General features: G+C 53.2%; 52 protein-coding genes and 2 pseudogenes (1 of these 54 running past the window's edge). 23 read left to right on the top strand and 31 right to left on the bottom strand.

What is annotated here, in order from left to right:
- The 4 genes from clpX to bolA form a co-directional block, all read right to left on the bottom strand.
- Positions 1-228 carry the beginning of an ATP-dependent protease ATP-binding subunit ClpX gene (clpX, locus tag OGV65_RS17555; protein WP_003831013.1) on the bottom strand. Its footprint begins 1047 nt before the window's first position, so 228 of the gene's 1275 nt are visible here — the first part of the coding sequence; the start codon lies at positions 226-228; its stop codon lies beyond the left edge, outside the window.
- Between the two features lie 126 nt (positions 229-354).
- Positions 355-978 (bottom strand): ATP-dependent Clp endopeptidase proteolytic subunit ClpP, encoded by a 624-nt coding sequence (gene clpP, locus OGV65_RS17550; RefSeq protein WP_003021624.1) that lies wholly within the window; start codon positions 976-978, stop codon positions 355-357.
- 247 nt (positions 979-1225) lie between these two features.
- Positions 1226-2524, bottom strand: coding sequence for a trigger factor (gene tig / locus OGV65_RS17545; protein ID WP_003021622.1), 1299 nt, complete (start codon positions 2522-2524; stop codon positions 1226-1228).
- Between the two features lie 344 nt (positions 2525-2868).
- Positions 2869-3186, bottom strand: a complete 318-nt coding sequence (bolA, locus tag OGV65_RS17540; protein WP_016152051.1) for a transcriptional regulator BolA — start codon at positions 3184-3186, stop codon at positions 2869-2871.
- Positions 3187-3492: 306 nt separating this feature from the next.
- Here bolA and OGV65_RS17535 point away from each other — a divergent pair, with 306 nt between their 5' ends.
- The 7 genes from OGV65_RS17535 to cyoE all read left to right on the top strand — a co-directional run bounded on the left by OGV65_RS17535 (position 3493) and on the right by cyoE (position 10844).
- Entirely contained in the window at positions 3493-4071 is a 579-nt protein-coding gene (locus OGV65_RS17535; protein WP_016152050.1) for a lipoprotein, read from the top strand.
- A gap of 44 nt (positions 4072-4115) precedes the next feature.
- A complete protein-coding gene (gene ampG / locus OGV65_RS17530) occupies positions 4116-5591 on the top strand; it encodes a muropeptide MFS transporter AmpG (protein WP_103283542.1) in 1476 nt (491 codons plus the stop codon).
- Positions 5592-6050: 459 nt separating this feature from the next.
- Positions 6051-6998, top strand: a complete 948-nt coding sequence (cyoA, locus tag OGV65_RS17525; protein ID WP_003847580.1) for a cytochrome o ubiquinol oxidase subunit II — start codon at positions 6051-6053, stop codon at positions 6996-6998.
- A gap of 19 nt (positions 6999-7017) precedes the next feature.
- Positions 7018-9009, top strand: a complete 1992-nt coding sequence (cyoB, locus tag OGV65_RS17520; protein WP_003831008.1) for a cytochrome o ubiquinol oxidase subunit I — start codon at positions 7018-7020, stop codon at positions 9007-9009.
- On the top strand, positions 8999-9613 hold the full coding sequence (locus OGV65_RS17515) for a cytochrome o ubiquinol oxidase subunit III (protein ID WP_003831007.1): 615 nt from the start codon (positions 8999-9001) through the stop codon (positions 9611-9613). The genes cyoB and OGV65_RS17515 overlap by 11 nt, the downstream gene beginning before the upstream one ends.
- Positions 9613-9942, top strand: coding sequence for a cytochrome o ubiquinol oxidase subunit IV (locus OGV65_RS17510; protein ID WP_003831006.1), 330 nt, complete (start codon positions 9613-9615; stop codon positions 9940-9942). The genes OGV65_RS17515 and OGV65_RS17510 overlap by 1 nt, the downstream gene beginning before the upstream one ends.
- A gap of 11 nt (positions 9943-9953) precedes the next feature.
- Positions 9954-10844, top strand: a complete 891-nt coding sequence (gene cyoE, locus OGV65_RS17505; RefSeq protein ID WP_003831005.1) for a heme o synthase — start codon at positions 9954-9956, stop codon at positions 10842-10844.
- Positions 10845-10903: 59 nt separating this feature from the next.
- Here the strand turns inward: cyoE and OGV65_RS17500 are convergent, their stop codons facing one another.
- The 3 genes from OGV65_RS17500 to OGV65_RS17490 are packed head-to-tail and all read right to left on the bottom strand — an operon-like array spanning position 10904 to position 12188.
- Positions 10904-11227 carry a DUF1493 family protein gene (locus OGV65_RS17500; RefSeq protein WP_016152048.1) on the bottom strand — a complete coding sequence of 108 codons (324 nt, stop codon included), beginning with the start codon at positions 11225-11227 and terminating at the stop codon, positions 10904-10906.
- Entirely contained in the window at positions 11227-11694 is a 468-nt protein-coding gene (locus OGV65_RS17495; RefSeq protein ID WP_016152047.1) for an STM2901 family protein, read from the bottom strand. The genes OGV65_RS17500 and OGV65_RS17495 overlap by 1 nt, the downstream gene beginning before the upstream one ends.
- 11 nt (positions 11695-11705) lie before the next feature.
- Positions 11706-12188, bottom strand: a complete 483-nt coding sequence (locus tag OGV65_RS17490; RefSeq protein ID WP_016155861.1) for an Hcp family type VI secretion system effector — start codon at positions 12186-12188, stop codon at positions 11706-11708.
- A 182-nt stretch (positions 12189-12370) separates the two neighbouring features.
- Between OGV65_RS17490 and OGV65_RS17485 the strand changes: the two genes are divergently transcribed.
- Entirely contained in the window at positions 12371-13735 is a 1365-nt protein-coding gene (locus OGV65_RS17485; RefSeq protein WP_016152045.1) for an MFS transporter, read from the top strand.
- Positions 13736-13829: 94 nt separating this feature from the next.
- On the opposite strand, the gene OGV65_RS17480 is transcribed toward OGV65_RS17485, so the two are convergent.
- On the bottom strand, positions 13830-14321 hold the full coding sequence (locus OGV65_RS17480; RefSeq protein ID WP_003831002.1) for a YajQ family cyclic di-GMP-binding protein: 492 nt from the start codon (positions 14319-14321) through the stop codon (positions 13830-13832).
- 174 nt (positions 14322-14495) lie between these two features.
- Between OGV65_RS17480 and panE the strand changes: the two genes are divergently transcribed.
- The 3 genes from panE to OGV65_RS17465 are packed head-to-tail and all read left to right on the top strand — an operon-like array spanning position 14496 to position 17071.
- Complete coding sequence (gene panE / locus OGV65_RS17475) at positions 14496-15407, top strand: 2-dehydropantoate 2-reductase (RefSeq protein WP_016155860.1); 912 nt, start codon at positions 14496-14498, stop codon at positions 15405-15407.
- Positions 15370-15960 carry a protein deglycase YajL gene (gene yajL / locus OGV65_RS17470; RefSeq protein ID WP_016152043.1) on the top strand — a complete coding sequence of 197 codons (591 nt, stop codon included), beginning with the start codon at positions 15370-15372 and terminating at the stop codon, positions 15958-15960. The genes panE and yajL overlap by 38 nt, the downstream gene beginning before the upstream one ends.
- 31 nt (positions 15961-15991) lie before the next feature.
- Positions 15992-17071, top strand: a complete 1080-nt coding sequence (locus OGV65_RS17465) for a hypothetical protein (RefSeq protein WP_353655142.1) — start codon at positions 15992-15994, stop codon at positions 17069-17071.
- A gap of 99 nt (positions 17072-17170) precedes the next feature.
- Here the strand turns inward: OGV65_RS17465 and thiI are convergent, their stop codons facing one another.
- Entirely contained in the window at positions 17171-18619 is a 1449-nt protein-coding gene (gene thiI, locus OGV65_RS17460; protein ID WP_005125147.1) for a tRNA uracil 4-sulfurtransferase ThiI, read from the bottom strand.
- A gap of 208 nt (positions 18620-18827) precedes the next feature.
- On the opposite strand from thiI, the gene xseB reads away from it, so the two are divergent.
- The 4 genes from xseB to yajO are packed head-to-tail and all read left to right on the top strand — an operon-like array spanning position 18828 to position 22888.
- Complete coding sequence (gene xseB, locus OGV65_RS17455) at positions 18828-19070, top strand: exodeoxyribonuclease VII small subunit (protein ID WP_016152040.1); 243 nt, start codon at positions 18828-18830, stop codon at positions 19068-19070.
- The gene (ispA, locus tag OGV65_RS17450) at positions 19071-19970 is read left to right on the top strand and encodes a (2E,6E)-farnesyl diphosphate synthase (protein ID WP_016152039.1); all 900 of its coding nucleotides are present in this window, start codon (positions 19071-19073) and stop codon (positions 19968-19970) included.
- Positions 19971-19994: 24 nt separating this feature from the next.
- Positions 19995-21857: a 1-deoxy-D-xylulose-5-phosphate synthase gene (gene dxs / locus OGV65_RS17445; RefSeq protein ID WP_153690671.1), complete on the top strand. Its 1863-nt coding sequence runs from the start codon at positions 19995-19997 to the stop codon at positions 21855-21857.
- A gap of 56 nt (positions 21858-21913) precedes the next feature.
- Entirely contained in the window at positions 21914-22888 is a 975-nt protein-coding gene (gene yajO, locus OGV65_RS17440) for a 1-deoxyxylulose-5-phosphate synthase YajO (protein ID WP_286455280.1), read from the top strand.
- Between the two features lie 100 nt (positions 22889-22988).
- On the opposite strand, the gene pgpA is transcribed toward yajO, so the two are convergent.
- The 6 genes from pgpA to nrdR all read right to left on the bottom strand — a co-directional run bounded on the left by pgpA (position 22989) and on the right by nrdR (position 27092).
- Entirely contained in the window at positions 22989-23507 is a 519-nt protein-coding gene (gene pgpA / locus OGV65_RS17435) for a phosphatidylglycerophosphatase A (RefSeq protein ID WP_016152036.1), read from the bottom strand.
- Positions 23485-24462: a thiamine-phosphate kinase gene (gene thiL / locus OGV65_RS17430; RefSeq protein WP_200079431.1), complete on the bottom strand. Its 978-nt coding sequence runs from the start codon at positions 24460-24462 to the stop codon at positions 23485-23487. The genes pgpA and thiL overlap by 23 nt, the downstream gene beginning before the upstream one ends.
- 77 nt (positions 24463-24539) lie before the next feature.
- A complete protein-coding gene (gene nusB / locus OGV65_RS17425) occupies positions 24540-24959 on the bottom strand; it encodes a transcription antitermination factor NusB (RefSeq protein WP_000801129.1) in 420 nt (139 codons plus the stop codon).
- Between the two features lie 19 nt (positions 24960-24978).
- Positions 24979-25449 (bottom strand): 6,7-dimethyl-8-ribityllumazine synthase, encoded by a 471-nt coding sequence (gene ribH, locus OGV65_RS17420; RefSeq protein ID WP_016152034.1) that lies wholly within the window; start codon positions 25447-25449, stop codon positions 24979-24981.
- 86 nt (positions 25450-25535) lie between these two features.
- A complete protein-coding gene (gene ribD / locus OGV65_RS17415; RefSeq protein WP_047501929.1) occupies positions 25536-26639 on the bottom strand; it encodes a bifunctional diaminohydroxyphosphoribosylaminopyrimidine deaminase/5-amino-6-(5-phosphoribosylamino)uracil reductase RibD in 1104 nt (367 codons plus the stop codon).
- Positions 26640-26642: 3 nt separating this feature from the next.
- Positions 26643-27092: a transcriptional regulator NrdR gene (gene nrdR, locus OGV65_RS17410; RefSeq protein WP_016152032.1), complete on the bottom strand. Its 450-nt coding sequence runs from the start codon at positions 27090-27092 to the stop codon at positions 26643-26645.
- A gap of 153 nt (positions 27093-27245) precedes the next feature.
- Between nrdR and OGV65_RS17405 the strand changes: the two genes are divergently transcribed.
- Both OGV65_RS17405 and OGV65_RS17400 read left to right on the top strand, forming a co-directional pair.
- Positions 27246-27785, top strand: a complete 540-nt coding sequence (locus tag OGV65_RS17405) for a SadB/YajI family lipoprotein (protein WP_286455279.1) — start codon at positions 27246-27248, stop codon at positions 27783-27785.
- A 298-nt stretch (positions 27786-28083) separates the two neighbouring features.
- Positions 28084-28947: a nucleoside-specific channel-forming protein Tsx gene (locus tag OGV65_RS17400; protein WP_003021561.1), complete on the top strand. Its 864-nt coding sequence runs from the start codon at positions 28084-28086 to the stop codon at positions 28945-28947.
- 45 nt (positions 28948-28992) lie between these two features.
- Here OGV65_RS17400 and OGV65_RS17395 read toward each other — a convergent pair whose 3' ends face one another.
- From OGV65_RS17395 to queA, 7 genes are all read right to left on the bottom strand, one after another.
- Positions 28993-29685 carry a helix-turn-helix transcriptional regulator gene (locus tag OGV65_RS17395; protein WP_200079430.1) on the bottom strand — a complete coding sequence of 231 codons (693 nt, stop codon included), beginning with the start codon at positions 29683-29685 and terminating at the stop codon, positions 28993-28995.
- A gap of 23 nt (positions 29686-29708) precedes the next feature.
- A complete protein-coding gene (locus OGV65_RS17390) occupies positions 29709-30074 on the bottom strand; it encodes a VOC family protein (RefSeq protein WP_016152028.1) in 366 nt (121 codons plus the stop codon).
- 169 nt (positions 30075-30243) lie between these two features.
- Positions 30244-31215 carry a protein translocase subunit SecF gene (secF, locus tag OGV65_RS17385; protein WP_003021550.1) on the bottom strand — a complete coding sequence of 324 codons (972 nt, stop codon included), beginning with the start codon at positions 31213-31215 and terminating at the stop codon, positions 30244-30246.
- A 10-nt stretch (positions 31216-31225) separates the two neighbouring features.
- Entirely contained in the window at positions 31226-33073 is a 1848-nt protein-coding gene (gene secD / locus OGV65_RS17380; protein ID WP_003021547.1) for a protein translocase subunit SecD, read from the bottom strand.
- 27 nt (positions 33074-33100) lie between these two features.
- Positions 33101-33433: a preprotein translocase subunit YajC gene (yajC, locus tag OGV65_RS17375; RefSeq protein ID WP_003021544.1), complete on the bottom strand. Its 333-nt coding sequence runs from the start codon at positions 33431-33433 to the stop codon at positions 33101-33103.
- A gap of 22 nt (positions 33434-33455) precedes the next feature.
- On the bottom strand, positions 33456-34583 hold the full coding sequence (gene tgt, locus OGV65_RS17370) for a tRNA guanosine(34) transglycosylase Tgt (RefSeq protein ID WP_003021535.1): 1128 nt from the start codon (positions 34581-34583) through the stop codon (positions 33456-33458).
- A 55-nt stretch (positions 34584-34638) separates the two neighbouring features.
- A complete protein-coding gene (gene queA, locus OGV65_RS17365) occupies positions 34639-35709 on the bottom strand; it encodes a tRNA preQ1(34) S-adenosylmethionine ribosyltransferase-isomerase QueA (RefSeq protein ID WP_003021529.1) in 1071 nt (356 codons plus the stop codon).
- Positions 35710-35926: 217 nt separating this feature from the next.
- On the opposite strand from queA, the gene acpH reads away from it, so the two are divergent.
- Together acpH and OGV65_RS17355 are read left to right on the top strand one after the other, a co-directional pair.
- Positions 35927-36508 (top strand): ACP phosphodiesterase, encoded by a 582-nt coding sequence (gene acpH, locus OGV65_RS17360; protein ID WP_016152027.1) that lies wholly within the window; start codon positions 35927-35929, stop codon positions 36506-36508.
- A gap of 168 nt (positions 36509-36676) precedes the next feature.
- Positions 36677-37279 carry a peroxiredoxin gene (locus OGV65_RS17355; RefSeq protein WP_003021524.1) on the top strand — a complete coding sequence of 201 codons (603 nt, stop codon included), beginning with the start codon at positions 36677-36679 and terminating at the stop codon, positions 37277-37279.
- A gap of 48 nt (positions 37280-37327) precedes the next feature.
- Here OGV65_RS17355 and OGV65_RS17350 read toward each other — a convergent pair whose 3' ends face one another.
- The 3 genes and pseudogenes from OGV65_RS17350 to OGV65_RS17340 all read right to left on the bottom strand — a co-directional run.
- On the bottom strand, positions 37328-38722 hold the full coding sequence (locus tag OGV65_RS17350) for a DUF3999 domain-containing protein (RefSeq protein WP_279265202.1): 1395 nt from the start codon (positions 38720-38722) through the stop codon (positions 37328-37330).
- Positions 38719-41361: a DUF2339 domain-containing protein gene (locus tag OGV65_RS17345; protein WP_286455278.1), complete on the bottom strand. Its 2643-nt coding sequence runs from the start codon at positions 41359-41361 to the stop codon at positions 38719-38721. Before OGV65_RS17345 ends, OGV65_RS17350 begins: the two co-directional genes overlap by 4 nt.
- Positions 41362-41497: 136 nt before the next feature.
- Positions 41498-43240 (bottom strand): annotated as a pseudogene (locus OGV65_RS17340) (amidohydrolase); the annotation flags it as partial.
- Between OGV65_RS17340 and OGV65_RS17335 the strand changes: the two are divergent.
- Entirely contained in the window at positions 43190-44098 is a 909-nt protein-coding gene (locus OGV65_RS17335) for a LysR family transcriptional regulator (protein ID WP_286455277.1), read from the top strand. The pseudogene OGV65_RS17340 and the gene OGV65_RS17335 sit on opposite strands and share 51 nt — an antisense overlap.
- On the opposite strand, the gene malZ is transcribed toward OGV65_RS17335, so the two are convergent.
- The 5 genes from malZ to phoB form a co-directional block, all read right to left on the bottom strand.
- Positions 44092-45909, bottom strand: coding sequence for a maltodextrin glucosidase (gene malZ / locus OGV65_RS17330; protein WP_286455275.1), 1818 nt, complete (start codon positions 45907-45909; stop codon positions 44092-44094). The genes OGV65_RS17335 and malZ overlap by 7 nt on opposite strands.
- Positions 45910-46047: 138 nt before the next feature.
- Positions 46048-47421, bottom strand: coding sequence for a proline-specific permease ProY (gene proY, locus OGV65_RS17325; protein WP_016152018.1), 1374 nt, complete (start codon positions 47419-47421; stop codon positions 46048-46050).
- Between the two features lie 80 nt (positions 47422-47501).
- Positions 47502-48821, bottom strand: coding sequence for a branched-chain amino acid transporter carrier protein BrnQ (gene brnQ, locus OGV65_RS17320; RefSeq protein ID WP_016152017.1), 1320 nt, complete (start codon positions 48819-48821; stop codon positions 47502-47504).
- Positions 48822-49226: 405 nt separating this feature from the next.
- Entirely contained in the window at positions 49227-50522 is a 1296-nt protein-coding gene (phoR, locus tag OGV65_RS17315; protein WP_029139432.1) for a phosphate regulon sensor histidine kinase PhoR, read from the bottom strand.
- A 50-nt stretch (positions 50523-50572) separates the two neighbouring features.
- Positions 50573-51262, bottom strand: coding sequence for a phosphate response regulator transcription factor PhoB (gene phoB / locus OGV65_RS17310; protein WP_003021496.1), 690 nt, complete (start codon positions 51260-51262; stop codon positions 50573-50575).
- A gap of 190 nt (positions 51263-51452) precedes the next feature.
- Here phoB and sbcD point away from each other — a divergent pair, with 190 nt between their 5' ends.
- From sbcD to OGV65_RS17295, 3 genes and pseudogenes are all read left to right on the top strand, one after another.
- Positions 51453-52655, top strand: a complete 1203-nt coding sequence (sbcD, locus tag OGV65_RS17305) for an exonuclease subunit SbcD (protein WP_286455274.1) — start codon at positions 51453-51455, stop codon at positions 52653-52655.
- Entirely contained in the window at positions 52652-55798 is a 3147-nt protein-coding gene (sbcC, locus tag OGV65_RS17300) for an exonuclease subunit SbcC (protein WP_286455273.1), read from the top strand. The genes sbcD and sbcC overlap by 4 nt, the downstream gene beginning before the upstream one ends.
- Positions 55799-55985: 187 nt before the next feature.
- Positions 55986-56183: pseudogene (locus OGV65_RS17295) on the top strand (MFS transporter AraJ); the annotation flags it as partial.
- A 24-nt stretch (positions 56184-56207) separates the two neighbouring features.
- Here OGV65_RS17295 and OGV65_RS17290 read toward each other — a convergent pair.
- Positions 56208-57446, bottom strand: coding sequence for an IS110 family RNA-guided transposase (locus OGV65_RS17290; protein WP_012291449.1), 1239 nt, complete (start codon positions 57444-57446; stop codon positions 56208-56210).
- Between the last annotated feature and the right edge of the window lie 225 nt (positions 57447-57671).

Raw genomic sequence — 57671 nt, 5'->3', positions numbered from 1 at the left:
ATCGTCCAGGTGGTTGCGAATTTCATGCGGCGTCGGCAGCGCACTGCGTTCACGGTGCGGTGCTACTTCCTTAATCTCTTCGCGAATGATGTCGTTACATAAATCAACACATTCGTCGCAGATATACACGGATGGTCCGGCAATCAGCTTACGCACTTCATGCTGGCTTTTGCCGCAAAAAGAGCAGTACAACAATTTGCCCGAGCCATCTTTGCGTTTATCTGTCATGGGTCAAAACCTCTTCTTTGTTCTTTGTGCCGCACACGACGACGCAAATGCCATTCTCAGGCGCAAGACGCTAGTCAGCGTTGTGCCGCTCCAGGTAATTATAGCGGTACACCTGCGCGCTGGGCATTAATTACGATGGGTCAAAATCGAGTCGACCAGACCGTACTCTACCGCTTCAGAAGCGGAGAGGAAGCGATCGCGCTCGGTATCACGTTCAATCTGCTCAAGAGATTGACCCGTATGATGCGCCATAAGTTCGTTCATGCGCCCTTTTACCTTCAGGATTTCACGGGCATGAATTTCAATATCCGTTGCCTGGCCCTGGTAACCGCCCAGAGGCTGGTGGATCATGACGCGAGAGTTAGGCAGGCAAAAACGTTTACCTTTCGCCCCGGCAGTCAGCAGGAACGCGCCCATTGAGGCCGCCTGGCCCATACAAATGGTGCTGACGTCCGGCTTAATAAACTGCATGGTGTCATAGATAGACATCCCGGCAGTGATCACTCCACCAGGGGAGTTGATGTACAGGTAGATATCTTTTTCTGGGTTTTCTGCTTCCAGGAACAGCATCTGCGCCACGATCAGGTTAGCCATATGGTCTTCGACCTGGCCGGTCAGAAAAATGACGCGTTCCTTAAGTAGACGAGAATAGATATCAAAAGAGCGCTCACCACGTGAGGTCTGTTCAATGACCATCGGCACCAGCGCCATATGGGGTGCAAAGTTATCTCGTTCGCCGCTGTATGACATTTCCGTCTCCTGGATAAAATTTGAAAAAACCTGCTGTGCTGATTGTAACCTTATGGACGGATTATCAGCTAGTCCCTCTGTAATGGGTACGACATCGCCATAATTCAAGCATAACAATCTTTTGTTGTAACGCTAACACTGAAACGCTGTTTTCGCACTCTTCCCATGCAAAATCCGTGACAAAAAAAAACCCGCCACCAAAAGGTGACGGGCTTGCGTACGAAATTCGTGCTAAATAAGAGACGAATTACGCCTGCTGGTTCATCAGCTCGTTGAAGGAAGTGGCTTTTTCAGTCACTTTCGCTTTCGCCAGAACGGCTTCAACAGCCTGCTCTTCCAGAGCGACGTTACGCATGTTGTCCATCAGCTCTTTATTTTTGCTGTAGAACTCAACAACTTCTTTCGGATCTTCGTAAGCAGAAGCCATCTCTTCGATCAGGCCTTTAACGCGATCTTCGTCAGCTTTCAGCTCGTTGGTACGAATCACTTCGCCCAGCAGCAGACCTACAACTACGCGACGCTTAGCCTGTTCTTCGAACAGTTCACGCGGCAGTTCCAGAGCTTGTTTTTCGTTGCCGCCAAAACGCTGTGCAGCCTGACGACGCAGAACGTCGATTTCGCTGTCGATCAGAGCAGCCGGAACGTCGATGTCGTTAGCTTTTACCAGACCTTCGATCGCCTGAGATTTAACGCGGTTACGCACAGCGCCTTTCAGCTCGCGTTCCATGTTTTTACGTACTTCAGCGCGCAGACCCGCTACGGAACCATCTTCAACGCCGAAACGTTTGATGAATTCTTCAGTCAGTTCCGGCAGTTCGCGCTCTTCAACTTTCTTCAGGTTGATAACGAACTTAGCGGCTTTACCTTTCAGGTTTTCAGCGTGGTACTCTTCCGGGAAGGTCACATCGATAGTGAACTCTTCGCCAGCTTTGTGGCCTTTAACACCTTCTTCAAAGCCTGGGATCATACGACCCTGGCCCATCGCCAGTACGAAGTCAGACGCTTTGCCGCCTTCGAACTCTTCGCCGTCTACAGAGCCGGTGAAGTCGATGGTTACACGGTCTTCTGCATCAGCAGCGCCGTCTTTGTCTTTCCAGGTAGCCTGCTGCTTACGCAGGGTGTCCAGCATCACGTCAACGTCAGCGTCGGTGACTTCAACAACCGGTTTTTCAACTTCGATTGCTTCCAGGCCAGTCAGCTCAACTTCCGGGTAAACTTCGAACTCTACCGCGTAAGTAAAATCTTCACCCAGTTTGTATTCGCCCGGAACGTAGTTCGGTGCGCCAGCCGGATTGATTTTTTCTTTGATGATCGCGTCAACGAAGTTGCGGCTCATCAGGTCGCCCAGAACGTCCTGGCGAACAGACGCACCATAACGCTGAGCAACAACATTCATCGGTACTTTTCCTTTGCGGAAACCGTCAATACGCACTTTCTTCGCTACGTTGACCAGCTCGCTTTTCACAGCGGTCTCGATGCTGTCAGCAGCGATAGTAATCGTTACACGGCGGCCAAGGCCTTGAGTGGTTTCAACTGAAACTTGCATCTTGTTACCTCAAAAAATCACAGTGCTCGGTCAACTCTTCTCCGCAAGCACAGGTTGTTGGCTTCGCGGAACTGGGATGTTCTCATAAGCAATCACATTCCCTGTCGTCAGAATCATCCCGAAGACATTCCGAAAAATAAGACGCGCATTATAGCGGCATCACTTTTATGAGTCGAGAACGGTTATCGCGCGTTGCTGCGGCTTTTTTCACAATTCCCGGCTAATTTTTGTCTGAATACTGTACGACTGCCCCAGAATTCAGACAAAACAAAACGGCCCGCAGGCCGTTTTCACATAATCTGTAGCAACATACTGGAAAAGCGTCGGTTGTTGCAAATCCGTTTTTACGCGATGCTTCCCGCCCCACGACACGGAGGCGATGCAAAAATCGTATCCTGCAACGCTTCCCACTCCTTAATGGTGTAGGTATGCAGGGCAAGTGCATGAACGGTTGTGGAAAGCTCCACCGTTAAGGTGCTGTAAATCATCCGATGACGATTCAGAAAACGCTCACCTGTAAAGCGATCGCTAACCAGCACAACCTTAAAGTGGCTTTCAGAACCTGCCGGGACATTGTGACGATAGCTTTCATCCACAACTTCGAGGAACACGGGTTGGAACGCTGCCCTTAATTTTTCTTCTATTTGCTCACGAATCATCATGAAGTTTTTCCTCCGACAACGCTGAGATGTCACCCATCCCTTTAAATACTAGCCGCTTTTACCGCTTTCATTACACCTTAGCAACAAAAAATTAGCGTTTGTCTGATTTTCTCAGCCAAATGGATGAAGTTCACTAAATCCTCACTTCGATTTATTGCAAAAAGTCCGTTTATGGTCTCCACAAAGACATAAAACTGACAACACAATGAATTTACATGCGTTACCCACTTCCCCTCATCGTTGGCGATGTTATGATGGCGGGAATTTTCTCCAACCATACAATTTAGATTCGCTGAGAGCCCTGGCATGTTTAAAAAAATCCTCGTCCCGTTTGTCGCGCTGTTTATGTTAGCTGGATGCGCAACGCCGCCGACCACTATTGAAGTTTCCCCGAAAATTACCCTGCCACAGCAGGACCCGAGCCTGATGGGTGTGACCGTTAGCATCAATGGTGCCGACCAGCGTCAGGATCAGGCGCTGGCAAAAGTTACCCGTGACAACCAGCTTGTTACCCTGACCGCGTCCCGCGATCTGCGCTTCCTGCTGCAAGAAGTACTGGAAAAACAGATGACCGCACGCGGTTATATGATTGGGCCAAACGGTGCTGTTAACCTGCAAATCATTGTTAGCCAGCTGTATGCAGACGTGTCCCAGGGTAGCGTGCGCTATAACATCGCCACCAAGGCAGACATCGCCATCATTGCGACTGCTGCTAACGGCAACAAGATGACCAAAAACTACCGCGCAAGCTATTCTGTTGAAGGCGCACTGCAGGCCTCTAACAAAAATATCGCTGACGCCGTTAACAGCGTGCTGACCGATACCATCGCTGATATGTCTCAGGACACCAGCGTTCACGATTTCATCAAGCAGAACGCTCGTTAATTTCTGCCCATATGGCCCGGCGTTCGTCGGGCCTATAGAAGCCCATGTCCAGTCATTACTTACGTATTTTTCAGCAACCACGTTCAGCTATCCTGCTCATACTGGGATTCGCCTCCGGTTTACCGCTCGCACTGACCTCGGGTACGCTTCAGGCATGGATGACAGTCGAGAATATCGATCTTAAAACCATCGGTTTCTTTTCTCTGGTCGGCCAGGCCTACGTGTTTAAGTTCCTCTGGTCTCCGCTAATGGACCGCTACACGCCGCCGTTTTTAGGTCGACGCCGTGGTTGGTTGCTGGCAACTCAGGTGCTGTTACTGATTTCTATCGCCGCGATGGGCTTTCTGGAGCCTGGCACGCAGCTACGCTGGATGGCCGCGCTTGCGGTGGTGATCGCGTTTTGCTCGGCATCGCAGGATATCGTCTTTGACGCATGGAAAACCGACGTGCTACCCGCCGAAGAACGCGGCACTGGCGCGGCTATCAGCGTGCTGGGCTATCGTTTAGGGATGCTGGTTTCCGGTGGGCTGGCTCTGTGGATGGCCGACCGCTGGCTGGGCTGGCAAGGAATGTACTGGCTGATGGCGGCGCTGCTGATACCTTGCATCATCGCTACCCTGCTAGCGCCCGAACCGACTGATGCCATTCCGGTGCCCAAAACGCTGGAGCAAGCGGTTGTGGCCCCGCTGCGCGACTTCTTTGGTCGTAACAACGCCTGGCTAATTCTGCTGCTTATCGTTCTGTATAAGCTCGGGGATGCCTTTGCCATGAGCCTGACTACAACCTTTTTAATCCGTGGTGTCGGATTTGATGCGGGTGAAGTTGGCGTGGTAAATAAAACGCTCGGACTGCTGGCAACCATCGTTGGCGCGCTGTACGGCGGGATCTTGATGCAACGCCTTTCGCTGTTTCGCGCATTGCTGATTTTCGGCATCCTGCAGGGGGCGTCGAATGCGGGCTACTGGTTATTGTCCATCACTGACAAACACATGTTCAGTATGGCCGCCGCCGTCTTCTTTGAAAACCTGTGTGGTGGTATGGGTACGGCAGCGTTTGTCGCCTTATTAATGACGCTGTGCAATAAGTCCTTTTCAGCGACCCAGTTCGCTCTGCTCTCCGCGCTTTCAGCCGTTGGTCGCGTTTACGTTGGCCCGGTAGCAGGTTGGTTTGTTGAAGCGCACGGGTGGCCAACGTTTTATTTGTTCTCTGTGTTTGCCGCTATCCCCGGCCTCATACTGCTGCTGGTTTGTCGCCAGACTCTGGAACATAGCTGGCAAAATGAGAGCTTCATTCCGCGCACGGAATTTCGTAGCGCGTACAGCCTGGCATTAATGACGTTGGTTGCGGGCTGCTGTCTGCTGGTGGTTTGGCTGCTGCTGTTAACCATGAACGCGCTGGATTACACCAACTTCTCCTTCCTGCCGGAACTGCTGGAAATCTCGGTGGTGGTCGCGGTCTGCGGGGTCGTTTTTGGTGGATTGCTGGATTATCTGGCACTGCGCAAAACCCGCCTGGTGTAAAAATCCACATTAATATCGCCGTTGTAATCACCCTGCGTAATTATAACGGCTAAATAAACAACAATTACTAAAAATATTATTTGTTATTTTGTGCGCCAAAGAATTTGGAAATTATTGACACCTTTTATATATACTATTTCCCTTACTCGATTCAGCCACTACAGATTTATTTTTTGTTCTTCAATTGTCTTTTTATTGATAATCAATTGTTAAACAATTGTTTTATTTTCGTATTGGTTATACCAATTGCCCTCAGCACGTCTCCCGCTTGCCCGCTTTCGTTATAACGTGATGTTGCAACAGGTTCTTAAAGTCAAAACGACATATATTGCAACATATGTGACATGCCCGGCAGAACCCAGTAACACAGATCCAAGGATGTTTACAGTAATGTAACCTTCCCGTAAAATGGCCTCACACTTTAAACGCCACCCGGTCCCGTGGAATTGAGGTCGTTAAATGAGACTCAGGAAATACAATAAAAGTTTGGGATGGTTGTCATTAATTGCAGGCACTGCATTACTCAGTGGCTGTAATTCTGCGCTGCTTGACCCTAAAGGACAGATTGGACTGGAACAACGTTCTCTGATACTGACGGCATTTGGCCTGATGTTGATTGTCGTTATTCCTGCCATCTTGATGGCTGTTGGTTTCGCCTGGAAGTATCGTGCAAGCAATAAAGATGCGAAGTACAGCCCGAACTGGTCACACTCCAATAAAGTGGAAGCTGTGGTCTGGACGGTGCCGATCTTAATCATCATTTTCCTTGCCGTACTGACCTGGAAAACCACTCACGCTCTTGAGCCAAGCAAACCGCTGGCGCATGACGAGAAGCCCATTACCATTGAAGTGGTTTCCATGGACTGGAAATGGTTCTTCATCTATCCGGAACAAGGTATCGCTACCGTGAATGAAATCGCCTTCCCGGCGAATACTCCGGTTGAGTTCAAAGTGACGTCCAACTCCGTGATGAACTCCTTCTTTATCCCGCGTCTGGGTAGCCAGATTTATGCCATGGCCGGTATGCAGACTCGACTGCATCTGATCGCCAACGAAGTCGGTACTTATGATGGTATCTCCGCAAGCTATAGCGGACCAGGCTTCTCCGGTATGAAGTTCAAGGCTATCGCAACAAAGGACCGCGCCGAATTCGACCAATGGGTTGCTAAAGCTAAACAGTCCACGAACACCATGAGCGACATGGCTGCGTTCGAAAAAGTGGCTGTGCCAAGCGAATACAACCAGGTGGAATACTTCTCCAACGTGAAACCAGATTTGTTTAAAGACGTTATTAACAAATTTATGGCTCACGGTAAGAGCATGGACATGACCCAACCCGAAGGTGAGCACAGCGCACACGAAGGAATGGAAGGCATGGACATGAGCCACGCGGAATCCGCTCACTAAGGGGCCGAGGAAGAATACGATGTTCGGAAAATTGACGCTGGATGCAGTGCCGTTCCATGAACCAATTGTCATGGTTACGATCGCTGCCATTATCATCGGTGGTGCGGCCTTACTGGGCCTAATCACTTACTTCGGTAAGTGGACCTACCTGTGGAAAGAGTGGCTAACTTCGGTTGACCACAAACGCCTTGGCATCATGTATGTCATTGTCGCAATCGTCATGTTGATTCGTGGCTTTGCCGACGCCATCATGATGCGTAGTCAGCAAGCGCTGGCTTCTGCAGGTGAAGCGGGCTTCCTGCCACCTCACCACTACGACCAGATCTTCACGGCTCACGGCGTGATTATGATCTTCTTCGTGGCAATGCCATTTGTTATCGGTCTGATGAACCTGGTGGTTCCGCTGCAGATCGGCGCACGTGACGTTGCATTCCCGTTCCTGAACAACCTGAGCTTCTGGTTCACCGTTGTCGGCGTAATCCTGGTTAACCTGTCTCTGGGCGTGGGTGAATTCGCACAGACCGGTTGGCTGGCGTACCCGCCACTCTCGGGAATAGAGTACAGTCCAAGCGTCGGGGTCGATTATTGGATATGGGCAGTCCAGTTGTCCGGTATTGGTACAACCCTAACCGGGATCAACTTCTTTGTGACCATCATTAAGATGCGTGCGCCAGGAATGACCATGTTCAAGATGCCGGTATTTAGCTGGGCATCGCTGTGTGCGAACATCCTGATTATCGCGTCTTTCCCAATCCTGACGGTTACCGTCGCGTTGCTGACCCTGGATCGCTATCTGGGCACCCATTTCTTTACCAACGATATGGGCGGCAACATGATGATGTACATCAACCTGATTTGGGCCTGGGGCCATCCGGAAGTGTACATTCTGGTTCTGCCGGTCTTCGGTGTGTTCTCCGAAATCGCTGCAACCTTCTCACGTAAACGTCTGTTTGGTTACACCTCACTGGTGTGGGCAACCGTGTGTATCACCGTTCTGTCGTTCGTTGTTTGGCTGCACCACTTCTTCACCATGGGTGCAGGCGCTAACGTAAACGCCTTCTTCGGTATTACCACCATGATTATCGCCATCCCGACCGGGGTGAAGATCTTCAACTGGCTGTTCACCATGTACCAGGGTCGTATCGTATTCCACTCAGCGATGCTGTGGACGATTGGCTTTATCGTAACCTTCTCAGTCGGCGGCATGACCGGCGTACTGCTGGCGGTTCCGGGTGCGGACTTCGTGCTGCACAACAGTCTGTTCCTGATTGCGCACTTCCATAACGTTATCATCGGCGGCGTAGTATTTGGATGCTTCGCAGGTATGACCTACTGGTGGCCAAAAGCGTTTGGCTTCACGCTGAACGAAACCTGGGGTAAACGCGCATTCTGGTTCTGGATCATCGGCTTCTTCGTGGCGTTTATGCCGCTGTATGTGCTGGGCTTTATGGGGATGACCCGTCGCCTCAGCCAGCAGATTGACCCGCAGTTCCATCCGATGCTGGTCGTTGCCGCCTGCGGTGCCGCGCTGATTGCATTGGGTATCCTGTGCCAGCTGATTCAGATCTTCGTTTCTATTCGCGACCGCGAGCAGAACCGCGACCTGACCGGTGACCCATGGGGTGGTCGTACGCTGGAGTGGGCAACCTCTTCCCCGCCTCCGTTCTACAACTTTGCCGTTGTGCCGCACGTTCACGAGCGTGATGCCTTCTGGGAAATGAAAGAAAAAGGTGAAGCGTACAAGCAGCCTGCGCACTATGAAGAAATTCATATGCCGAAAAACAGCGGTGCCGGTATCGTCATTACCGCCTTCGCAACACTGTTTGGTTTCGCCATGATCTGGCATATCTGGTGGCTGGCGATTGCAAGCTTCGCAGGCATGATCATCAGCTGGATTGTGAAAAGCTTTGATGAAGACGTGGATTACTACGTGCCGGTCCCGGAAGTCGAAAAACTGGAAAACCAGCATTTCGATGAGATTACTAAGGCAGGGCTGAAAAATGGCAACTGATACTTTAACGCACGCGACTGCCCACGCGCACGAACACGGGCACCACGATGCAGGCCAGACCAAGATCTTCGGATTCTGGGTCTACCTGATGAGCGACTGCATTCTGTTCTCTATTTTGTTTGCAACCTATGCCGTTCTGGTGAACGGCACCGCAGGTGGCCCAACAGGTAAGGACATTTTTGAACTGCCGTTCGTTCTGGTTGAAACATTCCTGCTGTTATTCAGCTCTATTACTTACGGCATGGCGGCGATCGCCATGTACAAGAACAACAAGAGCCAGGTTATCTCCTGGCTGGCGTTGACCTTCTTGTTCGGTGCCGGATTCATCGGGATGGAACTCTATGAATTCCATCACCTGATTGTTAACGGTATGGGGCCGGATCGCAGCGGCTTCCTGTCTGCGTTCTTCGCGCTGGTCGGCACGCACGGTCTGCACGTCACCTCCGGTCTTATCTGGATGGCGGTGCTGATGGTGCAAGTTGCTCGTCGCGGCCTGACCAGTACTAACCGTACCCGCATCATGTGCCTGAGCCTGTTCTGGCACTTCCTGGATGTGGTGTGGATCTGTGTGTTCACTGTTGTTTATCTGATGGGGGCGATGTAATGAGTCATTCTAACGAGAGCGGCGGCGCATCCCATGGCAGCGTAAAAACCTACATGACAGGTTTTATCCTGTCGATAATCCTGACGGTTATTCCGTTCTGGATGGTCATGACAGGTTCTGCCTCTCCTGCCGTCATTCTGGGAACTATTCTGGCAATGGCAGTGGTACAGATTCTGGTGCACCTGGTGTGCTTCCTGCACATGAATAGCAAATCTGATGAAGGTTGGAACATGACAGCCTTTGTCTTTACTGTGCTAATCATCGCCATCCTGGTTGTGGGCTCCATCTGGATTATGTGGAACCTTAACTACAACATGATGATGCACTAAGAGCGGCGATTATGATGTTTAAGCAATACCTGCAAGTAACAAAACCAGGCATCATCTTTGGCAACCTGATCTCGGTGATTGGGGGATTCCTGCTGGCCTCGAAAGGCAGCATTGATTATCCCCTGTTTATCTACACGTTGGTTGGGGTGTCACTGGTTGTGGCGTCGGGTTGTGTATTTAACAACTACATCGACAGGGATATCGACAGGAAGATGGAGAGGACCAAAAACCGCGTGCTGGTTAAAGGTCTGATTTCCCCTGCGGTCTCGCTGGTATACGCCACCCTGCTGGGTATTGCTGGCTTTATGCTGCTGTGGTTTGGCGCGAACCCTCTGGCCTGCTGGTTGGGGGTAATGGGCTTCGTGGTCTATGTGGGCGTCTATAGCCTGTACATGAAGCGCCATTCCGTTTATGGCACGCTGATTGGCTCACTCTCCGGCGCTGCGCCGCCGGTGATTGGCTACTGCGCCGTAACCGGTGAGTTCGATAGCGGCGCGCTGATTCTGCTGGCTATTTTCAGCCTGTGGCAGATGCCGCACTCTTACGCGATTGCGATTTTCCGCTTTAAGGATTATCAGGCAGCCAACATCCCGGTACTGCCGGTGGTGAAAGGTATTTCGGTCGCGAAGAACCATATCACGCTGTACATCGTGGCGTTTGCTATCGCCACGCTGATGCTCACCCTGGGCGGCTATGCTGGTTATAAATACCTGATTGTTGCTGCGGCGGTGAGCGTCTGGTGGTTGGGCATGGCGCTGCGCGGTTATAAAGTGGAAGATGACAGGGTCTGGGCGCGCAAGCTGTTCGGTTTCTCCATCATCGCCATTACCGCGCTTTCCGTGATGATGTCCGTTGACTTTATGGTGCCAAACTCGCAGAACCTGCTGACTTACGTCTGGTAACGATCTGCTGATACGAAAAGGGTGCCTCCGGCACCCTTTTTTATTGGCAGGGATGTTATTCAGTCATAAAGCCATTTCCCCGCCTTTGCTGACTCTATAATCATCTCTACTGTCAAAGGCTTTAATTCAATTTCAGGAGGATCTTTTTTCCAGAAAGGGTATTCTTGTTCAATATAATTCCTTCCATCAAAGTTCGAATATTCAATATCAAAATGCTCAAATAAATCAGCTAAAAAATCATATGCATCTTCCGGAATAAACTGAAAATCATCCTCCAGGGTCCATTCTTTCGTGACCTGCTTAAGACCAGGCCTAAACCAACGTTCCCTGATTGGGTAATTCTTCATGATGTACTCAATAACTTCAGCTTCATAATTTCTCATCAGAAAGATGTCCACTGTATGCGATCTTTGGGTCGTGCGATGAGGTTGTATTTATCGCGGGTATGTTTTGTCACCGCGAACAAAAGCACGATTAACTGAGCATGCCCGACAAAAGGAACCCAACGGCCTATGTAAGTTGCTATTTGATTTGTTGGAACCATCTTCAATTTGGAAAACTTCCCCATAGGAGCGTGTAGTCTTAAACCAAACGGGAACCGAGCCCCTTTCAGAAGTTTTCTACATAGAATTGATGCAATACTAGTGCCTGGAGTGTTCGTGGCTGCTGATAGTTTTCCTTTGACAGGAATAAATGGTTGACCGATCAAAACCAGCATAACAGCTTCCGTGGTGATACCTAATGAATCTGCCAACTGCTCAATGAATATCAAATCAAACAGTTCACCCGACGTTACGTTAGCGTGACCATGATACCAATAGGTTCCATTCGCCTCTTCAGTTGTGTCCATTCAATCCCCCATTATGCCGTCTGCCGGTCATTCCATGCGTCGGTATAGATAATGTTCCCGTCGCAATGCTTCCAGGTGATTTTTTCGTAGCGTAATTCTATGGTTTCAAGATGGTTATTATTCATGTCCTCTGGACCAGCCATCGAGGGAGAAACGGAGACAATCCGCACCCCTTCCAGAAACATATTGAAGTATTCAACTTCCTGACCGGCATCATTGATTTTGTACCAACGAATCTCTGCAGACTTAAGATTCTGACCAGAAGCGACAGCTTTGTATAAATACGGGCTGGAGTAGTCAAACTCTTTGACGATCATCATCGGTGAATGTTGGCGTGTGCCTGTTGGCTTGCCTGTACCGTTATCAGTGGGAATAGACAAATTGTGATGAAAGCCTTTAAATTCAATACTGTATTCTCTTCCTTTTACATCACACCCGCCCTTAATCAGCGCACCACCATCGTCATAAATCCACATATTGCCCGGAATCGCCATTTTCCTTTTCCCTCTTTCCATTAGAAATAACCACAAAAAGACTACACCTGTAATTATCGCAAGTAAATTAGTTGCAGTTGTAATTATTTCAATTTTCCCACTACACAATTCCACATATCGTAGAGGTTTACCGCACTCCTTCCCCGCTTTACACTAGGCGCGAAATTAATACAGAGGTGGGAATGAACGATTACAAAATGACGCCCGGTGAGTTGCGCGCCACCTGGGGTTTAGGGACCGTATTCTCGTTGCGCATGCTTGGCATGTTTATGGTTCTGCCGGTTCTGACCACGTACGGTATGGCGCTACAGGGTGCCAGTGAAGCGCTGATTGGCCTTGCCATTGGCATTTATGGTCTGGCGCAAGCCGTTTTCCAGATCCCCTTTGGTCTGCTTTCTGACCGCATCGGTCGTAAGCCGCTTATCGTCGGCGGGCTGGCGGTGTTCGTTCTCGGCAGCGTGATTGCCGCCCTCTCCGATTCAATCTGGGGCATTATTCTCGGTCGCGCTTTGCAAGGCTCTGGCGCGATTGCCGCCGCCGTGATGGCGCTGCTTTCCGACTTAACCCGTGAGCAAAACCGTACCAAAGCGATGGCGTTTATCGGCGTCAGCTTTGGTATCACCTTCGCCATTGCGATGGTGCTAGGACCGATCGTTACCCATGCGCTGGGACTACACGCGCTGTTCTGGATGATTGCAGCTCTTGCAACCACCGGCATCGTGCTAACCATTTGGGTCGTTCCCAATAGCACCAGCCACGTGCTGAACCGCGAATCTGGCATGGTAAAAGGCAGCTTCAGCAAAGTGCTGGCGGAGCCCAAACTGCTCAAGCTCAACTTTGGCATCATGTGTCTGCACATTTTGTTGATGTCCACTTTCGTCGCCTTACCGGGCCAACTGGCGAAAGCCGGTTTCCCCGCCGCAGAGCACTGGAAAATTTATCTGGTGACGATGCTGCTGTCCTTTGTTTCCGTGGTGCCGTTCATCATTTACGCAGAAGTGAAGCGGCGGATGAAGCGCGTATTCCTCGCCTGCGTGTTACTGATCCTTATCGCAGAGATTGTATTGTGGAGCGCTAACGTGCGTTTTTGGGGGCTGATTGCAGGCGTTCAGATATTCTTCCTCGCCTTCAACCTGATGGAGGCCCTCCTCCCCTCGCTTATCAGCAAAGAGTCTCCGGCTGGCTATAAAGGCACGGCGATGGGCGTTTACTCCACCAGCCAGTTTCTTGGCGTGGCGATTGGCGGTTCGCTCGGCGGTTGGGTGGTCGAAATGTTTGATGGTCAGGCGGTATTCCTGGCCGGCGCGCTTCTGGCGGCAGTTTGGTTGTTGGTGGCAAGCACAATGAAAGAGCCGCCGTATGTCAGCAGCCTGCGAGTGGAAATCCCACCTGAGATTGCCGCAGATGACACCCTTAAGCAGCGTCTGCTGGCTAAAGAAGGGATAAGCGAAGTGTTAATTGTAGCGAAAGAGCATTCGGCTTACGTGAAAATCGACAGCAAAGTGACGAATCGATTTGAGGTTGAGCAGGCCATCAGCCAGGCGTGAAGAGTGCCAGATGGCGACTATCGTTTGATCCAGCCTACAAATAGCGTGTGCAACCTGTAGGCCGGATAAGCGTAGCGCCATCAGGCATTACGACTTAATCGCGGAAGTTCTTAAACTGGAACGGCTGGCCGAGATCGCCGCCGCGAACCAGCGCCATAACGGATTGCAGATCGTCACGCGCCTTGCCGGTCACGCGGATTTCTTCGCCCTGAATCTGCGCCTGCACCTTCAGTTTGCTGTCTTTGATCAGCTTAACGATTTTCTTTTGCACCGCGCTTTCAATGCCCTGTTTCAGCTTAGCTTCAACAAACCAGGTTTTACCGCTGTGCACGAAGGTTTCTGGTACGTCCAACGAAGTGCCTTCAATACCACGTTTCAGCAGCTTGGCACGTAAAATATCCAGCAACTGATTGACCTGGAAATCAGACTCGCTTAGCACCTTAATCGTCTTATTCGACTCGTTCAGCTCAAAAGTCGCTTCAACGCCACGAAAATCAAAGCGTGACTCCACTTCGCGGCTGGCGTTATCTACCGCGTTACGGGCTTCCTGAAGATCAACTTCAGAAACAATATCGAAAGATGGCATCTTTTCCTCTCCCTTCATTTTTGATGCGAAGCATAATACCTGCAAAGTTACACAACAGACAGCGCTATACTAGGCTGTATCCTTTAATTGTACGTGGTACTGATACCTGCGAACAATAATGGGGTACGGCCGATATGGATTAACACCTGGTGATGTTGCAGGTGAGGAGGAAGAATGAAAATTACCGTACTGGGATGTGGAGCGTTAGGACAGCTTTGGCTAACCACGCTGTGCAAACATGGACATGAGGTTCAGGGGTGGCTACGCGTACCGCAACCCTATTGCAGCGTTAACCTGATCGACACGGATGGGTCAGTATTCAATGAATCCCTGACGGCAAACGACCCCGATTTTTTGGCGAAAAGCGACCTGTTGCTTGTCACTCTGAAAGCCTGGCAGGTTTCTGATGCGGTCAAAGGCCTGGCCGCCATTCTGCCTGACACCACTCCCATTCTGCTGATTCACAACGGTATGGGGACGATTGAAGAGTTGCATAACATTAAGCAACCTCTATTGATGGGCACCACAACCCACGCGGCACGCCGTGACGGCAACGTGATCATTCATGTCGCTCAGGGAACAACAAGGATTGGTCCGGCGCGTGAACAAGACGGTGATTTCAGTTATCTGGCTGAAGTCCTGCAAGAGGTGCTGCCGGACGTCGCCTGGCACAACAATATTCGCGCTGAGTTGTGGCGTAAGCTGGCCGTCAACTGCGTCATTAACCCGCTGACCGCATTATGGGATTGCTCAAATGGAGAGTTACGCCATCATCCTGAAAAAATAGCGCTCATCTGCGAGGAGGTGGCGGCGGTCATTGAACGCGAAGGCCACCACACATCAGCAGATGATTTACGCTATTATGTTGAGCAAGTGATTGACAGTACGGCGGAAAATATCTCATCAATGCTGCAAGACATACATGCCCTGCGCCATACTGAGATCGACTACATTACCGGTTATTTGTTAAAACGCGCCCGCGCGCACGGCATCGCCGTCCCGGAAAATGCCCGCCTGTTTGAAATGGTTAAGAGAAAGGAAAGTGAGTATGAGCGCTCAAGCACTGGTATGTCTCGCCCCTGGTAGTGAAGAGACCGAAGCGGTCACCACTATCGATCTGCTGGTTCGCGGCGGAATTAAGGTCACGACCGCAAGCGTTGCCAGCGATGGCGGCCTGACGATCGTGTGCTCACGCGGCGTAAAACTACTGGCGGATGCACCATTAGTGGAAGTTGCTGACGGGGATTTCGACATTATCGTGCTGCCCGGCGGTATTAAAGGCGCCGAGTGTTTTCGCGACAGCCCTCTGCTTGTCGAAACCGTGAAACAGTTTCATCGCTCCGGGCGCATTGTCGCGGCAATTTGCGCCGCTGCCGCCACAGTCCTCGTCCCACACGATATTTTCCCCATCGGTAACATGACCGGTTTTCCGGCGCTGAAAGACAATATTCCCACTGACCAGTGGCAGGATAAGCGCGTCGTATGGGATCCGCGCGTCAATCTGTTAACCAGCCAGGGACCGGGAACCTCAATCGATTTCGGTTTAAAAATCATTGATCTCCTGGTGAGTCGCGAAAAAGCTTACGAAGTGGCATCACAACTGGTGATGGCTGCAGGAATTTATAACTACTACGAGTAATCTTCAGGCCACTCGCATTCAAGGAATTATGATGAAAGGATATCTGAGCGGAGTGGCTTTACTGCTCCTTCCCGGCTACGCCAGTGCGACTCAACTTGAAATTGAGAGCCTTGAGTATCGCTATCCCGCAAGCACTGAGATGCAATATCGCGTGCCGTGGTTTACCTCAACGGATAACCCACAGGTTGCAAAACGTATTAACGATTATATTTTCACAAGCTTTATCAATCAGCTACCGGGAAATAATCCACGAGCGACCGTGAATCAGTTTGCGAAATCAGAGATGAATCCCACCGCAAACCTTGACTACACGGTTGAGTATCGCGACGCCAAAGTGTTGACCCTCAACATGTTTGTCGAAGGCTGCGGGGCGTATTGCGAGTCGTACAATGTACCGATCAGCTTCGATTTAGCCAACGGCGCGACAATTACCCTTAACGACCTCTTTTCCCGCTCCACGATGACCGAATTAAACACCCGCATCAGAAAAGATATCCGCAGCCAAATTGATACCTTTGTTGTCGCACAGAAATCACAAAAGCCAGAGCAAATAAAAGAAGACGGTGGAAATTCTGGCTTTGCCGAATTCTACGCATCGTGTGCAACCTACACCGACGGTCTGTACTACATCGACAAATTCTCCCTGCAAAAAGACCATCTGGCTTTCCTGAACGGACGTTGTAGCAACCACGCCAATCGCGCGGGTGACGAACTGGGCGATTTCACCACGAAAATCCCGACCGTTGAACTGCATAATCAGCTCACGCCTTACGGCCAGTATCTGACTACCGCAAAGAGATCTACACCGGTTTCGCCAGCGCCCGGCATTGACGGCAAGGTCATGTACGGCACGTTGGGAAAAAGCATGCGTATTGTGTTGAAGGTCGACTGCAAATACGGTGATTTTTTTGAAGGGGCTTACTTTTACCAGAAATTTGGCGCACCGATTGAATTAAACGGTAAATGCGACACAGCCGACAATCAACATTATGTACTTAAGACGTCTGCCGCTGAACAATCGGAAGAGAAGATAACGCTGGAGTTAAAAGACGGCGTCTATCAGGGTGTCTGGGAGTCGAACGGGAAAAAGCTCCCCGTCCGTTTTGAATAATTTTGTTATATTACCGGATGGCAGCGTAAACAATTTATCAGGCCTACAAAACATACCGCTTGCAGGCCTGATAAGCGCAGCACCCTCAGGCAAAAGTCACTATGGGCGATATACCTTCACGTTTTCAAAGCCCTGCTCGCGCAGATACAGCGCCTGCAGACGGCTCATCACTCCGCGTTCACACCACAGCAGCCAGGTTTTACTCTGGTCCAGATCGCCGAATTTGGTGCTCAATTTGTAGAACGGCAGAGAAACGACGTCCACACCGTCAACCTTCAGCGGTTTGTCATCCTGTTCATCCACAGAGCGGATATCCAGAATCACATCGTTCGGGCCGAAGCCGCTCACGGTTTCCACTTCCACCACGGTCTGCTGCGTCTGCTGGGCGATATCACGAATATCGATATTGTTCGCTTCTTCAACCACTTTATCGAGGATAGAGAAATCGAAGTTTTCTTCTTCGGCCTCAATCTTCGCTTTAATCGCTTTCACCGTCGGGCTTTTTGAAATCACACCGCAGTATTCCGGCATGGTACGGGCAAAGTCCTCAGTACCAATTTCACGCGCCAGATTAATGATGTGCTCCTTATCATGGGAGATAAGCGGGCGCAGGATCAGAGTGTCAGAAACGTTATCGATCAGGCGCAGGTTGGTCAGCGTCTGGCTGGACACCTGGCCCAGCGCTTCACCGGTTACCAGCGCCTGTACGCCGTAGCGCTCAGCGACTTTCGACGCTGCACGAACCATCATACGTTTAAGGACCACGCCCATCTGACCGTCGTCGACTTTCTCCAGGATCTCGCCAACCACCGGCTCAAAGTTGATCGCGACAAAACGCACGCGATGCGAGCTACCAAAGCGGTTCCACAGATAATGCGCCACCTGGCGAACGCCGATTTCATGCGCTGCGCCGCCGAGATTAAAGAAGCAGTAGTGCACGCGGCAGCCGCGACGCATCAGCATATAGCTGGACACGCCGGAGTCGAAACCACCGGAAATCAGCGACAGTACATCTTCCTGCGTCCCGATCGGGAAACCGCCAATACCTTCATAGCGGCCTTTAACCAGCAGCAGACGGTCGTTTTCGATTTCAAGATTAACCGTCACGTCCGGCTTCGTCAGCTTCACGCGCGCGGATTCAATATGCTGGTTCAGTCCACCGCCAACATAGCGTTCCACCTCAATAGAGCTAAACTCATGCTTACCGCGACGCTTAACGCGTACGCAGAAGGTTTTGCCTTCCAGTTGATCGCGATACTGCACCAGCGCTTTCTCGAAAATATCGTGCATATCGGTAAACGGCACGTCTTCAACTTCGAGAATATGGTGGATCCCCGGAATACGGGTCAGCGCGTCGCGAATATCCAGGCGCTGGCTTTCATCTTTAGCGCGAACCTCAACGTGATCCCAGTGGCGGACAACGGCAAGGTCTTCATCATAGTGCTTTAAAACGTTACGAATGTTCCCTGTCAGAATTTTTATAAAGCGCAAACGCACAGATTGGCTTTTGATGGTGATTTCTGGGAACAATTTAATGATAAACTTCATGGCGGCAATGGTTCTTTGGCAAGTCTGAATGACTTGTAATGGAAAAAAATACAGCAGCCCATACCCTGCGGCTGCATCCAGGCGCGCAAGTATACCACCATCATGGTCATCCTGTGCACATCGCCTTACCATTGTGCGTTATTTGCTTATCAGTGCGAGTCCGTTACCATAGCCTTGTGCTGCCAATACAGAGAGTCAGACATTCATTATGCCGAAGAAAAATGAAGCGCCAGCCAGTTTTGAAACAGCGCTGAGCGACCTGGAACAGATTGTTACCCGTCTGGAAAGCGGCGACCTGCCGCTGGAAGAAGCGCTGAACGAATTTGAACGTGGCGTACAGTTAGCACGTCAGGGACAGGTCAAGTTGCAGCAGGCTGAACAGCGCGTACAAATCCTGCTGTCAGATACTGAAGACGCCGCCCTTACGCCTTTCACACCGGATAATGAGTAAATGGATTTTACGCAGCAGCTACAGGCTTGCGTTGAGCAGGCCAACCAGGCACTGAGCCGTTTTATCGCGCCATTGCCCTTTCAGAACACTCCCGTGGTCGAAACCATGCAATATGGCGCATTATTAGGCGGTAAACGTCTGCGCCCGTTTCTGGTGTATGCGACCGGTCAGATGTTTGGCGTCAGCCTGAGTACGCTTGATGCTCCCGCTGCCGCCGTCGAGTGTATCCATGCCTATTCGCTGATGCACGATGACTTACCCGCGATGGACGACGATGACCTGCGCCGCGGTCTGCCGACCTGCCACGTAAAATTTGGCGAGGCTAATGCGATCCTGGCTGGAGATGCGCTACAGACGCTGGCGTTCTCCATTATCAGCGACGCCCCGATGCCGGAAGTTTCTGACCGTGACCGCATCGCGATGATCTCTGAACTGGCCCAGGCCAGCGGTATCGCCGGTATGTGCGGCGGTCAGGCGTTGGATCTGGACGCTGAAGGCCATCAGGTAGAATTGGATGCGCTGGAGCGTATTCACCGCCATAAAACCGGGGCATTGATTCGCGCCGCCGTGCGTCTGGGTGCGTTAAGCGCTGGCGATAAAGGTCGAGAATGCCTGGCAATACTCGACAAGTACGCAGAAAGCATCGGTCTGGCCTTCCAGGTTCAGGATGACATCCTGGATGTGGTAGGCGATACTGCAACATTGGGTAAACGTCAGGGTGCTGACCAGCAGCTTGGCAAAAGTACCTATCCTGCACTTCTGGGTCTTGAGCAAGCCCAGAATAAAGCCCGGGATTTAATTGAGGATGCCCGCCAGTCGCTAAGTTTGCTGGCCGCACAGTCACTCGATACCTCGGCACTGGAAGCGCTAGCGGACTACATAATCCAGCGTGATAAATAAACCAACATATCCCATGAGCTTGCGATGAGTTTTGATATAGCCAAATACCCGACCCTGGCGCTGGTCGACTCCACTCAGGAGTTACGCCTGCTGCCAAAAGAGAGCCTGCCAAAGCTTTGCGACGAACTGCGCCGCTATTTGCTCGACAGCGTAAGCCGTTCCAGCGGGCACTTCGCCTCTGGTCTGGGCACGGTGGAACTCACCGTAGCGCTGCACTACGTCTACAACACCCCGTTTGACCAGTTAATCTGGGATGTGGGACATCAGGCTTACCCGCACAAAATTCTGACCGGCCGCCGCGATAAAATTGGCACCATTCGACAGAAAGGCGGTTTGCATCCATTCCCATGGCGCGGTGAGAGCGAATATGACGTACTGAGCGTAGGGCACTCCTCAACCTCCATCAGCGCAGGTATCGGTATTGCGGTTGCCGCCGAGAAAGAAGGCAAGGAACGCCGTACCGTTTGTGTGATTGGGGACGGTGCAATCACCGCAGGCATGGCATTTGAAGCGATGAACCACGCGGGTGATATTAAGCCCGACATGCTGGTTATCCTCAACGACAACGAAATGTCGATTTCAGAGAACGTCGGCGCGCTGAACAATCACCTGGCGCAACTGCTCTCAGGCAAACTCTACTCCTCGCTGCGCGAAGGCGGGAAGAAAGTGTTCTCCGGTGTACCACCGATTAAAGAACTGCTCAAACGTACCGAAGAGCACATCAAAGGCATGGTTGTGCCGGGTACGCTGTTTGAAGAGCTGGGCTTTAACTATATTGGTCCGGTGGACGGTCACGACGTGCTGGGGCTTATCACCACGCTTAAGAACATGCGCGATCTCAAAGGTCCACAGTTCCTGCACATCATGACCAAAAAAGGTCGTGGCTACGAGCCTGCGGAAAAAGATCCGATTACGTTCCACGCGGTACCAAAATTCGATCCATCCAGCGGATGTCTGCCGAAAAGCAGCGGCGGCCTGCCGAGCTATTCAAAGATCTTCGGTGACTGGCTGTGTGAGACCGCGGCGAAAGACAATAAGCTGATGGCGATCACCCCGGCGATGCGCGAAGGCTCCGGTATGGTGGAGTTCTCACGTAAGTTCCCGGACCGCTACTTTGATGTGGCGATTGCCGAGCAGCACGCGGTGACGTTTGCGGCCGGTCTGGCGATTGGCGGTTATAAGCCGGTCGTGGCTATTTACTCCACCTTCCTGCAGCGCGCTTACGATCAGGTACTGCATGATGTCGCCATCCAGAAACTGCCGGTCCTGTTCGCCGTCGATCGGGCGGGTATCGTTGGCGCAGATGGACAAACCCACCAAGGGGCGTTCGACCTCTCTTTCCTGCGCTGTATCCCGGAAATGGTCATTATGACCCCAAGCGATGAGAACGAATGTCGCCAGATGCTGTTCACCGGCTATCACTACAACGACGGTCCAACGGTCGTACGTTATCCGCGCGGTAACGCGGTGGGTGTTGAGCTGGCGCCGCTGGAACATCTGCCAATCGGCAAAGGCATCGTGAAGCGTCACGGGGAGAAAGTAGCGATTCTCAACTTCGGCACCCTAATGCCGGAAGCCGCTCAGGTCGCAGAGTCACTGAACGCCACGCTGGTTGATATGCGCTTTGTGAAACCGTTGGATGAAACGTTGATCCTCGAAATGGCAGCCCAACACGAGGTGCTGGTCACCCTCGAAGAGAATGCCATTATGGGCGGCGCTGGTAGCAGCGTAAACGAAGTGCTAATGGCCCATCGCAAGCCTGTTCCGGTGCTGAACATTGGCCTGCCTGACTTCTTCATCCCGCAGGGGACTCAGGACGAGGCTCGCGCCGAACTGGGACTTAATGCCGCCGGAATTGAGGCCAAAATCAAGGCCTGGCTGGCATAATCCCCTCCCCGCTCCTGCTATGCTTAACTCATCACGAGCATAGCAGGAGTGGATTAATGAAATACAACACCTTAGGAAAAACCGACCTACGGGTCTCCCGCCTTTGCCTGGGTTGCATGACGTTTGGCGAGCCCAATCGCGGCAATCACGCCTGGACGCTACCTGAAGAAAGCAGCCGCCCGATAATCAAACACGCTCTTGAAGGCGGCATTAACTTTTTTGATACCGCCAACAGCTACTCCGCTGGCAGCAGCGAAGAGATTGTCGGCCGCGCGCTGCGTGATTTCGCCCGCCGCGAAGATGTCGTGGTCGCCACCAAGGTTTTTCACCAGGTTGATGATTTAGCGGAAGGATTATCCCGCGCACAAATCTTGCGCTCAATCGACGATAGCCTCAGACGCCTGGGTATGGACTATGTGGACATCCTGCAAATTCACCGCTGGGATTACAATACGCCTATCGAAGAAACGCTGGAAGCCCTTAACAACGTAGTGAAAGCCGGTAAAGCTCGCTATATTGGCGCCTCATCCATGCACGCGTCTCAGTTTGCTCAGGCGCTGGCTTTACAGAAACAACACGGCTTGGCGCAGTTCGTTAGCATGCAGGATCACTACAACCTAATCTACCGTGAGGAAGAACGCGAAATGCTGCCGCTTTGCTATCAGGAAGGCGTCGCGGTGATCCCATGGAGTCCGCTGGCGCGTGGTCGCCTGACGCGCCCCTGGGGAGAAACGACCGCACGTCTGGTTTCTGATGAAGTCGGTAAAAATTTATACAGTGACAGCGATGAAAACGACGCGCAAATTGCCGCGCGGCTGACCGGTGTCAGTGAGGAATTAGGCGTAACGCGTGCGCAGGTTGCGCTAGCCTGGCTGCTGAGCAAACCGGGGGTGGCAGCGCCGATTATTGGCACTTCGCGCGAGGAACAGCTGGATGAGTTACTTAATGCGGTGGATTTGACGCTGAAGCCGGAGCAGATTGCCGAGCTGGAAACGCCGTACAAACAGCATCCGGTGGTCGGATTTAAATAATCTGGCATTGCCCGATGGCGCTACGCTTATCGGGCCTACAAAACCGACATCGTGTTTCCAGGCCGGATAAGGCGTTTACGCTGCCATCCGGTAAACCTATTTAAATGATACCTACCGGCCAGTGATGGCCGATAAAATACAAAATTCCGGCGGAGAGTATTCCGGCCACAATATCATCAATCATGATCCCCGTACCGCCATGCACGTTGCGATCGAACCAACGGATCGGCCACGGCTTCCACATATCCAGAATACGGAAAATCACAAATCCGGCGGCAACCCACTGCCAGTCGTGGGTCGGCAGCGCCATCAGGGTTATCCACATCCCGACAAACTCGTCCCAGACAATGCTACCGTGATCGTGCACGCCCATATCTTTCGCCGTTTGATGGCACAGATAAACGCCGATACAGATAGACAACATGACCACCAGTGAATACAGCTGCCACGGCAGAAACGTCATTAAATACCAAAAAGGGATCGCCGCCAGCGATCCCATCGTGCCTGGAACAATTGGGCTCAGCCCGCTGCCAAAACCGGTGGCCAACAGGTGCCACGGATTGCGCATACTCAGGCGGCTTTTGGCGACATCTTTTTTAAGGCGCGGCAAAATGGTCATATCCTTTCCAGTCGAACGTGACGGGTTTTCCGTCGTGCGTAAAGTGAATGCCTTCCACGTCCGCGCTCATCTGCCCAATGCAGGTAAACGATGCGCCGAGATTCCCCAGCGCCACGTCCAGTGCGCCACGGTTAATTTCCGGTACGGTAAAGCATAACTCATAATCTTCACCCCCCGAAAGCGCCCAGCGCAGGGCTTGTTCCGGCTCAACGTGTTGGGCAAATGCCGTAGAGTATGGCAACGCATCGACGTTAACCCGCGCCCCACAGCCGCAGGCATTGACGATATGCCCCAGATCGGAAATCAGGCCGTCGGAAATATCGATAGCAGCACTGGCCAGATCGCGCAGGGCTTGTCCCTGCAAAATACGCGGCGTTGGACGCAGATGACGTTTAAGCAGATAGTCTGCGTCTTTTGTATCTGCCACCTGCAAACGATCCTGCAAAATCGCCAGCCCGGCCGCGCTGTCGCCCGGCGTACCGGTCACATAAATCCAGTCCCCCGGTTTCGCACCGGAGCGTTTTAAGGCCCGTCCAACAGGGACGTAGCCGTGGATACCCAGCGTCATCGACAGTGGCCCACGCGTGGTGTCACCACCTATCAGCTGCATATCATAGTAATTGAGGAGTTCAAACAGGCCATCGCTGAAGGCTTCAAGCCAGGCTTCATCGACGTCAGGCAGCGTGAGCGCCAGCGTCAGCCACGCAGGATCGGCTCCCATCGCCGCCAGATCGCTCAAATTCACCGCCAGCGCTTTCCAGGCGAGATCGGTGGGATCAATGTCGGGGAGGAAGTGGTTGCCTGCCACCAGCGTATCGGTGCTGATCGCCAGCGTCTGTTTTTCAGGGATGTTCAGAAGTGCGCAATCGTCACCAATACCGGTTTCGACATCAAGACGAGACGTTCTTACGCGGTCAAAATAACGGGCAATCAGGGAAAATTCGCCGCATGCCATACGTTATGCCTCAGCAGAAAAAAAAGAAAAAGCCGGGGGCAGCGGAAACAAGTTCCACCATCCAGCCGGCCTCGGGATTACTTTTTGTTGGGGCGAATCACAGGTGCTGCTTTATCCAGTACGCCGTTCACGAATTTATGGCTGTCTTCAGCGCCGAAGGTTTTCGCCAGTTCAATCGCTTCGTTGATGGCCACTTTGTACGGCACATCACTACGTTTAGACAGTTCAAACAGCGCAATACGCAGCACGGCTTTTTCTACCTGACCCAGCTCTTCCAACAAACGAGACAGATAAGGCTTCATTAATCCATCCAGGTACGCGCTGTTAGTCGCCACCCCGGACAGCAGTTCACGGAAATACAGAACGTCGACATCTTTTACGTCCTGTTCCGCCAGGAACTGGTATTCAACATCAGCGATGTCGTTCTGGGACAACTGCCAGGAGTAGAGCGCCTGGACGGCACACTCACGGGCGCGGCGACGAGCAGCAGGTTTCACGGATTTCCCCTTACAAAAATCAGGCCTTGATGGCTTTCAATACATTAATCATTTCAAGTGCAGTCAGTGCAGCTTCTGCGCCTTTGTTGCCGGCTTTAGTGCCAGCACGTTCGATGGCTTGTTCAATACTTTCGGTGGTCAGAACACCGAAGGCTACCGGAATGCCACTGTCCTGAGCGACATGCGCCAGGCCATTGCTTGCACCGCCAGCCACATATTCGAAGTGCGCGGTACCACCACGAATCACCGTACCTAACGCAATCACCGCGTCGTATTTACCGGATTTTGCAAGTACTGAGGCTGCCAGCGGCAGCTCATACGCGCCCGGAACCCAAACGACGGTAATGTTTTCATCTTTAACCTGACCAATACGTTTCAGGGCGTCGATCGCACCTTCCAGCAGGCTGTCATTGATAAAGTTGTTGAAACGCGCAATGGTGATGGCGACGCGAGCGTCCGGGGTAGCAACGTTAGCTTCAATAATGTTCATATTCTTCCTTCGGATTCACTAGACCCCGCAGGGGGGCGGATTTTATCATAATAATCTGTGCGCTGCTTCCCTTTCGAACCGGGAGATCATGCGCCCACTAAATGCAGGCAAAGGTCCGGACCTACATGGCGTATTTCGTTGAATTTGAAATGGGGGGCGTCAGCCAGTTTCTCAAGGCCTGGAAGCACACATAATCCTCGTGCATCGCTGCCTAACAGTTTAGGCGCAACATACACGATTAGCTCATCGACCAGACCGGCCTGTAATAACGCGCCCGCAAGCGTTGGACCAGCTTCAACCCAAATGCTGTTAATTTGCTGCTTGCCCAGTTGCATCATCAGCACCACCAGATCCAGATGTCCGTTATGTTCCGGCACCTTCAGACTGCGCACCGTCTCCGGCCAACTACGAGGATCATCTTTTGTCCGGGCAATCCAGGTTTCTCCAGGCTGTTGCACAATACGGTGTTCCGGCGTGACCTGATTCTGGCTATCAACAACAATGCGGATAGGCTGGCGCAGATTTTCCTGCGGGTAACTCGCCTGGGTTGACTCCCCAAGTTCCGACCAACGCACGGTAAGCTGAGGGTCGTCAGCCAACACCGTAGCGCTGCTGGTTAAGATGGCATGGCTTTGCGCCCGTAATCGTTGCACATCGCGACGCGCCTGTGGCGAGGTTATCCACTGGCTTTCACCACTGGCCATCGCCGTACGCCCATCAAGCGACGCACCAAGTTTAAGCTGCACGTAGGGGAATCCCGTACGCATACGCTTGAGAAAGCCTTTATTAAGCTGCTCAACCTCGCTCATCATCAGCCCGTGACTGACGTCAATGCCCGCCTGCTGCAAACGGTAGAGACCACGACCTGCTACCTGCGGATTGGGATCCTGCATCGCTGCAACCACACGTGACACGCCTGCGGCAATCAGCGCATCGCAGCACGGGGGGGTACGACCATGATGGCTGCAGGGTTCAAGCGTTACATAGGCAGTCGCCCCTCGCGCTTTTTCTCCAGCCATGCGCAGAGCGTGGACTTCGGCATGCGGTTCGCCCGCGCGGTGATGATACCCTTCACCGACGATCTCCCCATCTTTGACAATCACGCAGCCCACGTTGGGATTGGGGTGAGTGGTAAAACGTCCGCGCGCAGCAAGCTTCAGCGCGCGCGCCATGTACAATTCATCCTGCATGGCTTAGTCCTGTAGGCGAGCAATCTCTTCGCCAAATTCTTTGATATCTTCGAAACTCCGGTAAACCGAGGCAAAGCGGATGTAGGCGACTTTATCGAGTTTTTTCAACTGCTCCATCACCAGGTTGCCGATCATCTTGCTCGGCACCTCACGCTCGCCAGTCGCACGCAGTTGTGATTTGATATGGTTCAACGCCATTTCGACGTCATCTGAGCTGACCGGACGTTTCTCAAGCGCTCTGAGCATGCCGCTGCGCAGCTTATCTTCATTAAAGGGTTCACGCACATCGTTGCTTTTCACAACGCGCGGCATGACAAGCTCAGCCACTTCAAAAGTGGTGAAACGTTCGTTACAGACCAGACACTGCCGACGGCGGCGTACTGAGGAGCCCTCGCCTACAAGACGAGAGTCAATTACCTTAGTGTCTACGGCGAAACAGAATGGGCAATGCATACGGCGTCCTGTCCTCAGTGGTTAACAGAAATCTATTTTACCCTGAACTGGCGTGACAACAAAGGCGCAGCGCTTTTGAGACAAAGGATCGATGCCTTCGTGCTCGGTGCGCACTACCATTATGCTATCGCGACAATGAAGGAAGTAATCACAATGACAAGACGTTACCTAAGAATTCTCCTGGTGGGAAGTCTCTTTAGTCTTAGCGCATGCGCACAGCAAAGCGAAGTACGCCCGATGCATCAAAGCGTTAGCACGTTGAATAAAGAGATGACACAGCTAAATCAGGAAACGGTAAAAATTACACAACAAAATATGTTGAATGCCAAATCAACCAGCGGAGCCTATCTGCTGCCGGGTTCCAATACACCAGCCCGACTGGACAGCCAGATTGGCATGTTACGGATGTCACTTGTCAATATTGCGCCGAACGCCGACGGCACGCGGCTCACATTACGTATTCAGGGTGAATCCACTACGCCTTTACCCGCCTTTAGCGCCACCGTCGAGTATGGACAAATTCAGGGCACCACGGATAACTATCAGGAAGCGAACGTTCAGAACCAATTGGTAACGGCCCCGGCAAGTATCCTTGCTCCCAGCGACGTAGACATTCCGTTGCAAATAAATGGCCTCTCTCCGGACCAGTTAGGATTTGTTCGTATCCACGACATCCAGCCTGTTAATCAATAAACTTTTTTGCGGGACGTTTTGTGCGTTCCGCAACATCACTCCGGCCCGTTTTGTTACTCACCTGACATAACCGATATTTCTGGTAAAACTTGGCAACATTCATGGGAGCCAGTACAATTCGCCGCCTAAAGTGAGCAAACGTGAACGCAATCGATTACGTAAATGATAGAACTGTGAAACAACACATATTTTTGTGAACAATGATTTTTATAATAGGCTCCGAAGAAACACGAAATATTTAGAAACGCAATTTGCGCCTTTTTCACTCCCGAAAGGGATTTCAAACAGTGGCATACATATGAAAAAAACATTACTTGCAGCCGGTGCAGTGCTGGCGCTCTCCTCGTCTTTTACTGCCAACGCTGCAGAAAATGACAAACCGCAATATCTGTCCGACTGGTGGCACCAGAGCGTCAACGTGGTGGGTAGCTACCACACCCGTTTCTCCCCGAAACTGAACAATGACGTGTATCTGGAATACGAAGCGTTTGCCAAAAAAGACTGGTTTGACTTCTATGGCTACATCGATATTCCGAAAACCTTCGACTGGGGTAACGGCAACGATAAAGGCATCTGGTCTGACGGTTCCCCGCTGTTTATGGAAATCGAACCGCGTTTCTCCATCGATAAACTGACCGGTGCTGACCTGAGCTTTGGTCCGTTCAAAGAGTGGTATTTCGCCAACAACTACATCTACGATATGGGTGATAACAAAGCCAGCCGCCAGAGCACCTGGTATATGGGTCTGGGTACCGATATCGATACCGGTCTGCCGATGGGTCTGTCCCTGAACGTGTATGCTAAATACCAGTGGCAGAACTATGGCGCATCCAACGAAAACGAGTGGGATGGCTACCGTTTCAAAGTTAAATACTTTGTGCCGATCACCCAGGTTTGGGGCGGCCAACTGACCTACATCGGCTTCACCAACTTCGACTGGGGCTCAGATTTGGGTGATGATCCGAACCGCACCAGCAACTCTATCGCTTCCAGCCACGTCCTGGCGCTGAACTACGATCACTGGCACTACTCCGTAGTAGCGCGTTATTTCCATAACGGCGGCCAGTGGAAAGGTGGAGATACTCTGAACTGGGGCGAAGGCGACTTCAGCGCGAAATCTACCGGTTGGGGTGGTTACCTGGTCGTAGGTTACAACTTCTAATCCTGCCAATTGATCGCAGACAAGCCAGCTTAACCGCTGGCTTTCTTATGGCTGGTCTTCACAGCGTACTTTACGTAAAAAATCACTTAGCGAGCGGTCTGCAGATTCACGAAAATGCCTGTCGAGCGGCGTGATCTTTAGACACCGATCAACGCGAAAGCAGCGATAATCGTCACGTTTCTCGCACCAGGCAACCAGCAACCAGTGCTCACCCCAGAAAAATAGCCCCAGCGGCTGAACGTCGCGCCAGGAGAGATTCCCGCACTCGTCGCGATAATGCAGCGCCAGCACCTGCTGCACCGAAACCGCGCGATGTATGAGATCAAAAGCACTGCGTGAATGCGGCTGATTGCCAAAATCTGGCGCGAAAACCCGCGTTTGCTCGGCTCTGCGCCGACACTCTGGCGGCAATATCGCCAGCACTTTTTCCTGCGCGGATTCCAGCGCCTGTGAGAGTGAATCCCCGCCCCATGTTTTCAGCAACCGAATCGCTACCATTAACGCTTCTGATTCGCGATGCGTTAACATCAACGGCGGCAGATCAAACCCCGCCATTAAGCGGTATCCACTGCCCACTTCTCCTTCTATGGGCACGCCGGATAAAGAGAGATCGCGGATATCGCGATAAATCGTCCGTTCAGAAACCTCAAGACGTTCTGCCAGCAGCGCCGCCGTTGTCACTCGCCTGCCACGCAGGATTTGTACAATCTGAAACAAGCGGTCGGCGCGTCTGGTCATTTTAATCCTCAGTCCTGAAAATATTACGCGGGTTGATGTAAACCAACGCGATTGCCTTCGCTGTCAGTAAACAGCGCAATAGTGCCAATATCCTGCCCCAGTTCGAGCGGACCAAACACGCACTGGCCGCCAGCGGTGGCGACGCGTTTAAGCGTTGCAGCCAAATCGTCCGTATGCAGATAAATAATAGCGCCCTGCGCTGAAGGCGTAATACCGTCAAATTTAGCCAGCGCCCCGCCGGGAGCGGGATCCTGATGTGGAAATACGGCCAGCTCCGCGCTGTCCATATTCTCACGACGCAAAGAAACCTGCATCACTGGCTCATAAAAAGCAATGGCGCGCTCCATTTGTGCCACGGGGATTTCAAACCAGCTAATTACGTTATTCATACTTCCTCCTGCCTGTGTGGGTAATCTCAGAAGGACTATACGACAGGGCTACTGACAGCATACTGTCAGTAGTATGGCGACCGGAAAAGATAATGGACTGCTACCAAATCACAGGCAAAAAAAATCCCGACCTTGCGATCGGGATTCCAGTATCTTCACTTTTAATAGTTTAAGGCAGAATTGACGGTTGATCCGCCCCTTCTTTCTCAACCTTCTGCTGCAGCATGTGCTCACGCTTCATACCCAGCTTCAGCGCCAGCGCCGATGCTACGTAGATAGAAGATGCAGTACCGATGGAAACACCGATCAGCATCGTCAGCGAGAAGCCTTCCAGTACCGGACCACCGAACAGGAACAGCATCAGAATAACCATCAACGTCGTACCGGACGTAATCAACGTACGGTGCAGCGTCTGAGTCAATGACACGTTAAAGATTTCGTAAGGCGTACCGCGACGAATTTTGCGGAAGTTTTCACGAATACGGTCAGATACGACGATACTGTCGTTCAGCGAGTAACCGATTACCGACATCAACGATGCGACGATAGTCAGATCAATCTCGATATGGAACAACGACAGGATCCCAAGTGTGATAATCACGTCATGCGCCAGAGCGATAACTACCCCTGCCGCCAGTCGCCACTCAAAGCGGAAACCGACGTACACCAGGATGGATATTAACGCCGCCATCAGCGCCATTGCACCGGTTTGCGCCAGGTCTGCACCCACGCTCGGACCCACGAATTCAATTCGTTTCACCGCGGCGTTTTGGTTGGTGGATTCGTTAATCACACTCAACACTTTGCTGCCCAGCACCTGACCGCCGTCTGCGCCTTCAGTTGGCGGCATACGCACCATAATGTCGTGGCTGCTGCCGAAGTTCTGCAGAAGCGGATCAACAAAGCCCGCTTTCTCCAGCGCATCGCGCATCACGTCCATATCGGCCGGTTTTTCCAGCGTGATTTCAATTACCGTACCACCGGTGAAATCGAGACCCCAGTTAAACCCGCGTACGCCCATCACCACGATGGCCGCAATCAGCAGGAAACCTGAAATGCCGAAAGCCCAGTAGTCCCAGCGCATAAAGTCCCAGACTTTACGGCCGTGGTTCAATTGTTCAACAGTATATTCCTGTGCCACTTCGCACTCCTCAGATTGACAGCTTTTTGACGCGCTTGCCGCCATACAACAGGTTTACGATGGCACGTGTACCGACAATCGCGGTAAACATCGACGTCGCCACACCAATACCGGTAGTAATCGCGAACCCTTTAATTGCCCCGGTGCCAACTGCGTACAGGATAATGACCTTAATCAGCGTCGTAATGTTCGCATCAAAGATGGAGCTGAATGCACCCGCATAACCTTCATTGATGGCCTGCTGCACCGAACGCCCGTTACTCAACTCTTCTTTGATACGTTCGTTAATCAGTACGTTCGCATCGACCGCGACGGCAAGGGTTAAGACGATCCCCGCAATCCCCGGCATACTCAGCGTAGCGCCCGGCAGCAGCGACATAATACCGACAATCAGTACCAGGTTAGCAATCAGCGCACTGGTCGCGATCAGACCGAACTTCTTATAGAAGAAGATCATGAACAGGATAGACACCACCAGACCGGCCAGACACGCTTCCAGACCCTGTTTAATGTTCTGCATACCCAGGGTAGGACCGATGGTACGTTCTTCAACAATCTGAATCGGCGCAATCAACGCACCGGCACGTAACAGCAGAGAAAGCTGACGAGCTTCGTTCGGGTTGTTAATACCGGTGATACGGAAGCTGTTGCCCAGGCGAGACTGGATGTTGGCGATGTTAATCACCTCTTCCTGTTTCACCAGCACTGCGCGACCATTGGCATCTTTTTTACCGCTGTCTTTGTACTCCACGAACAGGGTCGCCATCGGCTTACCGATGTTGTCCTTGGTGAAGTTGGACATGATGTTACCACCCGCGCTATCCAGCGAGATGTTAACCTGCGGCTGATTGTATTCGTCCTGGCTGGAAGTGGAGTCGGTGATATGATCACCGGTCAGGATCACGCGTTTGTACAGCACAACCGGCTGACCTTCACGAGACTGTTTCACTTCCGAATCACCCGGTACACGCCCGGATGCCGCAGCAGACTGGTCAACGTTGGTGTTCACCAGACGGAATTCCAGCGTCGCGGTAGCGCCCAGAATTTCTTTCGCACGCGCGGTATCCTGAATGCCTGGCAGTTCGACCACAATGCGGTCAGCACCCTGACGTTGGACCACCGGCTCAGCAACACCCAGTTGGTTAACACGATTACGCAGAATGTTGATGTTCTGCTGTACCGCGTATTCACGGGCTTCGCTCAGGCGCGCATCGGTCATCACCGCACGCAGAGCATTGCTGCCCTGGCTGGAAATAACCAGATCCTGGTGACGCTTGCTCAGGTAAGAGATAGCTTCATCACGGGCGCTGCTATCACGGAAGGTGATGCTCAGACCGTAGTTATCTTCTTTGCGAACGGTAGTATAAGGAATGCCTTTTTCACGCAGATCGCTGCGCAGGCTATCGATATTTTGTTCCTGCAACTTACTCAGCGCGGTGTCCATATCCACTTCCATCAGGAAGTGAACGCCGCCACGCAGGTCAAGACCGAGTTTCATCGGTTCTGCGTGAATGGCTGCCAGCCAGCGTGGAGTTGCCGGTGCAAGGTTAAGCGCCACGACGTATTGATCGCCCAATACGCCCATTAACACTTCACGTGCGCGCAGTTGGGTATCAGTGGAGTCGAAGCGCGCAAGAATAGCACCCTCTTCCAGAGCCACAGACTTAGGTGTGATTTTATCTTCTTGTAACGTTTTCTGGACCTGGATCAGCGTTTGCTCACTGGCGGCGGCACCGCGCACGCCAGTGATTTGAACAGCCGGATCCTCACCATACAGGTTGGGAAGCGCATAGAGCAGACCGACGACAATAACGACGATCAGCATGACATACTTCCACAAAGGATAACGGTTTAACACGGCAGTTCCCTTTGGGAAAACAATAAATTACAGCGCCTTCATGGTGCCTTTCGGCAGAACGGCAGCTACGAAATCACGTTTAATAACCACTTCAGTGGTGTCGTTCAGCGCGATAGCGATGTAGCCAGATTCTGCTACTTTGGTCACGCGACCCACCAGACCACCGTTAGTCAGCACTTCATCGCCTTTCGCAATGGAGTTCATCAGATTTTTGTGTTCTTTGGTGCGCTTTTGCTGCGGGCGCAGGATCATGAAGTAGAAAATCAGACCAAACACCACCAGCATCAGAATCAGAGACATCGGGCTGCCCTGCGCCGGAGCACCTGTTGCCGCTACCGCATCAGAAATAAAAAAGCTCATTCAAATTCCCTCATTATTAAAATTAATCAACGTTCACAGGTGGAACTGGTCTACCCTGACGTTGGTAAAAATCGGTCACGAAGCTCTCTAATTTACCCTCTTCAATAGCCTTGCGTAAACCCGCCATCAAACGCTGGTAGTAGCGAAGGTTATGAATCGTGTTGAGTCGCGCGCCCAATATTTCGTTGCAACGGTCGAGATGATGCAAGTAAGCGCGCGAATAATTGCGACAGGTGTAGCAATCACACTCAGCATCGAGCGGACTGGTGTCGCTTTTATGTTTCGCGTTACGAATTTTTACCACGCCGTCAGTCACAAACAAATGACCATTACGGGCATTTCGCGTTGGCATCACGCAGTCAAACATATCGATACCGCGACGTACGCCTTCAACCAGATCTTCTGGTTTGCCGACGCCCATCAGGTAACGAGGTTTATCTGCCGGAATCTGTGGGCATACATGCTCCAGGATGCGGTGCATATCTTCCTTCGGCTCACCGACAGCCAAACCGCCGACAGCGTAGCCATCAAAACCGATGTCTACCAGACCTTTAACGGAGATATCACGTAAATCTTCGTAAACACTGCCCTGAATGATGCCAAAAAGCGCATTTTTGTTGCCGAGGCTATCAAAACGATCCCGACTGCGCTTCGCCCAACGCAGAGACATCTCCATCGAGCGTTTAGCATAGTCCCAGTCGGCCGGATACGGTGTACATTCGTCGAAGATCATGACGATATCGGAACCGAGATCGTATTGAATCTCCATTGATTTCTCGGGATCGAGGAAAATCGGATCGCCGTTGATCGGGTTACGGAAATGCACGCCCTGCTCGGTAATCTTACGGATATCACCCAGGCTGAAAACCTGGAAGCCGCCGGAATCGGTGAGGATTGGCCCTTTCCACTGCATAAAATCGTGCAGATCGCCATGCAGTTTCATGATTTCCTGTCCCGGGCGCAGCCACAGGTGGAAGGTGTTACCGAGGATAATCTGCGCGCCAGTTGCTTCAACTTCTTCCGGCGTCATGCCTTTCACAGTACCGTAAGTACCGACCGGCATAAAAGCAGGTGTTTCTACTACGCCACGATCAAAAACCAGGCGGCCGCGGCGAGCGCGACCGTCTGTGGTATCCAGTTCAAATTTCATCTTAACTCCTGCGTCAGAAAAACAGTCCGACGTTTTAAATACTCATATCGCGGATTTATTCCCCGACACGCTCAGAAATAGCCTGCGGATTGTACGTGATAAACATCGCATCACCGTAACTAAAAAAGCGATATTCCGCTTTTACCGCTTCATGATAGGCGTGCATGGTGTTTTTATAACCAGCAAACGCGGAAACCAGCATGATCAGCGTTGATTCCGGCAGGTGGAAGTTGGTTACCAGGGCATCAATCACCTGATATTTATAGCCAGGATAAATGAATATTTGCGTATCGCCGAAAAACGGCTCGATAAGGTCGTTTTTGGCCGCCTGTGCCGCGCTTTCCAGTGAACGTACGGAGGTGGTGCCCACCGCAATCACGCGGTTGCCGCGCGCTTTCGCCGCCAGCACAGCATCAACGACATCCTGCGGCACTTCCGCATATTCGGAGTGCATGATGTGATCTTCGATGGTGTCTACGCGCACCGGCTGGAAAGTCCCCGCGCCCACGTGCAGCGTGACGAACGCCATTTCAATGCCTTTATCGCGCAGCTTAGCCAGCAGCGGATCGTCAAAGTGCAGACCCGCTGTCGGCGCGGCGACCGCACCCGGTTTTTCGCTATACACGGTCTGATACAGCTCGCGGTCGGCGTCTTCATCCGGACGGTCAATATACGGTGGCAGCGGCATATGGCCGATGGCGTTAAGGATATCCAGCACGCTGCGCTCGTCGTTAAACTCGACTTCAAACAGCGCGTCATGGCGTGCCACCATCGTTGCTTTAATACTTTCGTCGTCGCCCAGCAGCAGCTCGGCCCCCGGCTTTGGCGCTTTCGAGGCGCGAATATGCGCCAGAATACGTTTGTCATCCAACATACGCTCGACCAGCACTTCGATCTTGCCGCCGCTGGCTTTACGGCCAAACAGACGCGCCGGAATAACGCGGGTGTTGTTAAAGACCAGCAAATCGCCAGGGTTGAGCTTATCGAGCAAATCGGTGAAAGTACCGTGCGTCAGCGCGCCCGTCGGCCCGTCCAAAGACAGCAAGCGGCAGCTACTGCGCTCAGCTTGCGGATAGTGGGCAATCAGGGATTCGGGTAGTTCAAAGGTGAAATCGGTAACGCGCATGACACTGACTCAGACTAAAATAAGAGGCGGGTAGTCTAGTGCCGGGGCGTCCTCCCTGCAACCTTTACCCCTCAAGTTAAAAGACATAATCTATACACAAAATCATTCAAGATGCATCGAGGCGGCAACTGAATGAGTCCCCGGGAGCTTACTCAAGTAAGTGACTGGGGTGAGTGAAGGCAGCCAACAAAGAGGCAGTTTGAAGGATGAAGTGGATATGAATTTTCTTGCACATTTGCATCTGGCTCACCTTGCCGACAGCTCGCTTTCCGGCAATTTGCTGGCCGACTTTGTCCGGGGCAATCCGGAAACGCACTATTCGCCTGACGTGGTAGAAGGCATCTTCATGCACCGTCGTATCGACGTGATGACCGATAACCTGCCGCAGGTGCGTGAAGCCAAAGAGTGGTTTCGCAGCGAAACGCGCCGTGTCGCGCCGATTACGCTGGACGTAATGTGGGATCATTTTCTGTCGCGCCACTGGTCGGAAATATCCCCCGACTTCCCGCTGGCGGACTTTGTGCGCTATGCTCGCACCCAGGTGACCACTATTTTGCCTGAATCGCCACCGCGCTTTATCAATTTAAACAACTATATATGGTCAGAGAAATGGCTTGAGCGCTATCGGGACATGGATTTTATCCAGAACGTCCTGAATGGCATGGCCAGCCGCCGCCCACGACTCGATGCCTTGCGTGACTCATGGTATGACCTGGATACGCATTACGATGCGTTAGAGGAACGGTTCTGGCAGTTTTATCCGCAAATGATGGAACAGGCGCAGCGTAAAACCCTTTGACTACAGCCCGTATTAGCCGCCGGATAAGCAGTAGCCGCCATCCGGTAAAAGATTGATAGACAAAACCTGTCTCATTGATTGCCAGCGCCTCTTTGTCTTATTCCCGAACACTCTCTATACTGGCCCGCGTTGCGTTCCAAAAACCCCTTAACATTGCAGGAGAATTATATGGTACTGGTAACTCGTCAGGCTCCGGATTTCACAGCAGCTGCGGTACTGGGTAGCGGTGAGATCGTTGAAAACTTCAACTTCAAACAGCATACCAACGGTAAAACTACCGTTCTGTTCTTCTGGCCGATGGACTTCACCTTCGTTTGCCCGTCTGAACTGATCGCTTTCGACAAACGTTACGAAGAATTCCAGAAGCGCGGCGTGGAAGTTGTTGGCGTTTCCTTCGACTCTGAATTTGTCCACAACGCATGGCGTAACACCCCTGTCGACAAAGGCGGCATCGGTGCAGTGAAATACGCAATGGTTGCTGACATCAAACGCGAAATCCAGAAAGCCTACGGCATCGAGCACCCGGAAGCGGGCGTTGCTCTGCGCGGTTCTTTCCTGATCGACGCTAACGGCGTTGTTCGCCACCAGGTGGTTAACGATCTGCCGCTGGGTCGTAACATCGACGAAATGCTGCGCATGGTTGACGCGCTGCAGTTCCACGAAGAGCACGGCGACGTTTGCCCGGCACAGTGGGAAAAAGGTAAAGAAGGTATGAACGCGTCTCCGGACGGCGTAGCAAAATACCTGACCGAGAACGTTTCCAGCCTGTAATTGGCATGAATCGTAAGAGGCCCGCAAATGCGGGCCTCTTTTATTGGTTTATGTCGGATTACCCTTTTTCACTTCACGCCAGATTCGCCACGCCATAAGCGCCAGTACGGCGACCCCAAGAATTAACGCCCCCCACACCAACAGCGTTTTCCACTGGCTTTGTTGCTCAGCTACTGACGTTGCCGTCAATCGCGCTTCACCACCAAGCGCCACGCTCTCCTGAAGAGTCGCCCACGGTAGATAATCCATCTCCTGCGATTTACGCAGCGACGCCGGGATCAGCATATCGAGACCAACATCAGCCTTTTTCGCCGCCCGGTTTCCCCACGCCAGCATATAAGGCCCTTTGCCCTGCGTATTAAACACCAGTTGATAACTGTCGCGCATGCCGCTCAACTCAGGCAGCCTCTCTGGCAACCGGGCGTTAATGGTCGTCATCCGGATGGCCTCAACCAACTGACCGGAAAGACGAATATCTTCCGAACTCCTCCAGTCCAGATTGTAAAGCATGGTTTTTGTCAGCGGCTGCCAGGGCTCTTTTTCAGCGCTGCGCCAGGCCAGTTCCACCGGTAAAACACCTTCACTTTCCAGATCGATGCGAAGCGAGGTCAGCGGCTGGGGCTGCGCCCATCGCCAGACGGCTTCGTCATCCGAAACCTTATTCCCCTGGGCTTCAATCACGATACGCTCGGATTCCGGCTCGCTGCTGGCCGCTATCGCGCTCACGCTGTTTAACGTCAGCGCCGGACTTTGCGAGTCGAGGATCACCAGCAGGTAGCGAGTCGCCTCCACAGAGAGCGTGAGGCTGGCGCTGATGGTGTCCATTTTCAGGCGATCGTTATCACGCGTCAGATCCATTAACGGCGCATCTTCCTGCACGGGTCGCCAGTAGCGCAAATCACTGCTTGCATAAACCGAGGCTTTCCCTTGCCAGTTGCCCGCCTGCGAGTCCCAGTTCAGGCGTAACTGCGCCAGTGAAAAGGCATCTTTCGTCTCTTCCGGGAGCGTCAGTAAATAGCTCTGGCCGAGCGCTTTGACATCATCACTTTGCAAATGAATTTCAATGCCGCTCTTCGAGCGTAAAACAATAGCGTCTCCGCCTCGTTGCCCCTCCTCACGCGACGCAACCGGTGACATATCAAGCGGGAAAAAACGCAGCGCCACTGCCTCTGGCGTAACGGGCTGGGTTTTCTGCGCCACCAGAGTAAACGGCACCGTCTCCCCCAGATGGTTAAAGACCCGGACATCGCGCAAATCCGCCCAGGCGGTACCCGGATACACCGCCGGAGGTAGCGAAACACGATACCACGGTGATGTGCCCGTAGTTTCCAGCGTCACCCCCGTTACGTAGTCCGCCGGAGACTCTTTCACTTCATCGCTGCTTACCGCCGCGCCTGTCGCGCCCAGCAGTACGCTGCATAACACCGCTTTCATCCATTTCATTTTTCTTCTCCTGCTTTGGGCGGTAATGGTGAAAAATACCCGATAATCAACACCAGAATGGCCACGCCGATAAACGCAACCGCGCGCGCCAGACCGCCGCCTCCTGCGCTGTCCACCAGCATCAGTTTCACAATGACTATCCCCAGCAATACCGCGCCACACAGCCATTCCCGACGCGAGCGGCGCCGGGTCGCCCGCAGCATCACCACCAATGCCGCCAGCATCCAGAACAGAGCAAAACAGGTTTGAATCAGCCGTGAATCCCATAGTGCGTCTACACGCCACGCAACCTCGCCATACCAGGACAATGCGCGCAGCAGCACACCATTGAGCCACCAAAAGCTGAGCGCCATCAGCGCCACAACCGGCCATGGGCGACATACCGAAAGCTGCACCGGGAAATAGCGTTCAGACACGCGATAAAACACCACCAGGCCCAGTAGGGCAAAAGCTGCGCCCTCTTCCAGCGGGTTGAGCAACGGCAGATAAGTCTGACGATAAACTACGCCATCTTGTAAATTGGTCAGCACGAGCAGACCGACCAGCACCAGCACAACGGGAACCATCGCCTGAACAGAATAGAGGGCCGGCCAGATGCGAAACGGCCAGATTTGTCGATGAACAGACTGATAAATCAGGAAAATAAGCAGCCCGCCAGCCGCCATCATCAGGCCGCTACCCCACGCTGCCCTTCCCCACGGCAGCTCCTGCGCGAACCAGAACAGCTCAACCGCGAGCGCCAGTAAAATCATCCAGAAGAACGATAAATGCGCCAGTCTGGAAAGCATTGGCGGTAATATTTGTGCGTCACGCCAGAGCAGCGCTACCGCAACAATTAGCGCCGCGCACCAGGCCAGATTCGGCCAGCCCGCCGCAAAAATCTGCTGTACAGCGATCTGATACATCAGCATCACCAGCATCATCGGCCACAGCAGCCATTTACTGGCATCCAGCTCCCGCCACGCCAGGCGACCCGCGATACTTCGCCAGCCCCAGCTCGATACCGCCATTAATGCCAGCACGCCAGACAGTACCCACCGCTCCTGTTTCAGAACGAGTTGCGATGCCGCAACGAGCGCAATGATCCAGAAAACCAAACCACCAGCGAGTAGCGCCCAACTGCCCTGCATCCAAATGTTGCGCCATAGCCATGCAGCAACCAGCCAACTGAGGCTGAGCACGGCAAAAATCAGCATGACTGAGAGCGCGGTTGTTCCGTTCGCCAGCGCCCATAGCGCGCTGCCCACGGCCAGCACGAGCAGCGCCGTACCGCTATAACTCATGCGTCGTTGCTGTTGTTGCACGCCCAGCCAGAGGATCCCAAGCCCCTCCAGCGACCAGGCCATCGCCGTCCAACGGGCTGAAAGCGCCAACGGGATAGCAAGAGTGGTAAACGCACCACCGAGCGCCAGGGCGGACAATACCAGAGGTCTCCCCAGAGAAGAGGAACGGCGCAACGCAAACTTTGCTAACACCAGATAGAAACCACCGTAACCCAGCGCACTAAGCGCCGGACCATAAGCCATATGCCGGGTAATGGCATACTGCATTCCAAAACCGATCAGCGGTGGGGCAAACAGCAGTACGCCGTCAATAATCTGTTTGCCTTTTTCCTGCGCCCGGAGCGACAACGCCACGCTCAGCACGCCAAAAATAATCGTGTTGGCGATCAGGAACAGTTGGCAACTCAGGTAATACTCTGGTCGATAGCCCTCCAGGCCCCACACCCCGCCAACGCCGAAGGTGAACAGCAGGCCAAGCAGATTAAGCTCCCGCCAGTGCTGCCAGATGCTGATGGCGAGAATGCCGACCGAGAGCAGAAGATAGAATGAGAAGAGCGCGACATGACTGCCACCGCCGGTGGAAAGCAGCAGCGGCGCGAGATAACCGCCAAGACTTGCCAGCATCGCCAGACTGAGCGCCCTTTGCAGAATAGCCAGCCCCACACTCGCCGCACAAATCACCACCAGCAGCGCAAATGCCAGCGTCATTGGCAGCATTTGCCACAGCCGGAACGCGCCAAAGACGGTGAGATAGAGTGCTCCGGTAGCTCCCCCCTGTAATATCAGCGCATAGATCGGTTGCTTATGCCGCAACCGCCAGCCCAATGCCAACAGCACAATAGAGAACAGCGCGGCCGCCACCAGACGCAGCTCCAGCGGAAACAGAGAATGTTCGACCGTATAACGCAGCAGGAAAGAAAGCCCCAAAAACAGGAGCAAAATACCGAGCTTTGCCAACGGGTTACCCTGCATAAACCAGCGCACCAGCGATGACATTACCCCGCCAAAAGCAGAAGGCCGCTCGACGTCGGGCGTAGATACCGCCGCATTATCCGGCTTCGGCTGTGAAGCCCACGGGTTAACGGGCTCAGGCGGCGGCTCAGTTACTGGCTCCGGCGATACGCTGCTCATCGCAGCCGTTGGCGCATCGGCAGGAACAATATCTTTTGCTGCCATTGGCTCAACGGCGCTGGTCTGCGCCACACCGCGCAGCTCCAGCTCCTCTACCCGACGGCGCAAGACCACCAGCTCAGAACTTACAGCCGCACTGCGTCTGAATGCCACGATCGCGAGGCCAGGAACCACTACCAGCGCGAAGAATAATACAATGCAGCCAAGGGTTAGCAGCTCATCCATGTTTCCACCTTCACTGTATAAAGACAGACCAGAATGACACAAATTGTTGCAGTTGCGCCATATCGGTTAACACGATGAACCGCTTTTCAGAATAGACAATCAGCCCCTGCGTTTGGCCAGGGGCTGTGATGAGGGATTAAAACGCGAAGCAGGAGCAGCCAAGCGCGCCCCAGAAAGCCCGGTCATCTGACACCGGAATTGCCGATTTACGCGCTATATCATGCTGATGACCGTGTACGCCGCAGCTGCCGCAGCACTGGTGCATCTGCACCATTGCGCCAATTTTCGCCGCAGCAGGCGGCGCTAAGCGATAGTGCCCCGGCACTTTTACCACCGGCGACCAGTCAGGTACAACCGGGATGGCCGGCGGCGCCAGCGGAGTGAAATGCCCGGCCGCATACACCACTTTGCCATCGACAATGGTCATTACCGACTCTATGCCTTTGATCTCCTCTTCCGGCACACTGAAGTAATCTTTAGACAGCACCACCAGGTCGGCCAGTTGGTCTTTCTCGATGCGCCCTTTCTTACCCTGTTCGCTGGAGAACCAGGCGCTACCGGCCGTCCACAATTCCAGCGCCACATCGCGCGGCAGGCGATTGTTATCATCGTACATCGCCATCCCTCCCACAGTACGTCCCGAAACCAGCCAGTAGAGCGCTGTCCACGGGTTGTAGCTGGCCACGCGGGTGGCATCAGTCCCCAGCCCTACCGGAACGTCAGCCGCCAGCATTTTCGCCACCGGCGGGGTATGTTTGACCGCATCTTTGCCGTAGCGATCGACAAAATATTCGCCCTGGAACGCCATACGGTGCTGAACAGCGATCCCGCCCCCCAGCGCTTTTACGCGCTCGATATTCCGTTCGGTAATCGTTTCAGCGTGATCGAAGAACCAGTGCAGGCCATTGAACGGGATATCGCGATTCACCTTCTCGAATACGGCGAGCATTCGGCTGATGGATTCATCGTAGGTGGCGTGCAGGCGGAACGGCCAGCGGTGCTCCACGAGGTGGCGTACCACGCGTTCCAGCTCATCTTCCATACCTTCCGGCAGATCCGGGCGTGGCTGGAGGAAGTCTTCAAAATCCGCGGCCGAGAAGACCAGCATTTCCCCTGCCCCATTGGCACGGTAGAAGTCGGTCCCCTGCCCTGGTTTGAGCATATCGGTCCAGCGTTCAAAGTCTTCCAGTTCCTGCTGCGGACGCTGGGTAAACAAGTTGTAGGCGATGCGCACCGTCATCTGTTTGTTGGCGTGTAACTGCTCAATTATCTCGTAATCTTCCGGGTAGTTCTGAAAACCACCGCCTGCATCGATGGCGCTGGTCAGCCCTAGACGGTTCAGCTCGCGCATAAACTGCCGGGTCGAGTTGACCTGCATTTCCAGCGGCAGTTTTGGTCCTTTTGCCAGCGTCGAATAAAGGATCATGGCGTTGGGTTTGGCGATCAGCATCCCGGTTGGGTTACCGTTGCTATCACGCACAATCTCACCACCCGCCGGGTCCGGCGTCGCCTTGGTGTAGCCGACTGCTTTCAGTGCGGCACGGTTCAGCAAAGCTCTGTCGTAGAGGTGCAGAACAAAAACTGGGGTATCCGGGGCAGCTTCATTCAGTTCTTCGAGGGTTGGCATGCGACGTTCGGCAAACTGGAATTCGCTCCAGCCGCCCACCACGCGCACCCATTGCGGCGATGGCGTTCTGTCAGCCTGCTCTTTGAGCATGCGTAGCGCGTCCGCCAGCGACGGAACGCCTTCCCAACGCAATTCCAGGTTGTAATTCAGACCGCCGCGAATGAGGTGCAGGTGCGAATCGTTCAGGCCCGGGATCACCGTATGTCCTTGCAGATCGACAACCTGCGTCCCGTCGGGGGCAAAACTCATGATAAACAGGGTTCATTTGCCGCGGCGGCGGAATCGCTGTTTAAAACCCCTGCAGCACTCAGCTATATGATTCAAAAGCTGGAAAGTGATTTGAATATCGAGTTGCTTGACCGTTCCGGTCACCGGGCAAAATTTACCGACACCGGTCAGATGATGCTGGAAAAGGGACGTTTGCTGCTGAGCGCGGCAAAAGATCTCGAAAAGCAGGCGGTGCAGCTGAATTCAGGCTGGGAAAAAGAGCTGGCGATTGCGCTGGACGACTCCTTCCCTTTCGCCTCGCTGTTGCCCATTGTCGATGAATTTCACGCGCTGAATAAGCAAACCCGCCTTAACTTCACCCACCATACGCTGGCGGGCTCCTGGGAGGAGCTGACCCATAATGGAGCAGATATTATTTTGGGGGCGATTAATGAACCGCCTACGTCAGCGGCCTGGTCCTACAAAATGCTTGGCACGCTGGACAATGTGTTTGTCGTTGCGCCTGAGCATCCGCTGGCCGCAGCACCGGATGGCCTGACTAACGAACAGTTGTGCCTGCACCGGGCGATTGTCATTAGCGACAGCGCCCGCTTTTGTCATCCGTTACAAACCAATCTGATGGAGGAGCAGGCGCAGATTCGCGTTGATGATTTCCACAGTAAGGTGATGCTACTGCGGGCCGGCTTGGGTTGCGGATTTCTCCCCCGCCATATTGCTAACCCGTGGCTTGCCACGGGCGAGCTGGTGGAAAAAACGGTGATCTCATTTCGCCAAAAAGACGTGGCCTATATGGCCTGGCGCAATAACCGCGATGGACTGGCGCAGCGCTGGTGGCGGGAAACGCTGCTGGCAAGCCCGGATGTTACGCGCTTATATCAATGACCCATCCACACCGAGGCGGAAATCGCCGGCAGCGTCAGGATATCCTCGGCAAGCACGCCTTTGCCCTCCTGGTGCAGCCATTGGCTGACGCTCAGTAATGGCGAGGCTGGCAGGACCACTTCACAGGCGTGGCCACGGTTAATCGCCACCAATACACGCTGGCGGTTTAGCACGCGTACAAACACCACCACGTTATCCTCGGCGTAAATCACCTGACAACCACCATGGCGCAGCGCCTGGCTCTGGTGGCGTAATGTTGCCAGCCGCTGATACAACGCCAGCAGGTTAGCGTCCTGTTTTTCAGGCTGCCACGGGAATGGTTTGCGACAAAACGGATCGTTGTTCCCATCCAGTCCCACTTCGTCACCGTAGTAAATACAGGGCACGCCAGGCCAGGTAAACAGCCACACCACCGCCAACGGTAAACGTGCGACGTCTTTACCGAGCAGAGATTTAAAACGGGCAGTATCGTGGCTGTCGAGCTGGTTGAACATCCGCAACTGCTGCTGATGCGACAAACCCGCACGATAGTTATCCATCCACGCCATACAGGTCTGGGCGTCAATGAATTGCGGATCGTATGAGATATCGGTATTGGCGAGAAATCCCCATACAGGGAAGGTAAAACCGCGATAGTTCATGGCGGCATCTTCTGCGTCGGCCTGCAACCATTGGCGCGCGTCGCCAAAATGCTCGCCCACCACATATGCCTCTGACTGGGTCTCTTTCGCCGCCTGCGTAATTCCGGCCACGTGCTGCAGGTTGTTGTGCGCACCACCGGCCTCTCCCAGCATATGCACCACGTCAAGACGCCAGCCGTCCATACTCCACGGCGCTTTCAGCCAGTGGCGAACGATACTGTCTTCGCCGCGATAAATTTCATTCACCAGGCTTTCAGAGGAAAAGTCCAGCTTGGGCAGGCTGGAATACCCCAGCCAGTCGAGCGCGACGCCGTCGGCTGAGAAATGATACCAGTCGCGCCAGGGGGATTGCGGATTATGGCACGCGCCATCCGTTCCCCGATTATGTCGGTCAAACCAGGCGTGTGAATCGCCGCTATGGTTAAAAACACCGTCGAGAATCAGGCGCATCCCCTGCTGTTGGGTGGTGTGACGCAGGCGCAGCAGCGCCCTGTCGCCGCCAAACTGCGGATCAACATGACGGTAATCTTCGGTATCGTATTTATGCACGCTCGGCGCGGTAAATACCGGATTCAGGTACAGCGCCGTGACGCCTAACGTTTTCAGATACGGCAGCTTTTCGCTGATGCCGTCCAAATCGCCGCCATAAAACGTGGAGCCACCGGCCTGGGCCGTAAGCGGTTCATCCCACTCGCGCCGCACAATATCGTGTCCGGCGGCATGGTGGTAATAGACGTTATCCTGAGTCGCTTCACGCGACTGGCTGCGGGCAAAACGGTCCGGGAAAATTTGGTAAAAAATCTGATCGGCGGCCCACTGCGGACCGTTATCCGGCACATCAACAGCAAACTGCTCCAGACGCGCAGGCGGAAAACGGCTGAATCCCTGCGGGGTAAACCACAGCTGACGATCGAGCCAAAGTAATTTAAAACTATAGCGTCGACGAGGCTGTCCGCTGGAGAGATCGATCGCCGCTCTCCACGCGGTCACGCCCGGTTGCGGCTGGCTGCGTTGCTTGTGCATACCCAACGAAATCTCTTCGTTATCGTTTTCTGCGCGTAGCGTCACCCGCTGGGGTGGATTTTCCCCCGCCAGCCATAATGTAATCGTCAGTTGATCTTTGTTTTGCTTAACAAATGGGGCAACCGGAAGGTGCCAGGCGTTCAACATCACGTATCCCCTTTGATGATAATGACGTCACCTTGCCATAGCGAAGTGCAGGATCACTCATCATCTTAACGTTTATTGGGGGAGGAGTGTGGGGGAGGAGAAAATTGCCGGGTAACATTAAGCTACCCGGCAAAAATATTACTGCGCTTCAGCCAGTTGGCGCTCGCGACGGCGCTTGAAAACCCAGCCGGCAAGCAGCAGGATAATCCACGCAAAGCCGACGTATAGCGAAATGCGGGTATCCGGATGATAGCCGATAAGCGCGATGATAAAGACCAGGAAAATCAGGCCAATGACGGTCGTCACAACCCCACCCGGCACTTTAAATTTCAGCGCCTTAACCTCTTCCGGCGGCAGACGACGACGGAAGGCAATTTGTGACAGCAGGATCATAATCCACACCCATACCGTTGCGAAGGTCGCCAGAGAGGCGATCACCAGGAAGACGTTTTCCGGCATGATGTAGTTAAGATACACCGCAAACAGCAGCGCGATGGTCATCACCATCACCGTCACCCATGGCACGCCACGACGCGACGTCTTGGCGAACATTTTTGGCGCACTGCCCTGCTCCGCCATACCATGCAGCATACGTCCCACGCCAAAGACGTCAGAGTTGATGGCCGACAGCGACGCGGTCAGGACTACGAAGTTGAGGATCCCGGCGGCAAAGGTAATCCCCATATGCTGGAACGTCAGAACGAACGGGCTACCGTCAGTGCCGACCTGGTTCCACGGGTAAATAGACATGATGACGAACAGCGTCCCCACGTAAAACACGAGGATACGCATCGGTACGGAATTGATGGCGCGCGGAATAGATTTTTCCGGGTCTTTGGCTTCGCCAGCGGTAATCCCGATAATCTCAATCCCGCCGTAGGCGAACATCACCATTTGTAGCGACATCACCATGCCGAGCCAGCCGTTACTGAAGAAACCGCCGTTGCTCCACAGATTATGGATACCGGTAGGCTGCCCGCCGTTACCAATCCCCCAAATGATGATGCCAAAACCAGCGACAATCATGATGATAATGGTGGCGACTTTAAAGAACGAGAACCAAAATTCCAGCTCGCCAAACACCTTCACGCTCATCAGGTTGATGGCGCAGATAATCAATACCACGCTGAGTACCCAAATCCAGTGCGGTACGGCCGGGAACCAGACGCCCATGTAAATACCAAAGGCAGTCACATCGGCAATGGCGACAATCAGGATTTCAAAACAGTAGGTCCAGCCGGTTATGTAGCCTGCCAGCGGTCCGAGGTTTTCCTGCGCATAGCGCGAGAAGGAGCTGGCAGCAGGGTTATGAACGGACATTTCGCCCAGCGCGCGCATAATGATATACGCCGCTACGCCGCCGATAATATAGGCCAGCAACACGCTTGGCCCCGCCATTTTGATGGCATCGGCCGAGCCGTAGAACAGCCCGGTACCAATTGCTGAACCTAATGCCATAAAGCGAATGTGCCGGGTGCTCAGCCCACGCTTTAGCTTGTTATTACTTTCCATCGATTCCTAACCTGTTAACACAATAAAAAACCACGGGGCCATGTTAATAGCCCCGTGGTTAAAACTTATTGTCAGTGATATTAGTGTGCGCTGGAGGTCACTTGTCGACCCGCTGCACGATCCCAGATAACTGCCAGGACCACCATCACGACTGTTGGCATCAACCACGCCAGCCCCTGCTCCGCCAGCGGTAAACGCTGGGTCCAGGCCGGTAACACGTCGCCAATTGCAGAAGCTTTAATGCCATCAAGGATACCAAAAATCAGGCTGATAAACATCGCAGGTGCAATGACGCGGGAAGAATTATGCCACCATGAGCGGGTAAAACTTAATACAACCAGTGCGATACATGGCGGATAGATAGCCGTCAGCACCGGAATAGAGATCTGAATCAGATGGCTCAGACCCAGGTTAGAGACCACCATCGAGAAGCCGCCGAGGATAAATACCAGCGTACGATAAGACAGTGGAACGTACTGGGCAAAGAACTCTGCGCACGCGCAGGTCAGGCCAACAGCGGTGACCAGACAGGCGATGAAAATCAACGCCGCCAGCAGGAAGCTCCCTGCGCCACCAAAGGTGTGCTGAACATACGCATGCAGAATTGCCGCGCCGTTAGCAGATTGATCGACCAGAATTGCACTATCTGAACCCAGACGGAACAGCGCGAGATACAGCAGCGTTAAGCCCACACCCGCCATCAAACCCGCCCAAACGGTATAACGGGTCAGCAGACGCGCTTCAGTAACGCCACGCGAGCGAGCGGCGTTGACGATAACAATACCAAATACCATCGCGCCCAGCGTATCCATGGTCAGATACCCGTTCACGAAGCCATTAGAAAACGCCGCAGTTTGATAGGCTTCCATCGCATTGCTGATCGGGCCTGCTGGCCAGACGATTGCGGCGACAGACAGGACCACCAGCGCCAGGATTTTCAGCGGGGCCAGGAAATTACCAACCGTATCCAGCAGTTTGCCCGGATACAGCGAAACCAGAATCACAATCGCGAAATAGACCACGCTGTAGATAAGCAGTGGCAGCGCGGAGTCACCGGTCAGCGGTGCAATCCCGACTTCGAAAGAGACCGTCGCGGTACGCGGCGTAGCAAATAACGGTCCAACAGCCAGATAGCACACGGTCGCCAGCAGCAAACCAGCGACTTTACCGATAGGCGTGCTCAGTCGGTCCACACCACCACCGACTTTCGCCAGCGCGACAACGGTAAGTACCGGCAGGCCAACGGCGGTAATCAAAAAGCCAAAAGCCGCAGTCCAGACGTGTTCACCTGCCTGCAAACCAACCATTGGGGGGAAGATGATGTTACCTGCACCAACGAACAGTGCAAATGTCATAAATCCCAAAGCGATAATATCGCGCGATTTTAACTGATGGGTCATAAAGTCTTACTGCCTGTGGATGTGGTGTTGAAAATAATAAATTTTTGCCTTTCCCTGGGGGACAATACAGCGGCATTTTTGCTCAATTCCAGCGGGAAACACTCCCAGACTGGCGCGGCGAAGAATAGTTTTTCGATTTACCGCGTAAATGCAGTCGGTATGACAGCACCTGGAGCGCAATTTAAACGCTTATAACGTTTTAAAGCAAGGTGGGATCCCAAAACCAGAACAATATAGCGATATGAAAAATGGGGTTAGCACAAAACACCATTTCATGGAAAAAGGTATGGGTAATAGTTCGAACAAAAAACAACCAAACGTCGTAAAATTCAGGATGGTTATATTGACCGCATAGAAAAAGCCAGCTTGCGCTGGCTTTTGGAAAGATTATCTTACGAATGCGCCTTAACCGTTAATTTTGGCAATTAAACGTTCCGGGATCACGAAACTAAATCGCGTCCCAACGCCTGGTTCGCTTTCGATACTCAAGCGACTGTCGTGATGATGCAGCGCATGCTTAACGATGGCCAGACCAAGTCCGCTGCCGCCCGTTTGCCGTGATCGCGCCTTATCCACACGATAAAAACGTTCGGTTAATCGTGGAATATGCTCGGCGGCAATGCCTGGACCGTTGTCTTCCACGCAAAACTCCGCCCCCGACGCCACATGCTGCCAGCGTACGGTAATGTGCGTTCCCGCTGGCGTATGGTTCACCGCGTTGTAGACGAGATTCGAGATAGCGCTACGCAACTGCTCCTCGTTACCCCGCACGTTCAGGCTGTTATCAACATCAAAGGTAAACGTATGTTTTTGCTGGCTCAGCGTTTGCGCTTCGTGTTCGAGCACGCGCAGCATCATGGGTACATCGACTTTCTCATTCAGCAGTAGCGTCGGCGCAGCCTCAATTTTTGACAGCGTCAGCAGCTGTTTCACCAGCCCTTCCATGCGATACGTTTGTTCGCGCATGGTATGCAGCGCTTTTTCACGCGTCGTCCCTTCCAGCGGATGCTCCTGCATCATTTCCAGGTACCCTTGTAACACCGTCAGAGGCGTACGCAGTTCATGGCTGGCGTTGGCGAAAAAGTTACGTCGTGAACCTTCCAGTTGATGCATCTGGGTAACGTCGCGCGCCACCATCAGCAGTTGCTTATCGGTATAGGGCATCACGCGAATTTCCAGATGCCGTCCGGTATTGAGTACCAGATTGATCGGTCGGCTAAAATCGCGCGTTTTCAGATATTGTGTAAATTCCGGGTAGCGCAACAGGTTAAGAATATTTTGCCCGCTATCGTCCGGCCAGCGCAGTCCCAGAACCTGCTGGGCCAGTCCGTTACACCAGAAGATACCGCCTTCTTCAGTGGTCAGCACCACCGCGTCGGGTAGCGATTCCGCCCCGCTACGAAAACGTTTAATCAGATTACCCAGTTCACGACGGCGCTTTTTGTTGCGCAGTTGCATTTGATGCAGCCCGTACAGCAACGGCTCCCAACTGCCTCGCCCCGGCGGCGGCGTCATGCTTCTGTCGACCCATAGCCACCAGGACAAACGTAATAAATTCCAGAAATGCCAGATAAGCAGGCCCGTTACCGACGCCAGTAAAAACCAGGGCAGGTAACCGAAAAAAGCGCTAAGGATAAATGCCGGTATGCAGCACAGGATCAGCTCCAGTACCAACCTTTTCCATGACAATCGTTCTAGCAAACGTCTTACTCCCTATACGGCCTAATCCTTCAGGCCCTGATTCTTGTCAGTCAGAAGCGGGTTGAAAAACGATATCCCGTCCCGCGAACCGTCTGCACCATACGATCGTGTCCGCTGTGCTCCAGCGCCTTACGCAAGCGGCGGATGTGCACATCCACAGTCCTGTCTTCCACGTACACATTGGTTCCCCAGACATGATTGAGGAGTTGCTCGCGACTGTAGACACGCTCGGGATGAGTCATAAAGAAGTGCAACAGTTTGAATTCGGTCGGCCCCATATCCAGCGGATCCTCGCCGGTCATCACGCGATGCGAGGTGGGATCAAGGCTTAGCCCCTGCATCTCTATAACCTCTTCCACCGCCATCGGTGAAATACGACGCAGAACTGCTTTAATACGCGCCACCAGCTCCTTGGGAGAAAAGGGCTTGGTAATATAGTCATCCGCGCCGGTTTCCAGCCCCCGGACGCGATCTTCCTCTTCCCCCCTCGCCGTCAGCATCATCACCGGGATATCCCGCGTCATCGCTTCGCGCTTGAGATGTTTAATAAACTGTAGACCCGAGCCGCCTGGAAGCATCCAGTCAAGCAGGACGAGATCCGGCCAGGGTTCATTGAGTTGGTTCACAGCACTGTCATAGTCTTCGGCTTCAACGGGTTGAAATCCGTTTTGCTCGAGCACGAAGCAGACCATTTCACGAATTGGAGCTTCATCTTCTACGACCAGAATACGTCTCGCCATGATTTGCCCTGTTTGTAATTAAATCGTTTGCCATCAATACAGTGCCATTATGCGTCAGTTTTATGACAGATTTATGAAAAGATAGTCCAGGTTTAACGCAGCCCGGCGAATTATGACAGCCCGGAGACAAGATATTCCCACTCGTGAAGGGTTATAATCCCCGCCATTGTTTTACCGTCATGGAACTCTTATGCGCATCCTTCACACGTCTGACTGGCATCTGGGCCAAAATTTCTACAGCAAGAGCCGCGCCGCCGAGCATCAGGCCTTTCTCGACTGGCTGCTGGAAACGGCACAATCCCAGCAGGTGGATGCCATTATTGTGGCAGGCGACATTTTCGATACCGGCTCACCGCCTAGCTATGCCCGTGAGCTGTATAACCGTTTTGTCGTCAAACTGCAGCAAACCGGCTGTCATCTGGTGGTGCTGGCAGGCAACCATGACTCTGTCGCCACGCTCAATGAATCCCGCGATATTCTGGCGTTTCTCAACACCACGGTGGTTGCCAGCGCTGGCCATGGGCCGCAGATACTGCCGCTACGCGACGGTACGCTGGGGGCGATCCTGTGTCCGGTGCCTTTTTTACGTCCGCGCGACATCATCACCAGCCAGGCCGGGCTGACAGGACAAGAAAAACAGCAGCATTTACTGGGCGCAATCACCGACTATTATCAGCAGCAGTATCAGGATGCCTGCACGCTGCGCGGCGACCACAATCTTCCCATCATTGCGACCGGGCATTTGACCACCGTCGGAGCCAGTAAAAGCGACGCCGTACGTGACATTTATATCGGTACGCTGGACGCCTTCCCAGCGCAAAACTTCCCACCGGCAGACTACATCGCGCTGGGACATATTCACCGGGCGCAGGTTATCGGCGGCACGGAACATATTCGCTACTGCGGCTCGCCGATTGCCCTCAGTTTTGACGAGTGCGGCAAAAGCAAATGTGTACATCTGGTGAGCTTTGACGCGGGGAAACTCAGCGCCGTTGAAAATCTCACCGTGCCGGTTACGCAGCAGCTTGCGGTACTGAAAGGCGATTTAGCCGCCATTACTACCCAGCTTGAGCAGTGGCGCGGCGTGCAGCAAGAGCCACCGGTGTGGCTGGATATTGAAATCACCACCGACGACTACCTGCATGATATGCAACGTAAGATCCAGGCCTTAACCGAAGATTTACCGGTAGAAGTGCTACTGGTGCGCCGCAGTCGTGAACAGCGCGAACGCATTATGGCCAATGAACGACGTGAAACGTTAAGCGAGCTGAGCGTGGCAGAGGTTTTTGACCGCCGCCTGGCGCTGGAAGAACTCGAAGAACCGCAGCGTGAGCGGCTTAACCAGCTGTTTAGCGCAACCTTACAAACGCTTGCCGGGGAGGCTGAAGCATGAAAATTCTCAGCCTGCGCCTGAAAAACCTCAACTCCCTGAAGGGAGAATGGAAAGTCGATTTTACGGCAGAACCGTTTGCCAGCAACGGGTTGTTCGCTATCACCGGGCCAACGGGCGCGGGGAAAACGACCCTGCTGGACGCAATTTGCCTTGCGCTGTACCACGAAACGCCGCGCCTGAATACCGTGTCACAGTCGCAAAACGACCTGATGACCCGCGACACCGCGGAGTGTCTGGCCGAGGTCGAGTTTGAGGTGCGGGGCGAAGCCTACCGCGCATTCTGGAGCCAGAACCGGGCGCGCAATCAGCCGGAGGGCAATCTGCAGGTCCCTCGCGTAGAGCTGGCCCGCTGCTCCGACGGTAAAATCCTCGCCGATAAGGTCAAAGATAAGCTGGAGATGACCGCCGAGCTTACCGGGCTGGATTACGGACGTTTTACCCGTTCGATGCTGCTGTCTCAGGGGCAGTTTGCCGCATTTCTCAATGCCAAACCGAAAGAGCGCGCCGAGCTGCTGGAAGAGCTGACCGGCACTGAGATCTACGGCCAAATCTCCGCCATGGTATTTGAAAAGCACAAATCAGCGCGTACGGAACTGGAAAAACTGCAGGCCCAGGCCAGCGGTGTTGCGCTGTTAGCGCCAGAGCAATTGCAATCCCTGACAGAAAGTTTGCAGGTACTTACTGACGAAGAAAAACAATATCTTACCTGCCAACAAGCCCAGCAGCAGCACCTCAACTGGCTCATGCGGCAAAATGAGCTACAGGCGGAGATAAACCGCCACCAGCAGGCATTACAGGCTGCACTTCAGGCGCAGGAAGACGCGCAGCCGCAACTGGCGGCGCTGAGTCTGGCACTCCCGGCCAGAGCGTTACGCCCACACTGGGAGCGAATCCAGGAACAAACGGCTACGATTGACCGTACGCGACAGAAGATTCAGGAAGTGAATGCTCGCTTACAAAGCAGCTTAGCGCTGCGCGGACGTATTCGTCAGCAGGCACAAACGCAGTCAGCCGCTATGCTCGCCGGACAGCAAACGTTAACCGACTGGTTGAAGGAACATGACCGCTTCCGTTTGTGGAGTAGCGAACTGGCAGGATGGAAAGCGCTGCTGGCCCAACAGTCCGACGCCAGCGCCCAACTGCGCCAGTGGCAGCAGTTGCGGGAGAACGACACGCGCAAGCTCGATGCGCTGGCGCTTCCCACGCTGACCCTTTCGGTACAACAGGTAACGGAAGCGCTGGCGCAACATGTGCAGCTTCGTCCGTTACGCCAGCGGCTGAGTAATCTGCACGGGCAAATCGCCCCGAAGCATAAGCAACTGGCGCAGCTACGCGCCACGCTTGTGCAGCGTCAGCAGGAGCTGGCCCAGCGCAATGCGGTGCTTACAGAAAAGCGTCAGCGCTATAAAGATAAAAATCAGCAGCTTGCCGATGTGAGAATCATTTGCGAGCAGGAAGCCCGGATCAAAGATCTGGAAAGCCAGCGGGCACTATTGCAATCCGGCATGCCTTGCCCACTTTGCGGCTCCACCACGCACCCGGCGATTGAGCGCTATCAAACGCTCGAACTGAGTGTGAATCAGACACGGCGTGAAGCGCTGGAAAAAGAGGTCAAAACGCTGGCCGATGAGGGTTCAACGCTACGCGGTCAACTTGAGGCGATAACCCAGCAACTTCAGCGCGATGAACGCGAAGTACAAACGCTTTCTCAGGAAGAGCAAGCACTTACTCAAGAGTGGCAGACAGTCACCGCCAGCCTCAACGTGACGCTGCAACCGCAGGATGACATCGCCCCGTGGCTTGCCGCCCAGGAAGAGCACGAGCAGCAGCTTCACCAACTGAGTCTGCGTCATACCCTGCAAGCGCAAATCACCGCACACACAGAGCAGATTACTCAGCTCCAGCAGCATATTGACCAGCGTCAGGCAACGTTAACCGCCGAGCTGGCCCGTCATGGTCTGTCCCTTCCGACCGAGGCTGAAGTCGCCTCATGGCTGAGCGAACGGGCGAACGAAGCGCAAATGTGGCAGCAGCGCCAGAACGAACTGACTGAATTACAGGCTCGAATCGCCCAGCTTGCGCCGGTGCTGGAAACGCTGCCTGAAACCGATGCGCTTGGTGAAAACATTGAGAATCTGTCGCTGGAAAACTGGCGGCAGGTGCACGACGATTGCCTCTCTTTACAGGGGCAGTGGCAAACCTTACAGCAGCAGGAGGCGCAGGACGTTCAGCGCGCTGCAGAAATTCAGGCGCAGTTTGATACCGCATTGCAGGCCAGCATCTTTGCCGATCGCGACGCCTTTGTTGCCGCCCTGCTGGATGAAGAGACCTTTAACCGCCTTGAACAATTGAAGCAATCACTGGAAAGCCAGCGACAGCAGGCGCAAACGCTGCTTAATCAGGCGCAGCAGGCGCTGGCGACTCATCAACAACAGCTACCAACCGGGGTGGATCTCACGCTCACTGTGCAACATCTTCACGACGCGCTGGCGCAACTCACCCAGCAGCTACGGGAGAACACCACTCGTCAGGGCGAAATTCGCCAGCAGCTCAAGCAGGATGGTGAAAACCGCCAGCAGCAGCAGGCGCTGATGCTCGAGATTACGAAAGTCGCACAGCAGGTCGAAGACTGGGGCTATCTGAACGCGCTGATTGGCTCGAAAGAGGGAGATAAATTCCGCAAGTTTGCCCAGGGGCTGACGCTGGATAATCTGGTCTGGCTTGCCAACAACCAGTTGACCCGTCTGCACGGTCGCTATCTGTTGCAGCGCAAGGCCAGCGAAGCGCTGGAGCTGGAAGTGGTTGATACCTGGCAGGCCGATGCCGTGCGTGACACACGTACGCTTTCCGGCGGCGAGAGCTTCCTCGTGAGTCTGGCGCTGGCGCTGGCGTTGTCCGACCTGGTCAGCCACAAAACGCGAATTGACTCCTTGTTCCTCGACGAAGGTTTCGGCACGTTGGACAGCGAAACGCTGGATACCGCCCTGGATGCGCTCGATGCGCTCAACGCCACTGGCAAAACCATTGGTGTCATCAGCCACGTTGAAGCGATGAAAGAACGCATTCCGGTGCAGATCAAGGTCAAAAAAATCAACGGACTGGGCTACAGCAAACTCGATAAAATGTTTGCAGTTGATGCCTGATAGCATCTCAGCTCCTGGAGGCCGGATATGCGCCAGCGCTATCCGGCACGGCACATAGCACGATCGTGAATACACAAAGACGGATATGAAATGGCATTCCACTTCGCTTATCCGCAAGCTATCTCTATTGGCGGCGAACGTTCGCCGCTATGGCGCACATCGTGCGTCTTTCTTGTTGGCAGGTGGTATGAAAAAAGTCATTTTCTCTTTAGCTCTGGGGACATTTGGGCTGGGCATGGCCGAGTTTGGCATCATGGGTGTACTCACCGAGCTGGCGCGGGACGTGGGAATTTCCATCCCTGCCGCTGGCCATATGATTTCGTTTTACGCTTTTGGCGTGGTGCTGGGCGCACCTATTATTGCGCTCTTTTCCAACCGCTTCACGCCCTGAGACATTCGACAAGCTTTTTTATGGCTTCAGTAAGGGCGACTTTCGCGCTTCCAGTGCCAGCAAATACTTCGCTTCATCGTACTGGGTCTTGGTCTTCCAGCAGCGGTAAATGATCCTTATCCATTTGAAGGCCAGAGCCCGGATTGCAGACTGGTGAGATTTTCCTTTTTCTCGCAGTCCCCGATAATAAAGTCTGGCCCAGTATGATGAGTTAACCGTCTTGGCAGCCCATTCAACAAAGGTTTGCCGGACGAACTTGGCACACTGCCATCGCCAGTGAACCCAGGATTTCTGGCCACTTCGTTCTGTCACCGGTGCAATACCTGCGTAGTTTTGAATTTCTTCAGCGCTGTTAAACCGGTCACGGTTATCACCAAGTGCAGCAAGCATTCGTGGTCCCAAACACGGCCCCATGCCCGGAAGTGATTTGAACAGCCCCGAATCTGGCAATGTGTCAAACAGCGTTTCGATTCGTTCGTCATAGGTTTTGATGATTTCACTCACGACTTTAATTTGTGTCGCCAGTGCTGTTGCCATCAAAGCATTAGCCTCTATAACACTCGGGTCTGTCGTCAACGGAATGGCGTTATCAATACTCACAACACGCTGCTCGGTAAGGGCCATTGCGCGGCCACCTTTGGCATTGAGAAAGTTGCGGATCGTGTCTCGCCTGGCTCGTTTTAGTTGTTGCAGACTGGGCCATCGCATAATCAGTTCACACAATAGCAAGCTACCCCGATGTGAGAACCACTCCAGGGGCTGAGGATAATACTGTTTGAGTGTGTTGATTAGCCGGTTCACAAAACGGCGCTTATCTTCAACCAACTGACGACGCTGCTCAACCAGTTGCTGGAGTAACCGGATATCGGCATTGTCGGGTTCAATGGCTTTTATCTTTTGGGGATAACGCAGCATTAACTCTAATGCCAGCTCGGCATCCTGCGGGTCATCTTTAGCACCGCTGGGCGAGAAGGCTTGCCGGTAACGAGCCAGAGACAAAGCGTGGACGGGGAAAACGGTGATAAATGGATATTTCTGAAGAGCATACACCACGGGACCTTTCTTCAGCTCAACGGCGATAGCGATCCTGCCTTTTACCTTCTGGTGTAACTCGGTAAGCCAGACATCAAGCGCTTCCGGCGTATGTTCAATCACATGGAATGTGCGTTCACCGTTTTTAAACTGAACACAGACATCGTGCTTTTTATCTGCCCAGTCCAGACCAACGTGCGCAGCAAATTGATTAGTCTCAGTCATCACCAACTCCTTTTTATCGGGGATTGGTATGCATTCCACGCTCTTCGAAAGAAATATAGCCAGCAGTTATCTGCATGCCCTGAGTATTCGTTAGCGAACGTGGAGCACCTACTGGCTCGAAAGAAAAGCGGCGATCATCGCATGATTCTCGCTCAATATTCGTAACCAGTAAGCGCATACCCTGAATCACTTCAAAGTGTAATTCTCAGGGTGCGAATGACTATA

The sequence above is a fragment of the Citrobacter sp. Cb004 genome (genome assembly GCF_030337065.1).
Lineage (GTDB): Bacteria > Pseudomonadota > Gammaproteobacteria > Enterobacterales > Enterobacteriaceae > Citrobacter > Citrobacter braakii.
Note: the sequence above shows the minus strand (reverse complement) of the source record. Positions and strands in the feature narration are given on the sequence as shown.

Bases quoted from the DNA above. Each gene is read 5' to 3' on its own strand.
- clpP (WP_003021624.1), bottom strand. From the start codon at position 978: ATGTCATACAGCGGCGAACGAGATAACTTTGCACCCCATATGGCGCTG.
- tig (WP_003021622.1), bottom strand. From the start codon at position 2,524: ATGCAAGTTTCAGTTGAAACCACTCAAGGCCTTGGCCGCCGTGTAACG.
- bolA (WP_016152051.1), bottom strand. From the start codon at position 3,186: ATGATGATTCGTGAGCAAATAGAAGAAAAATTAAGGGCAGCGTTCCAA.
- OGV65_RS17535 (WP_016152050.1), top strand. From the start codon at position 3,493: ATGTTTAAAAAAATCCTCGTCCCGTTTGTCGCGCTGTTTATGTTAGCT.
- ampG (WP_103283542.1), top strand. From the start codon at position 4,116: ATGTCCAGTCATTACTTACGTATTTTTCAGCAACCACGTTCAGCTATC.
- cyoA (WP_003847580.1), top strand. From the start codon at position 6,051: ATGAGACTCAGGAAATACAATAAAAGTTTGGGATGGTTGTCATTAATT.
- cyoB (WP_003831008.1), top strand. From the start codon at position 7,018: ATGTTCGGAAAATTGACGCTGGATGCAGTGCCGTTCCATGAACCAATT.
- OGV65_RS17515 (WP_003831007.1), top strand. From the start codon at position 8,999: ATGGCAACTGATACTTTAACGCACGCGACTGCCCACGCGCACGAACAC.
- OGV65_RS17510 (WP_003831006.1), top strand. From the start codon at position 9,613: ATGAGTCATTCTAACGAGAGCGGCGGCGCATCCCATGGCAGCGTAAAA.
- cyoE (WP_003831005.1), top strand. From the start codon at position 9,954: ATGATGTTTAAGCAATACCTGCAAGTAACAAAACCAGGCATCATCTTT.
- OGV65_RS17500 (WP_016152048.1), bottom strand. From the start codon at position 11,227: ATGAGAAATTATGAAGCTGAAGTTATTGAGTACATCATGAAGAATTAC.
- OGV65_RS17495 (WP_016152047.1), bottom strand. From the start codon at position 11,694: ATGGACACAACTGAAGAGGCGAATGGAACCTATTGGTATCATGGTCAC.
- OGV65_RS17490 (WP_016155861.1), bottom strand. From the start codon at position 12,188: ATGGCGATTCCGGGCAATATGTGGATTTATGACGATGGTGGTGCGCTG.
- OGV65_RS17485 (WP_016152045.1), top strand. From the start codon at position 12,371: ATGAACGATTACAAAATGACGCCCGGTGAGTTGCGCGCCACCTGGGGT.
- OGV65_RS17480 (WP_003831002.1), bottom strand. From the start codon at position 14,321: ATGCCATCTTTCGATATTGTTTCTGAAGTTGATCTTCAGGAAGCCCGT.
- panE (WP_016155860.1), top strand. From the start codon at position 14,496: ATGAAAATTACCGTACTGGGATGTGGAGCGTTAGGACAGCTTTGGCTA.
- yajL (WP_016152043.1), top strand. From the start codon at position 15,370: ATGAGCGCTCAAGCACTGGTATGTCTCGCCCCTGGTAGTGAAGAGACC.
- OGV65_RS17465 (WP_353655142.1), top strand. From the start codon at position 15,992: ATGAAAGGATATCTGAGCGGAGTGGCTTTACTGCTCCTTCCCGGCTAC.
- thiI (WP_005125147.1), bottom strand. From the start codon at position 18,619: ATGAAGTTTATCATTAAATTGTTCCCAGAAATCACCATCAAAAGCCAA.
- xseB (WP_016152040.1), top strand. From the start codon at position 18,828: ATGCCGAAGAAAAATGAAGCGCCAGCCAGTTTTGAAACAGCGCTGAGC.
- ispA (WP_016152039.1), top strand. From the start codon at position 19,071: ATGGATTTTACGCAGCAGCTACAGGCTTGCGTTGAGCAGGCCAACCAG.
- dxs (WP_153690671.1), top strand. From the start codon at position 19,995: ATGAGTTTTGATATAGCCAAATACCCGACCCTGGCGCTGGTCGACTCC.
- yajO (WP_286455280.1), top strand. From the start codon at position 21,914: ATGAAATACAACACCTTAGGAAAAACCGACCTACGGGTCTCCCGCCTT.
- pgpA (WP_016152036.1), bottom strand. From the start codon at position 23,507: ATGACCATTTTGCCGCGCCTTAAAAAAGATGTCGCCAAAAGCCGCCTG.
- thiL (WP_200079431.1), bottom strand. From the start codon at position 24,462: ATGGCATGCGGCGAATTTTCCCTGATTGCCCGTTATTTTGACCGCGTA.
- ribH (WP_016152034.1), bottom strand. From the start codon at position 25,449: ATGAACATTATTGAAGCTAACGTTGCTACCCCGGACGCTCGCGTCGCC.
- ribD (WP_047501929.1), bottom strand. From the start codon at position 26,639: ATGCAGGATGAATTGTACATGGCGCGCGCGCTGAAGCTTGCTGCGCGC.
- nrdR (WP_016152032.1), bottom strand. From the start codon at position 27,092: ATGCATTGCCCATTCTGTTTCGCCGTAGACACTAAGGTAATTGACTCT.
- OGV65_RS17405 (WP_286455279.1), top strand. From the start codon at position 27,246: ATGACAAGACGTTACCTAAGAATTCTCCTGGTGGGAAGTCTCTTTAGT.
- OGV65_RS17400 (WP_003021561.1), top strand. From the start codon at position 28,084: ATGAAAAAAACATTACTTGCAGCCGGTGCAGTGCTGGCGCTCTCCTCG.
- OGV65_RS17395 (WP_200079430.1), bottom strand. From the start codon at position 29,685: ATGACCAGACGCGCCGACCGCTTGTTTCAGATTGTACAAATCCTGCGT.
- OGV65_RS17390 (WP_016152028.1), bottom strand. From the start codon at position 30,074: ATGAATAACGTAATTAGCTGGTTTGAAATCCCCGTGGCACAAATGGAG.
- yajC (WP_003021544.1), bottom strand. From the start codon at position 33,433: ATGAGCTTTTTTATTTCTGATGCGGTAGCGGCAACAGGTGCTCCGGCG.
- tgt (WP_003021535.1), bottom strand. From the start codon at position 34,583: ATGAAATTTGAACTGGATACCACAGACGGTCGCGCTCGCCGCGGCCGC.
- queA (WP_003021529.1), bottom strand. From the start codon at position 35,709: ATGCGCGTTACCGATTTCACCTTTGAACTACCCGAATCCCTGATTGCC.
- acpH (WP_016152027.1), top strand. From the start codon at position 35,927: ATGAATTTTCTTGCACATTTGCATCTGGCTCACCTTGCCGACAGCTCG.
- OGV65_RS17355 (WP_003021524.1), top strand. From the start codon at position 36,677: ATGGTACTGGTAACTCGTCAGGCTCCGGATTTCACAGCAGCTGCGGTA.
- OGV65_RS17350 (WP_279265202.1), bottom strand. From the start codon at position 38,722: ATGAAATGGATGAAAGCGGTGTTATGCAGCGTACTGCTGGGCGCGACA.
- OGV65_RS17345 (WP_286455278.1), bottom strand. From the start codon at position 41,361: ATGGATGAGCTGCTAACCCTTGGCTGCATTGTATTATTCTTCGCGCTG.
- OGV65_RS17335 (WP_286455277.1), top strand. From the start codon at position 43,190: ATGTCCTTGCAGATCGACAACCTGCGTCCCGTCGGGGGCAAAACTCAT.
- malZ (WP_286455275.1), bottom strand. From the start codon at position 45,909: ATGTTGAACGCCTGGCACCTTCCGGTTGCCCCATTTGTTAAGCAAAAC.
- proY (WP_016152018.1), bottom strand. From the start codon at position 47,421: ATGGAAAGTAATAACAAGCTAAAGCGTGGGCTGAGCACCCGGCACATT.
- brnQ (WP_016152017.1), bottom strand. From the start codon at position 48,821: ATGACCCATCAGTTAAAATCGCGCGATATTATCGCTTTGGGATTTATG.
- phoB (WP_003021496.1), bottom strand. From the start codon at position 51,262: ATGGCGAGACGTATTCTGGTCGTAGAAGATGAAGCTCCAATTCGTGAA.
- sbcD (WP_286455274.1), top strand. From the start codon at position 51,453: ATGCGCATCCTTCACACGTCTGACTGGCATCTGGGCCAAAATTTCTAC.
- sbcC (WP_286455273.1), top strand. From the start codon at position 52,652: ATGAAAATTCTCAGCCTGCGCCTGAAAAACCTCAACTCCCTGAAGGGA.
- OGV65_RS17290 (WP_012291449.1), bottom strand. From the start codon at position 57,446: ATGACTGAGACTAATCAATTTGCTGCGCACGTTGGTCTGGACTGGGCA.